General features: G+C 69.5%; 35 protein-coding genes (1 of these 35 only partly in view). 14 read left to right on the top strand and 21 right to left on the bottom strand.

Annotated elements, in window-relative coordinates:
- A partial coding sequence (locus IE278_RS33090) for a transposase (RefSeq protein WP_189777654.1) occupies positions 1 to 217 on the top strand: 217 nt, incomplete at its 5' end.
- A 146-nt stretch (positions 218 to 363) separates the two neighbouring features.
- On the opposite strand, the gene IE278_RS33085 is transcribed toward IE278_RS33090, so the two are convergent.
- Positions 364 to 717, bottom strand: a complete 354-nt coding sequence (locus IE278_RS33085) for a hypothetical protein (protein WP_189777652.1) — start codon at positions 715 to 717, stop codon at positions 364 to 366.
- A 102-nt stretch (positions 718 to 819) separates the two neighbouring features.
- Between IE278_RS33085 and IE278_RS33080 the strand changes: the two genes are divergently transcribed.
- Positions 820 to 1,647 (top strand): rhomboid family intramembrane serine protease, encoded by an 828-nt coding sequence (locus tag IE278_RS33080; RefSeq protein WP_189777649.1) that lies wholly within the window; start codon positions 820 to 822, stop codon positions 1,645 to 1,647.
- Positions 1,648 to 1,687: 40 nt separating this feature from the next.
- On the opposite strand, the gene hemE is transcribed toward IE278_RS33080, so the two are convergent.
- On the bottom strand, positions 1,688 to 2,755 hold the full coding sequence (hemE, locus tag IE278_RS33075; RefSeq protein WP_189777647.1) for a uroporphyrinogen decarboxylase: 1,068 nt from the start codon (positions 2,753 to 2,755) through the stop codon (positions 1,688 to 1,690).
- 251 nt (positions 2,756 to 3,006) lie between these two features.
- Here hemE and IE278_RS33070 point away from each other — a divergent pair, with 251 nt between their 5' ends.
- The 3 genes from IE278_RS33070 (at position 3,007) to IE278_RS33060 (ending at position 6,306) form a co-directional block, all read left to right on the top strand.
- Positions 3,007 to 3,672 carry a DUF3000 domain-containing protein gene (locus tag IE278_RS33070; protein WP_189777645.1) on the top strand — a complete coding sequence of 222 codons (666 nt, stop codon included), beginning with the start codon at positions 3,007 to 3,009 and terminating at the stop codon, positions 3,670 to 3,672.
- Between the two features lie 516 nt (positions 3,673 to 4,188).
- Positions 4,189 to 4,851 carry a response regulator transcription factor gene (locus IE278_RS33065; RefSeq protein WP_055514175.1) on the top strand — a complete coding sequence of 221 codons (663 nt, stop codon included), beginning with the start codon at positions 4,189 to 4,191 and terminating at the stop codon, positions 4,849 to 4,851.
- A 168-nt stretch (positions 4,852 to 5,019) separates the two neighbouring features.
- On the top strand, positions 5,020 to 6,306 hold the full coding sequence (locus tag IE278_RS33060) for an HRDC domain-containing protein (protein ID WP_189777643.1): 1,287 nt from the start codon (positions 5,020 to 5,022) through the stop codon (positions 6,304 to 6,306).
- Between the two features lie 37 nt (positions 6,307 to 6,343).
- On the opposite strand, the gene IE278_RS33055 is transcribed toward IE278_RS33060, so the two are convergent.
- From IE278_RS33055 to IE278_RS33045, 3 genes are read right to left on the bottom strand one after another with little or no spacing between them, the layout of a single operon-like run.
- Complete coding sequence (locus tag IE278_RS33055; RefSeq protein ID WP_189777641.1) at positions 6,344 to 7,183, bottom strand: carbohydrate ABC transporter permease; 840 nt, start codon at positions 7,181 to 7,183, stop codon at positions 6,344 to 6,346.
- The gene (locus tag IE278_RS33050; RefSeq protein WP_189777639.1) at positions 7,180 to 8,145 is read right to left on the bottom strand and encodes a carbohydrate ABC transporter permease; all 966 of its coding nucleotides are present in this window, start codon (positions 8,143 to 8,145) and stop codon (positions 7,180 to 7,182) included. The genes IE278_RS33055 and IE278_RS33050 overlap by 4 nt, the downstream gene beginning before the upstream one ends.
- Positions 8,145 to 9,461, bottom strand: a complete 1,317-nt coding sequence (locus IE278_RS33045) for an ABC transporter substrate-binding protein (RefSeq protein ID WP_189777637.1) — start codon at positions 9,459 to 9,461, stop codon at positions 8,145 to 8,147. Before IE278_RS33045 ends, IE278_RS33050 begins: the two co-directional genes overlap by 1 nt.
- 160 nt (positions 9,462 to 9,621) lie before the next feature.
- On the opposite strand from IE278_RS33045, the gene IE278_RS33040 reads away from it, so the two are divergent.
- The 4 genes from IE278_RS33040 (at position 9,622) to IE278_RS33025 (ending at position 16,855) form a co-directional block, all read left to right on the top strand.
- On the top strand, positions 9,622 to 12,063 hold the full coding sequence (locus IE278_RS33040) for a glycoside hydrolase family 2 protein (protein WP_189777629.1): 2,442 nt from the start codon (positions 9,622 to 9,624) through the stop codon (positions 12,061 to 12,063).
- Entirely contained in the window at positions 12,060 to 13,088 is a 1,029-nt protein-coding gene (locus IE278_RS33035; RefSeq protein WP_189777626.1) for a LacI family DNA-binding transcriptional regulator, read from the top strand. The genes IE278_RS33040 and IE278_RS33035 overlap by 4 nt, the downstream gene beginning before the upstream one ends.
- Positions 13,089 to 13,505: 417 nt before the next feature.
- On the top strand, positions 13,506 to 14,732 hold the full coding sequence (locus IE278_RS33030) for a thiolase family protein (protein ID WP_189777624.1): 1,227 nt from the start codon (positions 13,506 to 13,508) through the stop codon (positions 14,730 to 14,732).
- Positions 14,729 to 16,855 carry a 3-hydroxyacyl-CoA dehydrogenase NAD-binding domain-containing protein gene (locus IE278_RS33025; protein WP_189777622.1) on the top strand — a complete coding sequence of 709 codons (2,127 nt, stop codon included), beginning with the start codon at positions 14,729 to 14,731 and terminating at the stop codon, positions 16,853 to 16,855. The genes IE278_RS33030 and IE278_RS33025 overlap by 4 nt, the downstream gene beginning before the upstream one ends.
- Before the next feature lie 201 nt (positions 16,856 to 17,056).
- Here IE278_RS33025 and IE278_RS33020 read toward each other — a convergent pair whose 3' ends face one another.
- Complete coding sequence (locus tag IE278_RS33020) at positions 17,057 to 18,088, bottom strand: PLL family lectin (protein WP_189777620.1); 1,032 nt, start codon at positions 18,086 to 18,088, stop codon at positions 17,057 to 17,059.
- A 57-nt stretch (positions 18,089 to 18,145) separates the two neighbouring features.
- Between IE278_RS33020 and IE278_RS33015 the strand changes: the two genes are divergently transcribed.
- Complete coding sequence (locus tag IE278_RS33015; RefSeq protein ID WP_189777618.1) at positions 18,146 to 18,529, top strand: PIN domain-containing protein; 384 nt, start codon at positions 18,146 to 18,148, stop codon at positions 18,527 to 18,529.
- A gap of 19 nt (positions 18,530 to 18,548) precedes the next feature.
- On the opposite strand, the gene IE278_RS33010 is transcribed toward IE278_RS33015, so the two are convergent.
- The 9 genes from IE278_RS33010 to ngcE form a co-directional block, all read right to left on the bottom strand.
- Positions 18,549 to 20,042 carry an amino acid permease gene (locus IE278_RS33010; RefSeq protein WP_189777616.1) on the bottom strand — a complete coding sequence of 498 codons (1,494 nt, stop codon included), beginning with the start codon at positions 20,040 to 20,042 and terminating at the stop codon, positions 18,549 to 18,551.
- 154 nt (positions 20,043 to 20,196) lie between these two features.
- Complete coding sequence (dxs, locus tag IE278_RS33005) at positions 20,197 to 22,119, bottom strand: 1-deoxy-D-xylulose-5-phosphate synthase (protein WP_189777615.1); 1,923 nt, start codon at positions 22,117 to 22,119, stop codon at positions 20,197 to 20,199.
- 302 nt (positions 22,120 to 22,421) lie between these two features.
- Positions 22,422 to 23,714, bottom strand: coding sequence for a sugar ABC transporter permease (locus tag IE278_RS33000; protein ID WP_189777613.1), 1,293 nt, complete (start codon positions 23,712 to 23,714; stop codon positions 22,422 to 22,424).
- The gene (locus IE278_RS32995) at positions 23,711 to 24,502 is read right to left on the bottom strand and encodes an ATP-binding cassette domain-containing protein (RefSeq protein WP_189777611.1); all 792 of its coding nucleotides are present in this window, start codon (positions 24,500 to 24,502) and stop codon (positions 23,711 to 23,713) included. Before IE278_RS32995 ends, IE278_RS33000 begins: the two co-directional genes overlap by 4 nt.
- A 219-nt stretch (positions 24,503 to 24,721) precedes the next feature.
- Positions 24,722 to 25,828, bottom strand: coding sequence for a substrate-binding domain-containing protein (locus IE278_RS32990; RefSeq protein WP_189777666.1), 1,107 nt, complete (start codon positions 25,826 to 25,828; stop codon positions 24,722 to 24,724).
- 133 nt (positions 25,829 to 25,961) lie between these two features.
- Positions 25,962 to 27,161, bottom strand: coding sequence for an ROK family transcriptional regulator (locus IE278_RS32985; protein ID WP_189777609.1), 1,200 nt, complete (start codon positions 27,159 to 27,161; stop codon positions 25,962 to 25,964).
- Positions 27,162 to 27,355: 194 nt separating this feature from the next.
- Complete coding sequence (locus IE278_RS32980; RefSeq protein WP_189777606.1) at positions 27,356 to 28,276, bottom strand: carbohydrate ABC transporter permease; 921 nt, start codon at positions 28,274 to 28,276, stop codon at positions 27,356 to 27,358.
- Positions 28,277 to 28,313: 37 nt separating this feature from the next.
- Entirely contained in the window at positions 28,314 to 29,243 is a 930-nt protein-coding gene (locus IE278_RS32975; protein WP_189777603.1) for a carbohydrate ABC transporter permease, read from the bottom strand.
- 91 nt (positions 29,244 to 29,334) lie between these two features.
- Complete coding sequence (gene ngcE, locus IE278_RS32970) at positions 29,335 to 30,783, bottom strand: N-acetylglucosamine/diacetylchitobiose ABC transporter substrate-binding protein (RefSeq protein WP_189777601.1); 1,449 nt, start codon at positions 30,781 to 30,783, stop codon at positions 29,335 to 29,337.
- Between the two features lie 595 nt (positions 30,784 to 31,378).
- Between ngcE and IE278_RS32965 the strand changes: the two genes are divergently transcribed.
- Positions 31,379 to 35,218 (top strand): GH92 family glycosyl hydrolase, encoded by a 3,840-nt coding sequence (locus IE278_RS32965; protein WP_189777600.1) that lies wholly within the window; start codon positions 31,379 to 31,381, stop codon positions 35,216 to 35,218.
- A gap of 56 nt (positions 35,219 to 35,274) precedes the next feature.
- On the opposite strand, the gene IE278_RS32960 is transcribed toward IE278_RS32965, so the two are convergent.
- From IE278_RS32960 to acnA, 6 genes are all read right to left on the bottom strand, one after another.
- The gene (locus IE278_RS32960) at positions 35,275 to 36,645 is read right to left on the bottom strand and encodes a COG1361 family protein (protein ID WP_246570998.1); all 1,371 of its coding nucleotides are present in this window, start codon (positions 36,643 to 36,645) and stop codon (positions 35,275 to 35,277) included.
- 268 nt (positions 36,646 to 36,913) lie between these two features.
- Entirely contained in the window at positions 36,914 to 38,029 is a 1,116-nt protein-coding gene (locus IE278_RS32955) for a lytic polysaccharide monooxygenase auxiliary activity family 9 protein (RefSeq protein WP_189777598.1), read from the bottom strand.
- Positions 38,030 to 38,286: 257 nt separating this feature from the next.
- A complete protein-coding gene (locus IE278_RS32950; protein WP_189777596.1) occupies positions 38,287 to 39,633 on the bottom strand; it encodes a DUF3500 domain-containing protein in 1,347 nt (448 codons plus the stop codon).
- 406 nt (positions 39,634 to 40,039) lie between these two features.
- Positions 40,040 to 41,593: a sensor histidine kinase gene (locus tag IE278_RS32945; RefSeq protein ID WP_189777594.1), complete on the bottom strand. Its 1,554-nt coding sequence runs from the start codon at positions 41,591 to 41,593 to the stop codon at positions 40,040 to 40,042.
- The gene (locus IE278_RS32940; protein WP_189777592.1) at positions 41,590 to 42,306 is read right to left on the bottom strand and encodes a response regulator transcription factor; all 717 of its coding nucleotides are present in this window, start codon (positions 42,304 to 42,306) and stop codon (positions 41,590 to 41,592) included. Before IE278_RS32940 ends, IE278_RS32945 begins: the two co-directional genes overlap by 4 nt.
- Positions 42,307 to 42,680: 374 nt before the next feature.
- Complete coding sequence (gene acnA, locus IE278_RS32935) at positions 42,681 to 45,395, bottom strand: aconitate hydratase AcnA (protein ID WP_281403202.1); 2,715 nt, start codon at positions 45,393 to 45,395, stop codon at positions 42,681 to 42,683.
- Between the two features lie 395 nt (positions 45,396 to 45,790).
- Between acnA and IE278_RS32930 the strand changes: the two genes are divergently transcribed.
- The 3 genes from IE278_RS32930 to IE278_RS32920 form a co-directional block, all read left to right on the top strand.
- Positions 45,791 to 45,988 carry a DUF4236 domain-containing protein gene (locus tag IE278_RS32930; protein ID WP_189777588.1) on the top strand — a complete coding sequence of 66 codons (198 nt, stop codon included), beginning with the start codon at positions 45,791 to 45,793 and terminating at the stop codon, positions 45,986 to 45,988.
- A gap of 63 nt (positions 45,989 to 46,051) precedes the next feature.
- The gene (locus IE278_RS32925) at positions 46,052 to 47,581 is read left to right on the top strand and encodes a helix-turn-helix domain-containing protein (protein WP_189777586.1); all 1,530 of its coding nucleotides are present in this window, start codon (positions 46,052 to 46,054) and stop codon (positions 47,579 to 47,581) included.
- A 250-nt stretch (positions 47,582 to 47,831) separates the two neighbouring features.
- On the top strand, positions 47,832 to 48,065 hold the 5' portion of the coding sequence (locus tag IE278_RS32920; RefSeq protein WP_373312152.1) for a DUF8823 domain-containing protein. Its footprint extends 1,491 nt past the window's final position; only the first 234 of its 1,725 coding nucleotides appear in the window; its start codon is at positions 47,832 to 47,834; the stop codon falls past the right edge of the window.

Here is a 48,065-nt window from a genome sequence, read left to right as displayed (position 1 = left end):
TCCCGAGCGGGCCGACCAGGTCGGCAACCGGGCCCGGCGAGGCAGCCGCGGTGGCCGCCCGCTGGCCTTCGACCGCGAGGTCTACAAGCACCGCAACGTCGTGGAACGCTGCTTCAATCGCCTCAAGCAGTGGCGCGGCATCGCCACCCGCTACGACAAAACCGCCCAGTCCTACGAAGCGGCCATCACCCTCGCCTCACTCCTGATGTGGGCGTGACATTTGACGACAGGCCCTAGGGGCGCGGGGAACGGCGCACCACCCCCCGGGCAGACGGCCGACAGACGACCGCACCCCCCACCCCCCAGGGGCGCGGGGAACTGCGCAACCCCCCCCCCACCGGCGGTCAGCCGAACAGCGCCCCCTCAAGCCCCCTGCGCATTGCCATTGATCTTCTCGATGGCCTGCCGAGCCTGCTCCCCCGGCGTCCGCGACAACGCGGAGACCGCGGACACCTGGGCCCCGCCCACCGCCGGCGCAGCCGCCGGCATGGCGGACGCCGAAGCCGCCGCGGGCCGCGCATGCGACCCCGCCTGCCGCCCCCGCAGCCGATGGCTCGCCGCCTCGTCCAGCGTCACGGGCCGCTGCATGCTCGCGGCCAGCCTCCCCGCCTCCTGGCCGAGCGCGGCCACGTCCTCCCAGGACAGCCTGAGGACCACGGCGAGTTCCGCCTCGCCGTCCGGCGTGGCGATCAACGGCTGAGCGACTCGGTCGTTCATGACCTGTTCCTCACGTATTGCAGGGATCACGGGCGGTTGCCGAAACATACGCACGCGACCCCGCCCCCGTTCAGACTCCCCGAACCGGGGCAGGATTCCCCCGTGGTCATACCCGTCCATGACGTGAACCCCGCACGCCGCACGCCCTATGTGACGTACGCGCTGATCATCGCCAACTTCGTGGTGTTCCTGGCCACTCCGGGCGTGGCGAGTTCGCTCACCGGCGGGAGCGGTCCGTCCCAGTTGGCCCAGCTGTGCCATCTGCAGGCGTTCCTCGACCACTGGGCCGTGGTCCCGCGGGAGCTGATCCACGGACAGCTCCCGGCCACGGTCCCCACGGGCGACGTGGCCGTGGGCGCCACCGGTCGCGGCTGTGCCGTCGGCCCGCCCGGCTACGACAAGTCACCGCAGCTGTCGGTCCTCACGGCGATGTTCCTGCACGGCGGCTGGGTGCACCTGCTCGGCAACATGCTCTTCCTGCTGATCTTCGGCAACAACATCGAGGACCGTCTCGGCCATATCCGCTACGCGCTCTTCTACGTGGCGTGCGGCGGCGCGGCGGCCTACGGCTTCGCGCTGGTCAACGCCGACTCGGGCGACCCGCTGATCGGTGCGTCGGGCGCGATCGCCGGAGTGCTGGGCGCGTATCTGGTCCTCTACCCACGGGCCAGGGTGTGGGTCCTGGTCCCGTTCCTGATCTTCCTGCCGCTGCGGCTGCCCGCCTGGATCGTGCTGGGCTTCTGGTTCGGCCTCCAGGCGGTGTACTCGTCCGGCAGGGGCATCTCCGAGGCCGGCACGGTCGCGTACGTGGCCCACGTGGTCGGCTTCCTGACGGGCATGCTCCTGGCCTGGCCCCTGCGCCGGGGCACCACACCGCCGCCCCAGCCACGCGGCCTCCTGTGGGGCAGAAGAGCCCACCACGGCTGGTGAGCCCGCCTGGCCAGGGGCGCCGGGGCGCCCCGCCGAGACCTCAGCGCTGCGAACTCCGGTGCACGTACTCCACGAGCCCCGTCAACGCGTCCGGGCTCATCGACGGCAGAACCCCGTGCCCGAGGTTGAACACATGCCCCTCCAGCCCCGCGGCGGCGTCAAGCACCTCCTGGGCCTTCTGCTCCACGACCGAGGTGGGAGCGAAGAGGACAGCCGGGTCCAGGTTCCCCTGGAGCGCCCGACCGGGGCCCACCCGCCGCGCCGCCTCGTCCAGCGGCACACGCCAGTCGACGCCGACGACATCCGCGCCGGCCTCACCCATGAGCCCCAGCAGCTCCCCCGTACCCACACCGAAGTGGATGCGCGGCACGCCGTACGACTCGACGGCCTGGAAGACCTTCGAGGAGGCGGGCATCACGGAGCGCCGGTAGTCGGCGGGGGCGAGCGCGCCGACCCAGGAGTCGAAGAGCTGGACGGCGGAGGCGCCCGCCTCGATCTGCACCTTCAGGAACGCGGCGGTGATGTCGGCGAGCCGGTCGAGCAGGTCGGCCCAGAGCTGCGGGTCGCCGTACATGAGCGACTTGGTGTGCTCGTGGTTGCGGGACGGGCCGCCCTCCACGAGGTAGCTCGCGAGGGTGAAGGGCGCGCCCGCGAAACCGATGAGGGGGGTCGGGCCCAGCTCGCGGGTGAGCAGTCCGATCGCCTCGGTGACGTACCAGACGTCGTCCGGCGTCAGATCGCGCAGCTGGTCGAGGTCGGCGCGGGTGCGGATCGGGTTCGCGACGACGGGGCCCACGCCGGGCTTGATGTCGAGGTCGATCCCGATGGCCTTCAGCGGTACGACGATGTCGCTGAAGTAGATGGCCGCGTCCACCTTGTGCCGGCGGACCGGCTGGAGGGTGATCTCGGCGACCAGCTCGGGCCGCATGCAGGACTCCAGCATGGGGATGCCCTCGCGCACCTTCAGGTACTCGGGCAGTGAGCGTCCGGCCTGCCGCATGAACCACACGGGCGTGTGCGGCACGGGTTCGCGCCTGCACGCCTTGAGGAAGGCGGAGTCGTATGTCGCGGTCGGCTGCTGGCCCTTGGGGCGGTCAATGACGCTCACGACGAAAAGTCTCGCACGGCCCGGAGGCACCGAAAGCCCGGCCCCGACGCGGGGCCACCCGACCCGCACCCGGCCCGCGCCCGACTCGCGCCCAGACCCGCACCCGGCCCCCACCGCGCCCCGTACTCCGGCCCGTACCGTCGCGAAACGGCGCGTGCAGGGGCGCTTTTCGGCAACGTGATCCGGACAGTGGTCCGGCGCACGGGTGTCTCTCCCTGCGCAAAGGCTCTGTTCCCCTTAATCTTCCCCGCATGGCTGCGGCTCAGGGACGACTGTCGGACGGCGCTGGAATGGACGACCCGAAGGAGGGGGAGCGGGATGCGATGGAGGCGGCTCCGCTGCCTTTTCGAGCCGCCGTCGATGCGTTGAGGGCCGCGCGGCTGCGGCCGCAGATCGAGATCGATCCGACGAAGGCACCGCGACGGCTCGCGCCGTTCGCGTACGCGCTGGAGGCCACCGTCGTCGACGGTGAGGAGGATCTGGCGGACGGCCGGCTGATCCTGCTGCACGACCCGGCCGGGCACGACGCCTGGCAGGGCTCGTTCCGCATGGTGACGCTGGTCCGTGCGGAGCTGGAGCCGGAGATGGCCTCCGATCCGCTGCTCCCCGACGTCTGCTGGTCCTGGCTGACGGGTGCGCTGCAGGCCCGCGGTCTGTCGTACGGCGAGCCCAGCGGCACGGTCACCCGGGCAAGCTCGCACTATTTCGGCGGCCTGTCGGAGCGGCCCCCGGCGTCGCAGATCGAGATCCGGGCGTCCTGGACTCCGCGTGAGGGTCTGGGCGGGGTGCCCGACACCGCGTCGCACCTGGCCTCCTGGTGCGACCTGCTCGCCCAGATCGCCGGTCTGCCGCCTGCGGCGCCCGGTGACGCCTCCGTCGTCACGCTGCCGCAGCGGCGGGGTCCACAGAGCCGCTAGGCGCTGGCCTCTGGCCGCCGCGCCGCAGGTCCGCTTTTTGTCTGCGGGTGCGTCGTGGCCGGTCGCGCAGTTCCCCGCGCCCCTTGAGGGCGCCTACCTGAAGCCGTGCCTCTTGCGAGGTGCGGCTTCAGTTGTGTCCGCACGAGCGCCGTCAACCCTCCGTCAGACCTCCCCCTTCCGAGGCGCCTCCGGAGGGTGGCCTGCCGCGCCCGCGCCCCGATGGCGCCCCCGCGCCCCCTCACGCGACCCCGAACCACCCGCGGCCTGCACGAAAACACGTTTGCCCTTTTATCGATACGACCACTTTCGGCCTCGTATCGAAGCGGAGCGGACTCGTTTCGATCTTCGGATGATCGATCGTGCGTCCGAATTGCACGCATTATTACTCACCAAATCGTGATCATTCTCTAAAGGCGGACGGGTTTGATGCCGAAGACCTCTGTGACCTTGAAAGCACGGTTCGTCCCGGCTTCATCCCCACAGCCGGTCCCCCGTCCCGCACCCCCAGGAGGCCTGGTGTCCGTTCTCCTTGAGCAGCCCGCAAGCCTGGTCGCCTACCGCCCGAACAAGCCGACCGCGATGGTGGTCGTGGCCGACCCCCGCGTGCGGTCCACCGTCACCCGCCATCTGTGGGCGCTCGGTGTTCGCGACGTGATCGAGGCTTCGTCCGTCGCGGAGGCTCGTCCCCGCATCGGCAACCCCCGCGACATCTGTGTCGCAGACGTCCATCTCCCCGACGGCTCCGGCCTCACCCTCCTGTCCGAAACCCGCGCCGCGGGCTGGCCGAACGGCCTGGCCCTGTCCGCCGCCGACGACATCGGCGCCGTACGCAACGCCCTCGCGGGCGGCGTCAAGGGCTACGTAGTCACCGGCACCCGTACGAACGTCGGGCTTCCCACCCGGCCGGGCGTCGCCCCCATCGGCTCGGCCGCCGCCCGTATGCACCGCCGCCCCCCGGGTTCCCCGAGCCACCCGGGTGGCTACCGCGAGCTGTCCGGCCGTGAGGTCGAGGTGCTCCGGCTGGTGGCGGAGGGCCAGTCGAACAAGGCCATCGGCGTCTCGATGGGCCTGTCCGCGCTGACCGTCAAGAGCCACCTCGCCCGCATCGCCCGCAAGCTCGGCACGGGTGACCGCGCCGGGATGGTGGCGGTGGCCCTGCGCACGGGAATCATCCACTGACCCCCACCGAATTCATCCCCGCCGCCTGAACCGGATCATCCCCTTCGCACGAACCAGGACGCTCGACTGATGCAGGATTCACCGACCTGACTGGTTTACGACCCTCGGACGCCCGTCGACGGAACGTTCCGTCGACGGGCGTCTGTCATACACAGATACCCTTGACAGGTGACCGACGCCCAAGAGACCGCAGCAGACAGTTCACTGCGAACCACCGGAGGCGCTCCTCCGGACGACGTCGAACCGGCGCCGATCCCCCTGCTGGAGCCCCGCGACGGAATTCCGCCGGTGATCACCGACGAGGACGCCCTCGCGGAGATGATCGCCGCGTTCGCGGCAGGCACCGGCCCCGTCGCCGTCGACGCCGAGCGGGCGTCCGGCTACCGCTACGGCCAGCGCGCGTATCTGGTGCAGCTGCGCCGCGAGGGCGCGGGCACCGCGCTCATCGACCCCGTCGCCTGTCCCGACCTGTCGGGCCTCGGCGAGGCGCTCTCCGGAGTGGAGTGGGTCCTGCACGCGGCCACCCAGGATCTGCCGTGTCTGCGGGAGATAGGTATGGTCCCCAGCCGCCTCTTCGACACCGAGCTGGCCGGCCGGCTCGCCGGGTTCCCGCGGGTCGGGCTCGGCGCGATGGTCGAGGGCGTCCTGGGCTTCGTACTGGAGAAGGGGCACTCGGCGGTCGACTGGTCGACCCGCCCGCTGCCCGAACCGTGGCTGCGCTACGCCGCGCTCGACGTGGAGCTGCTCGTCGACCTGCGGGACGCGCTGGAGAAGGAGCTCGACCGGCAGGGCAAGCTGGAGTGGGCCCGCGAGGAGTTCGACGCGATCGCCTCGGCGCCCCCGCCGGAGCCCCGCAAGGACCCGTGGCGCCGTACGTCGGGCATGCACAAGGTGCGCCGCCGCCGGCAGATGGCCGTCGTACGGGAGCTGTGGGAGACCCGGGACCGGGCGGCGCGGCGGCGGGACATCTCGCCGGGCAAGATCCTCGGCGACGGGGCGATCGTCGAGGCCGCGCTCGCCGTACCGGCCAACGTGCACGCGCTCGCCGCGCTGAACGGCTTCGGGCACCGCATGGGCCAGCGCCAGCTGGAGCAGTGGCAGGCGGCCGTGGACCGGGCGAAGGAGCTGCCGGACGCGGAGCTGCCGCAGCCGGGTCAGCCGCTCAACGGGCCGCCTCCGCCGCGCGCCTGGGCCGAGAAGGATCCGGCCGCCGCGGCGCGGCTGTCGGCGGCGCGGGCCGCTGTGTCCGCGCTGGCGGAGACGCTCAACATGCCGCAGGAGAACCTGATCACTCCGGATACGGTGCGGCGGGTGTGCTGGGAGCCGCCGGCCGCTCCGGACGCGGCGTCCGTGGCCAGTGCCCTCGCGGGGTACGGGGCCCGGGCCTGGCAGGTCGAACAGGTCACGCCCGTGCTGGTCGCCGCGCTGGCTGTGAAGGCCAAGGCCAAGGAGTAGGGCTTCGGCCCCTGAAAGGGCGCCCTCAGGGGCGCCCTCACTTCGTGGCGCCCCTGGTGAAGCCGTTGTAGATGTAGCGCTGGAGGAACAGGAAGACCAGGAGGGTGGGGAGGATGACCAGGACCGCTCCCGCCGAGATGTTCTCCCAGTGCGCTCCGAACGGGCCCTTGAAGCGGAACAGGGACGTTGAGATCACGCCAAGATCCTCGGACGGCATGTAGAGGAACGGGATGTAGAAGTCGTTGTAGACGGTGATCCCCTTCACGATGACCACCGTCGCGATCGCGGGCTTCAGCAGCGGCAGGATGATCTTCCGGTAGATCGTGAAGGCGTTCGCCCCGTCGAGCCGGGCGGACTCGTCGAGCGAGATCGGGATCGACCGGACGAACTGCAGGAAGATGTAGATCGAGACGATGTCGGTGCCCATGTAGAGGACGATCGGCGCCCAGCGGGTGTCGAACATGCCGAAGCTGTCGACGATCTGGAAGGTCGCCACCTGGGTGGTCACGCCGGGTACGAGCGTGGCGACGAGGAAGAGGGCGACGACCAGCTTTCTGGCCCGGAAGGTGTAGCGGTCGATCGCGTACGCCGCCATCGATCCGATGATCACCGTGCCGGTGACGGAGAAGAGCAGGATGATCGCCGTGTTCCCGAACGCCGAGAGCATCCGGCCGTCCTGAAAGGCCGTCACGTAGTTGTCGAAGTTCAGCGGGTCGTCGGGGAGTTGGAGCGCCCCGCTGTCGTTCGCCATCTCCTGTTCCGACTTGAGGGAGGTCAGGAGGACCACGAGGAGCGGCAGCAGGACGACCACGCTCGCGACGACCAGGGACAGATAGGTGAGAGTCCGGGCGGCCCGGTGGCGCGAGAGGCGAGTCATACGAGGTCCACCTTGTCGTCCGGGACGAGGCGTCGCTGGACCCAGGTCACCGCCAGGATGATCAGGAGCAGGACGACCGCGGCCGCCGAGGCCAGCCCCGTCTTGTTGAACTGGAAGGCCAGCTTCACCGTCTGGATCACGAAGGTCTCCGTGCCGGTCGCGCCGCCGGTCATGATGAACGGCACCTCGAAGGCGGACAGCGAGCCGGAGACGGAGAGGATGACGGTCAGGCTGAGTACGGGCCTGATGCCGGGCGCGATGATGTACCGGAACTGGTGCCAGCGGTTCGCCCCGTCCAGTTCGGCGGCCTCGTACAGTTCGCCCGGGATGGACTGGATCGCGCCGAGGAACAGGACGAAGTTCAGGCCCAGGTAGCGCCAGACGGAGACCCCCGCCAGGGAGACGTTCGCGGAGACCGGGGTGCCCAGCCAGGCGCGGTCGGAGTGGACACCGAGGAGGCCCAGGATCGAGTCGAGGGTGCCGCCGTCCTGGAAGAAGTAGAGGAAGACGAAACCGATCGCCACCCCGTTGATCAGGTACGGGAAGAAGAGCACACCCTTGAAGAAGTTCCGGAAGCGCACGTTGAAGCTGAGGACCGTCGCGAAGTAGAGCGCGACGACGATCTGCACGACGGAGGCGGCCAGGTAGTAGCCGCTGACGAAGAAGACCTCGAACAGCTCGGGGCGGGTGAAGAGTTCGACGTAGTTCTCGCCGCCCGTGTAGCTCAGCTCGGGGCTGACGCCGTCCCAGTCGGTGAAGCTGTACGCGACCATGTTGGCGACCGGCGCGTACGTGAACGTGATCAGCAGGACCAGCGGGGCGGCGAGGAAGAGCCACGGAGTGAGGCCCCGCCGCAGCCGTGACCCGCGCGGGGCCCGGGCTTGTGCCGTGCGGGCGGCGGGCGCGGCCTCCACGCGCCGCGCCGCCTTCCCGGTCACACCGGTCTCGGTCGTGTCCGCCATCAGGACCCCGTGGACTTCCGCGCCTCTTCCCAGCGCTCGCCGAGGTCGCCGAGGAAGTCGTCGAGGCTGCCCTTCCTGGCGCCGCGGGCGAGATCGACCAGGTCCTGGCGGTAGTCGGGCTTGTAGATGCCGACCTCCGACTCGTTGTCGATCTCCTTGACCTCCGCGCCCTTGGCGTCGTCGAGTTCGATGAGCTTCACGCCGGCGTCCTCGTACGGCCGCAGCACCTCGGGCAGCGGGTCGCCCTTGACCGGGGAGAGGGTCAGGTTGTCGGCCGCGTAACCGGACGTGTCGGTGAACCAGTCGATCCAGGCGCGGGCCGCCGCCTTGTGGTCGGAGTTGATGTTGACGGCCTGGTTGTAGTCGGGCGACATGGTCGCGCAGAACTTCCCGTCCCGCTGGGCCGGGAAGGGCATGAAGCCGATGTCGTCCGGGTTCGCGCCGGCCTGCTTCGCCGCCGCCCGGAACTGGGTGATCGCCCAGGAGCCGAGCCACATCGTGGCGATGTCACCCTTGGCCAACTTGGGCTTCGAGGCTTCCCAGTTGGTGGTCGTCGGGTCCTTCTCGATCAGCCCGCCGCGCACGATGTCGTACAGCAGGGTGTCGGCGACGCGCAGGTCCTCGCCCTTCGCCCACGGGTCGCCCTCGGCGAGACGGGACGTGGCCCGCGGGTCGCAGCTGACCGCGCCGTCCATGTACGTCCACTGCGTCAGCGGCCACATGTCCTTGAAGTTCGTGTAGTACGGGATCGCGTCGGTCTTCGACTTGACGGCCCTGAGACCGGCGACGAACTCGGCCGGTGTGGTGGGCCAGTCGGTGATCCCCGCCTCCTTCCAGACCCGCTTGTTGTAGAGGAAGCCGGGGAGGGCTCCCATCGGGCTCTGCCCGTAGACCTTGCCGTCGACCGTGGTGAAGTCGGTGAACAGGTACTTCTTCGCGCGTTCCGTCTCGGTGCCGAGGGACGCGAAGAACTTCGGGTAGTCGTTCTTCTTGATCACGGCGGGGATCATCAGCACATCGCCGTAGTTCTCGGTGTTCATCCGGATCTTGACCTCGCCCTCGTAGTCCGTGAGGGCGTCGAACTCGACCTCGACCTTCGGATAGGTCTTGTTGAATTCGGCCGCGTACTTTTTCATCGTCCCGTCCTGCACGAGGTCGGTCCGGTGGGTGAGGACCGTGATCGTGCCGGACACCTTCTTCGGGTCGTCGGGGGCCTCGGCGTCCGCGCCCTTCGACGTGCCTCCGCTTCCGGTACAGCCCGCGGCCAGCAGCGCGGCGGCGAGGAGGCTTCCGGCGATCTTCGTGCGGTGGTTCATCTGCACCAGCTCCGTTCGGGGACGGATGAGCACGAGTGGGATGGCTGGTTCCGCACTCTGGCAGTAGGCGCTAAACCGGTAAAGTCCTTATTTCGCCAAGGATCGAGAGGCGTTTACTACCGTCCGGTCAGCATTGGCCTATACCGGTTTAGGAGTGCGCATGCTGGAGGTCACGCCGATCCACGAGGGATGGATCCTGCGGCACGAGGGGGCCGCTCTGCCGGCCGCGGTGCCGGGCTGCGTGCATACGGATCTGCTGGCGGCGGGGGTCATCCAGGACCCGTTCCTCGGGCGCGGCGAGACCGAGGTGGCGTGGGTCGGGCGGCGCGACTGGCTGTACGAGACGACGCTCGCTCCGGCGCCGGGCGGGCACGAGCAGACGGACCTCGTGTTCGACGGCCTCGACACGGTCGCCGAGGTCCGGCTCGACGGCCAACTCCTCGGCGCCGTACGGAACATGCACCGCTCGTACCGCTTCGACGTCACAGGGCTCGGCGGACGCCTCTCGGTCCGCTTCCGGTCCGCGTACGGCGAGGCGGAGGCGGTGCGCGGACGGCTCGGTGAACGGCCGAACGAATACCCCGAGCCGTTTCAGTACCTCCGGAAGATGGCCTGCTCCTTCGGCTGGGACTGGGGTCCGACCCTGGTGACGGCCGGCATCTGGAAACCGGTCCGCCTCGAACACTGGACGACCGCGCGCATAGCCCGGGTACGTCCTCTCGTGACGGTCGAGCAGGGCCTCGGGCGGGTCGAGTTGCGGGTGGAGGTCGAGCGGTCACGAGTGGAGGCCGGACTGACCCTGAGGGCCCGCGTGGGCGGGGTCGAGACGGCCGTGGACGTCGTCGGCACGAGCGCGGTGGTACGCGTCGAGGTACCGGACGCCGCCCTGTGGTGGCCACGCGGCTACGGCGAACAGCCGCTGTACGAGGTCGAGTTGCTGCTCTCGGACGTGGGCGGGCCGCTGGACTCCTGGCATCGGCGCGTCGGCTTCAGGACCGTCGGGCTCGACCGCCGGGACGACGAGCACGGCTCCGGCTTCACCTTCGTCGTCAACGGCGAGCGGATCTTCGCCCGGGGGGTCAACTGGATCCCGGACGACGTCCTCCCCTCGCGGGTCACCCGCGAGCGCTACCGCACCCGGCTGACCCAGGCGGCCGACGCCGGCGTGGACCTCGTACGCGTCTGGGGCGGCGGCCTCTACGAGAGTGAGGACTTCTACGACGCCTGCGACGAACTGGGCCTGCTGGTCTGGCAGGACTTCCCCTTCGCCTGCGCCGCCTACCCGGAGGAGCAGCCCCTGCGCGGCGAGGTGGAGGCCGAGGCCCGCGAGAACGTCGTACGGCTGATGCCGCATCCCTCGCTCGTGCTGTGGAACGGCAACAACGAGAACCTGTGGGGCTTCCGGGACTGGGACTGGGAGCGGCGGCTGGCCGGGGACTCGTGGGGTGAGGGCTACTACCTGGGCCTGCTGCCGCGCGTGGTCGCCGAGTTGGACCCGACCCGCCCGTACGCGGCGGGCAGCCCCTGGTCGGGCTCCTGGGACCACCACCCCAACGACCCGGCGCACGGCACCCATCACTCGTGGGAGGTGTGGAACCGGGAGGACTACGCGGAGTACCGGCGTGAAGTCCCGCGGTTCGTCGCCGAGTTCGGCTGGCAGGCGCCGCCCGCGTACGCCACCCTGCGGCGCGCCCTGCCCGGCGAGGTGCTCGCGCCCGACTCCCCCGGCATGCTGCACCACCAGAAGGCCGACGACGGCAACGGGAAGCTGGCACGCGGGCTCGCCCGGCACTTCACCGTGCCCGAACAGGGCTTCGGCGAGGACGGCTTCGACCGATGGCACTACCTCACCCAGGTGAACCAGGCACGGGCCGTCGCGGCGGGCATCGAGCACTGGCGGGCGAACTGGCCGGTGTGCGCGGGCACGATCCTCTGGCAGCTCAACGACTGCTGGCCGGTGACCAGTTGGGCCGCGATCGACGGAGACGGGCGCGAGAAGCCGCTCTACCACGAGCTGAAACGGCTGTACGCGGACCGGCTGCTGACGCTCCGGCCAGGGCCTGGGGGGCTCGTACTGGCGGCGGTCAACCAGTCGGCGGAGCCCTGGGCGTGCCGGGTGGCGCTGCGTCGGATGTCGGTGGAGGGCGGGGTGGTGGCGGAGGCGGGCGTGGAGCTGGCGGCGGGGGCACGGGCGGTGGCCGATCTGCGCGTCCCCAAGGACCTTGAGCCGGTGGGACCGAAGGAGTTCCTGGTGGCGGACGGGTGCGGAGGCGGGGACTCAGGCGGGGGCGTGCGTGAGGGCTCGGGTGGGGTGCGGGCGCTGTACTTTCCTCTCGCCGACCGCGAGATCCCGTACCCGCGGCCTCGGTTCGACGTCTCGGTCGCGGCTCCGGGAGAGGTCACGGTCACCGCCCACACGCTCGTACGGGATCTGCTGCTGCAGGCCGACCGGCTGTCCCCCGCCGCCTCGGCCGACCGGGGGCTCGTCACGCTGCTCCCGGGAGAACAGGTGACCATCGGCGTGCGGGGCTGGGAGACTCTGGGGGATCCGGACGCGGAGACCCTACGCTCCGCCCTGTACTGCGTGGAGCCCGCACGATGACGACATCACCCCGCGTCACGATCAAGGACGTCGCGGCCCGCGCCGGGGTGTCCAAGGGCGCCGTGTCGCTCGCCTTCAACCACAAACCCGGGCTGTCCGAGGTGACCCGGGACCGGATCTTCGAGGCGGCCCGCCAACTGGGCTGGGCGCCGAACCTCGCCGCGCGGTCGCTGGCCGGGCGGCGGGTGGACGTGGTGGGCCTCGCGATCTGCCGGCCGGCGCGGCTGCTCGGGCTCGAACCGTTCTACATGGAGTTCATCTCAGGGGTGGAGAGCGTGCTGACCGAGCACTCGTGCTCGCTGCTGCTGCGGCTACTGCGGACGGTGGAGGAGGAGGTCGGGCTCCAGGACTCCTGGTGGCGGGGCAAGCACGTCAGCGGGTCGATCCTGGTGGACTTCCGGGCGGACGATCCGCGGGTGGCCGCCGTCGAACGGCTCGGGATGCCCGTCGTGGCCGTCGGGCACCCCTCGCTGACCGGCGGGCTCACCTCCGTGTGGACCGACGACGCGAGTGCCGTCACGGAGGCCGTGCGGTATCTCGCGGCGCTCGGACACCGGAGGGTCGCGCGGGTCGGCGGGGCGGCGGGGCTCGGGCACACGGCGATCCGTACGGCCGCGTTCGACGCGGCGGCGCGGGGGCTTGAGCTGAGCGGGGCGTGGCAGGTGGCGACCGACTTCTCGGGGGAGGCGGGGGCGCGGGCCACCCGGTCGCTGCTGACCGCGTCCGCCTCGGACCGGCCGACCGCGATCGTGTACGACAACGACATCATGGCGGTGGCCGGGCTGTCGGTGGCGTCCGAGATGGGGCTGTCCGTGCCGGGGGATGTGTCGCTGCTGGCGTGGGACGACTCGCAGCTGTGCCGGCTCACTCATCCGACGTTGTCGGCGATGAGTCATGACGTGCACGGGTTCGGGGCGGAGGTCGCTCGAACGTTGTTCGGCGTGATCACGGGTGGGGGTGGGGGGTCGCATCCGGTGCCCACGCCCGTGCTGACCCCTCGGGGGTCTACGGCGCCGCCTCGCTGAGGGGTGCCCTTCGGGGTGGGACGTGCTGGCCGGTACGGGAGGAGTGCGGGTGTGCCGTGGCTGGCCGCGCAGTTCCCCGCGCCCCTGAAAACGGGGCTGCGCCCCAGCTTCTATCCACCAGGCCCACGAGGAACGATGCGATCAACCATCACACAACGGCCACCCCCGCCCCGATGGGGCGCGGGGAACTGCGCACCCAGCCCCGACGGACCCGCACCCGTCATACAACCCTCACCCTCACCCCCTAAGGGGCGCGGGGAACGGCGCGGCCGCTGCGACGAACCCACAATGGAGCGTGTGACCTTCGCCGCTCCGGGCCCCGGGACTGGGCAGCTACGTTACCCGTAAGTAGCATGGGTCCTGAGCGCGCGCTCAGCGCATCGCAGTAGTGCAATCCGCATCTGGAGGAGAGCCATCGTGCCTCGTACCGTCAGGGACGTCGTCTTCGTCGACGGCGTCCGCACCCCGTTCGGCAAGGCGGGCCCGAAGGGCATCTACCACGAGACCCGCGCCGACGACCTCGTCGTGAAGGCGATCCGGGAGCTGCTGCGCCGCAACCCCGGACTCGACCCGAAGAAGATCGACGAGGTCGCCATCGCCGCGACCACGCAGATCGGCGACCAGGGTCTGACGCTGGGCCGCACGGCCGGCATCCTGGCCGGGCTGCCCCAGTCCGTCCCCGGCTACTCGATCGACCGCATGTGCGCCAGCGCGCTGACCGCGGTCACGACCGCCGCCGGCTCCGTCGCGTTCGGCGCGTACGACGCCGTCATCGCGGGCGGTGTCGAGCACATGGGCCGCCACCCCATGGGCGAGGGCGTGGACCCCAACCCCCGTTTCGTCAGCGACAAGCTCGTCGACGAGTCGGCCCTCTTCATGGGTATGACCGCGGAGAACCTGCACGACCGCTACCCCACGATCACCAAGCAGCGCGCGGACGAGTACGCGGTGCGTTCGCAGGAGAAGGCCGCCAAGGCGTACGCCAACGGCAAGATCCAGCAGGACCTGGTGCCGATCTCGGTACGCAACACCAACGCGGAGGTCGGCGAGACGGGCTGGGGCCTGGTCACCGCCGACGAGCCGATGCGCCCGGGGACCACCCTGGAGAACCTGGCCGGCCTCAAGACCCCGTTCCGCGTCCACGGCCGGGTCACCGCCGGTAACGCGGCCGGTCTGAACGACGGCGCCACCGCCTCGATCATCGCGTCCGAGGAGTTCGCCCGCGAGCACGACCTGCCGGTGCGGATGCGCCTCGTCTCGTACGCCTTCGCGGGCGTCGAGCCCGAGGTGATGGGTTACGGCCCGATCCCGGCCACCGAGAAGGCCCTCGCCAAGGCGGGCCTGTCGATCGAGGACATCAACCTGTTCGAGATCAACGAGGCCTTCGCCGTCCAGGTCCTCGCGTTCCTGGAGCACTACGGCATCGCCGACGACGACGCGCGCGTCAACCAGTACGGCGGCGCCATCGCGTACGGCCACCCGCTGGCCTCCTCGGGCGTGCGGCTGATGACTCAGCTGGCCCGCCAGTTCGAGGAGCAGCCGGAGGTCCGTTACGGCCTCACCACCATGTGCGTCGGCTTCGGCATGGGCGCCACGGTGATCTGGGAGAACCCGCACCACAAGGACGCCGGAGGCGACAAGTGAGCACCACTGAACTCCTGAAGGGCGCAGCGGAGCTGTTCCCCGACGAGGTCGTGACGTCGGCGCACGTACGCCACCTCGACCTGCCGTTCAACGCCGGGCGCTTCGCGCTCATCACGCTGGACAACGGCTTCGACCACACCAAGCCGACCACCTTCGGCCCGGCCTCGCTGGCGAACCTGAACGCCGCGATCGACCAGGTCGAGAAGGAGGCGGCGGCCGGCGAGATCATCGGCGTCGGCGTCACCGGCAAGCCGTTCATCTTCGCCGTCGGCGCGGACCTCAAGGGCGTCGAGCTCCTGAAGGAGCACAAGGACGCGCTCGCCATCGGCAAGGGCGGCCACGAGGTCTTCAAGCGGCTCTCCGCCCTCGCGGTCCCGACCTTCGCGTACTACAACGGCGCGGCCATGGGCGGCGGTGTCGAGGTCGGTCTGCACTGCAGCTACCGCACGGTCTCCGCGTCCCTGCCCGCCTTCTCGCTCCCCGAGGTCTTCCTCGGTCTGGTGCCCGGCTGGGGCGGCTGCGCCCTGCTGCCGAACCTGATCGGCGCCGACAAGGCCGTCTCGGTGATCATCGAGAACTCGCTCAACCAGAACAAGCAGCTCAAGGGCGTGCAGGTCTACGAGCTGGGGATCGCCGACGCGCTCTTCGAAGGCGCGGACTTCCTGGAGCAGTCGCTGATCTGGACGGCGTCCGTCCTCAAGGGCGAGATCGTCGTCGACCGCCCGGTCATCGACCGCGGCGAGGCCTGGGACCAGGCCGTCGCCAAGGGCCGCTTCATCGCGGACAGCAAGGTGCACGGGGCGGCCCCGGCCGCGTACCGCGCCCTCGACATCATCGCGGCCGCGAAGAACGGCGACCTCCAGCAGGGCTTCGACGCCGAGGACAAGGCGCTCGCCGACCTGATCATGGGTGGCGAACTGCGCGCCGGTATCTACGCGTTCAACCTCGTCCAGAAGCGCGGCAAGCGCCCGGCGGGTGCGCCGGACAAGTCGCTGGCCCGCCCGGTCACCAAGGTCGGTGTCGTCGGCGCCGGTCTGATGGCCTCGCAGCTCGCCCTGCTGTTCCTGCGCCGCCTGGAGGTGCCGGTCGTCCTGACCGACATCGACCAGGAGCGCGTCGACAAGGGTGTGGGCTACGTCCACGCCGAGATCGACAAGCTGCTCGGCAAGGGCCGGATCAACCAGGACAAGGCCAACCGTCTGAAGGCCCTGGTGTCCGGTGTCCTGGACAAGGCCGAGGGCTTCTCCGACGCCGACTTCATCATCGAGGCCGTCTTCGAGGAGATCGGCGTCAAGCAGCAGGTGTTCGCGGAGGTCGAGGCGGTCGCCCCGGCGCACGCGATCCTCGCCACCAACACCTCCTCGCTGTCGGTGACCGAGATGGCGTCGAAGCTCAAGAACCCCGAGCGGGTCGTGGGCTTCCACTTCTTCAACCCGGTCGCGATCCTGCCGCTCCTCGAGATCGTGCGGGGCGAGGCGACGGACGACGCCGCGCTGGCCACGGCGTTCGGTGTCGCCAAGAAGCTCAAGAAGACCGCGGTGCTCGTGAAGGACGCCCCGGCGTTCGTCGTGAACCGCATCCTCACCCGTTTCATGGGCGAGATCCAGAACGTCATCGACGAGGGCACGCCGGTCGCGGTCGCCGAGAAGGCGGTCGAGCCGCTGGGCCTGCCGATGTCTCCGCTGGTGCTCCTGGAACTGGTCGGTCCGGCCATCGGTCTGCACGTCTCCGAGACGCTCAACCGGGCCTTCCCCGACCGCTTCACCGTCTCGCCGAACCTGGCGGCGGTCGTCAAGGCCGGCAAGCGTGGCTTCTACGTGTACGACTCCGGGAAGCCGGAGCTGGACCCGGAGGTGGCGGCGCTGCTGCGGCAGGGCGATGTCGTCCTGAGCGAGGAGCAGGTGCGGGCGCGGGTGCTCGACGCCGTCGCGCAGGAGATCGGGCTCATGCTCGACGAGGGTGTCGTGGCTGAGGCTCAGGATGTCGACCTGTGCCTGATCACGGGTGCGGGGTGGCCGTTCCACCTCGGTGGGATCACGCCGTACCTGGACCGTGAGGGTGTCTCCCAGCGCGTCAACGGCAAGCCGTTCCTGGCCCCGGGGGTGGCGTCGGTCCCGGCGTAGTTTTCTTTCGCCCCCGCCGCCCCTACCCGTCCCGTCACTACATGGGGGCTGCGCCCCCTCGCCCCCGAAATCGCGCTCCGGCGCTCGTCCTCAAACGCCGGACGGGCTAAGGGATTAGCCCCTCCGGCGTTTGAGGAGCGGGGGTTCGGGGGCTGGCCCCCGAGACGTGGACGGGAACGGGTAGGGGCGGCGGGGGCGTGATCAGATGCTCTGCCAGGCCTCCAGGGCCAGGCCCGGTTCCGGTTTGCGGTGGGTGAGGAGCAGGGCGCCGGTGGACGGGGCGAGAGTCGCCGCGACCACCCGCCCCTCCGCGTCCTCCGCCAGCGACACCACCGCGTCGCCGGGAAGCTGCGGCCCGGAGTCCGTCCACCACGCCCCCGCGGACTCCTGCTCCGTCGGATACGCCGCGAACGCGACCCGCCCACTCGCGGACCGCTGCGCGAGCAACGTGCAGTCGACCTCGTCGAGCGTGCAGCGGATCGCGGACACCGCCCCGGGCCCCGCGCGGCCGAGGAGTTCCACCGGCTCCGCCCCGGCCCGCCACGCGCACACCGTGTCGTTGTCGTCCGTGTAGAACAGCGTCACGTGCTCGTCGGACGTGGTCAGCGCCCGCAGGGTCCCCGGCCGGACCGCGACCTTCAGGATCTCCTCGTCGAGGGCGGGGATGTGTCCGGGACCGGCCTGCGTCCAGCGCAGGATGCCGGCCGGTGTGGCCGCGTACAGCTCGACAAGTCCGGACGCGCGGGTGACGGCGGCGAGTTCGCCGGTGACCTCGCGGCCCTTGAGGTCGCGCCAGGGGCCCCAGCCCCCGCGCTCCTTCTGGCCGCGCATGCTGACCCCGCCGCCCTTGTTGCGTACGAAGACGTGCGCGCGGCCCTCGGCGTCCACGGTGACGGCCGGTACGCCGGTCCGGCCCCCCTTGGCGTTCGGGTGCCCGAGCGGGTTCCAGTCGAGTGCGGCGAGGTGCGGCCTGAAGTGGGTCGAGTGGACGAGTCCCGCCTCCCCGGCGATGGTGGGCCGCCAGGAGACCAGGTGGGCGTAGGCGTCGGAGCCCTGGCCCACGGCGAGCACCGGGTGGACGCGCTGGTCGCCGCCGACCGCGCGGGGGGCCGTCCAGGGGCCGCCGGGACGCTGCTCGGCCCAGCACCACACCGCTTCCTCCAGTGGAGCGTAGGCGCTGAGCTTGCCGTCCCGGCCGCGTATGAGCCAGGCACCGTTGAGTGTGTGGACCATTGACACTCCCCCACTCTAATCGGGTCGTGTGATCGCCCTCCGTGCGACCCTGGCCGTATGGACACCGCCCCGCTCGTGATCGTCGACGCCGCCAACGTGGTGGGGTCCGTCCCCGACGGCTGGTGGCGCGACCGCCGGGGCGCCGCGGAGCGCGTACGGGACCTGCTCGTCCCGTACGCCGACGAAGGCCTCCCGGGTCTCCCGGACCTTCCGGTGCCCCTGGAGCTGGTCCTCGTGGTCGAGGGGGGCGCCCGCGGGGTGACGTCCGTGCCCGGGGTGCGGGTCGTGGCGGCGCCCGGCAGCGGGGACGACCGGATCGTGGAGCTGGTCGCCGAACACCCGGACCGCGTGCGGCTGGTGGTCACGGCGGACCGTGAACTGCGGCGCAGGGTGACGGAGTTGGGCGCCGAGGTCACGGGCCCGCGGACCGTCCGCCCGTGACCCCGCTCCGCACCACGATCTAGCGGGCTTCGGCCGCCTTCTCGTCGCGGCCCAGGCGGCTGTGCGAGCGGCCGTAGACGAAGTACACGAGGAAGCCGAGCGCCATCCAGATGGCGAACCGCAGCCAGGTCTCGGCGGGCAGGTTCAGCATCAGCCACAGCGAGGCGAGGACCGAGACGATCGGCAGGAGCGGTACCAGCGGGGTGCGGAAGGCGCGCGGCAGGTCCGGGCGGGTGCGGCGCAGGATGATCACGCCGATCGCGACGACGACGAACGCGAACAGCGTGCCGATGTTGACCAGTTCGGCCAGCTCGCTGAGGCTGGTGAAGCCGGCGACGATCGCGATGATCACGCCGAGCAGGATGGTCGGCCGGTGCGGGGTCCTGAAGCGCGGGTGGACGCGCGAGAAGAAGCGGGGCAGCAGTCCGTCGCGGCTCATCGCGAAGAAGACCCGGGTCTGGCCGAGCAGCAGGATCATGCAGACGGTGGTGAGGCCGACGGCGGCGCCGAAGCTGATGAAGCCCGCGTACCAGGGGTGCCCGGTGGCCTTGAAGGCGTCGGCGAGCGGGGCGTCCACGGACAGCTTGGTGTAGTGCTGCATGCCGGTCACGACGACCGACACCGCCACGTACAGCGTCGTACAGATGAGCAGGGAGCCGAGGATGCCGCGGGGCATGTCCCGCTGGGGGTTGTTGGTCTCCTCGGCGGCCGTGGCGACGACGTCGAAGCCGATGAAGGCGAAGAAGACGACGGAGGCGGCGGTGAAGATGCCCATCACGCCGAAGTTGGAGGGTGCCCAGCCGAACATCAGCTGGATGAGCGGCGAGTCGAGGCCGCTGCCCGCCTCCACCGGCTTCGCCTTGGGGACGAACGGGTCGTAGTTGTCGCCCTTGATGAAGAAGGCACCGGCGATGATCACGACGAGGACGACGGTCACCTTGATGGCCACCACGACGGCGGTGACCCGCGCCGAGAGCTTCGTACCGACCACGAGGATGGCGGTGAGCACCAGCACGAGGGCGGCGGCGAGGATGTCGAAGCCGAAACCGTCCGCCCCCTCCCGGCCGCTGAGCGCCGCGGGCAGGTGCCAGCCCGCGTTGTCGAGCAGCGAGGCGATGTAGCCGGACCAGCCGACCGCGACCACCGCGGTGCCGAGCGCGAACTCCAGCACGAGGTCCCAGCCGATGATCCAGGCGGGCAGTTCACCGAGGGAGGCGTACGAGAACGTGTACGCGGAGCCGGCCACCGGGACGGTGGACGCGAACTCGGCGTAGCAGAGCGCGGCGAGCGCGCAGACGACCCCGGCCACGACGAAGGCCAGGGCGACGGCGGGACCGGCGTTGTTCTTGGCGACCGTGCCGGTGAGGACGAAGATGCCGGTGCCGATGATGACACCGACCCCGAAGACGGTCAGATCCAGGGCGGACAGGGATTTCTTGAGCGCGTGCTCCGGTTCCTCGGTGTCCTGGATGGATTGCTCGATCTTCTTCGTCCTGAAGAGGGTGTTGCTCACGGCGTACCTCCCACGCTTGTCGTCCTCGACATGATCGAGAGGGTGCGTGGTCCGTATGCCCCGGCGCGTGGGCATTCACGCGAATGGGCCGGTTCAGCCACCGTAAAGGGTGCTGGAACCGGCCCAGTCGGGTGTGTCGGCCGGGGCCGCCGTGTCAGTCGCGGGCGGGCTCCGGTGTGGCGTGGGCCTGGTCGTACCGCCCGTCGAGCTTGGAGACGAGGCCGGTGACCTGCCGGGCGATGTCCGGTGCGGTCAGTCCGATCTCGGCCATGACCTCCTTGCGGGAGGCGTGGTCGAGGAAGCGCGGCGGGATGCCGAAGTCGCGCAGGGGCACGTCCACACCGGCGTCGCGCAGGGCCTGGGCGATCGACGAGCCGACGCCGCCGACGCGGGAGTTGTCCTCGACGGTGACGACCACGCGGTGCCGCTCGGCGAGCGGGGCCATGGCCTCGTCGACGGGTTTGACCCAGCGGGGGTCGACGACGGTGGTGGAGATGCCCTGCTGGTCCAGGAGGCCTGCGATCTCCAGGCACATGGGCGCCAGCGCGCCGACCGAGACGAGGAGCACGTCCGGGGTGTCGGTGCCGGGCTCGCGCAGGACGTCCATGCCGCCGACGCGGCCCACGGCGGGGACGGCCGGGCCGACCGCGCCCTTGGAGAAGCGGACCACGGTCGGCGCGTCCGTGACCTGGACGGCCTCGCGCAGCTGGGCGCGGACCTGGTCGGCGTCCCGGGGCGCGGCGAGCCTCAGGCCCGGGACGACCTGGAGGATCGACATGTCCCACATGCCGTTGTGGGAGGCGCCGTCGGTGCCGGTGACGCCGGCCCGGTCGAGCACGAAGGTGACGCCGCACTTGTGCAGGGCCACGTCCATCAGGACCTGGTCGAAGGCGCGGTTGAGGAAGGTCGCGTAGACCGCGAAGACGGGGTGCAGTCCGCCGGTGGCGAGGCCCGCGGCGGAGACGGCGCCGTGCTGCTCGGCGATGCCGACGTCGTAGATGCGGTGCGGGAAGGCGTCCGCGAACTTCTTCAGGCCGACCGGCTGGAGCATGGCCGCCGTGATCGCGACGACGTCCTCGCGCTCCTTGCCGAGCGCGACCATCTCGTCGCCGAAGACGGACGTCCAGTCGGCGCCCGAGGCCTTGATGGGCAGGCCCGTGTCGGGGTGGATGGGGCCGATGCCGTGGAAGCGGTCCGCCTCGTCGCGCAGGGCGGGCTGGTAGCCGCGGCCCTTCTCGGTGAGGCAGTGCACGATGACGGGGCCGCCGAAGCGCTTGGCGCGGGCGAGCGCGGACTCCAGGGCCTCCATGTCGTGCCCGTCGATGGGCCCGACGTACTTCAGGCCGAGGTCCTCGAACATGCCCTGCGGGGCGATGAAGTCCTTGAGGCCCTTCTTGGCGCCGTGCAGGGTCTCGTAGAGGGGCCTGCCGACGACCGGGGTGCGCTCCAGGAGGTCCTTGCCGCGGGCCAGGAAGCGCTCGTAGCCGTCGGTGGTGCGCAGGGTCGCCAGGTGGTTCGCGAGGCCGCCGATGGTGGGCGCGTACGACCGCTCGTTGTCGTTGACGACGATGACGAGCGGGCGGTCCTTGGCGTCGGCGATGTTGTTCAGCGCCTCCCAGGCCATGCCGCCGGTGAGCGCCCCGTCGCCGATGACGGCGACGACGTGGTGGTCGTCCTTGCGCAGCACCTCGTTGGCCTTGGCGAGGCCGTCGGCCCAGCCGAGGACCGTGGAGGCGTGGCTGTTCTCGATGACGTCGTGCTCGGACTCGGCCTGCGAGGGGTAGCCGGACAGGCCGCCCTTCATCTTCAGCTTCGAGAAGTCCTGGCGGCCCGTGAGCAGCTTGTGGACGTAGGACTGGTGTCCGGTGTCCCACAGGATCCGGTCCTTGGGGGACTCGAAGACCCGGTGCAGGGCGATCGTCAGCTCGACGACACCGAGGTTGGGGCCGAGGTGGCCGCCGGTCTTGGACACCGCGTCGACGAGGAAGGTCCTGATCTCGTCGGCGAGCTGATCCAGCTGCTCCAGGCTGAGCCGGTCCAGATCGCGCGGTCCCTTGATGCGGGTCAGCAGCGGCACCCCGTGCCTCCTTGCAGTAGAGCGATTGCCGGGCCTGTCGAGTCTAATGTTCCGTCTCCCCCGACGACGCCCGGGCTGTGCGTCATACATCACGCGTTCGGCCGTACATCATCTCGCCATCCGGCTCCCCCGCCAAACGCCCCAGACCACACAAAAGTGCCCGGCACCACGAGGGTGCCGGGCACTCAAGCCCCGCTGTCGGGCCCCGTAAGGGGCCGCGGGGAACTGCGCGACCAGCCACGACTTACCCGCGTCTACCCACCGACGGGCAGTCCCGGCTCAGCCGTGCGACCGCTGAACCGTTATGCGCGGCCCGCCGTCTTCTGCGTCTTGCGCGTGATCGAGTCGATGACGACCGTGGCCAGAAGCACACCACCAGTGATCATGTACTGGACCGGCGTGGCGATGCCCTCCAGGGCGAGGCCGTACTGGATCGAGGTGATCACCATGACACCGAGCAGCGCGTTCCACGTGCGGCCCCGGCCACCGAAGAGGCTGGTGCCACCGATGACGGCCGCCGCGATGACGTTCATCAGGAGGTCACCGGCACCGGCGCTCTGGTTGGCCGCGGCGATCTTCGAGGCCCAGAACAGACCGCCGACGGCGGCGAAGAAGCCCGCCAGGGCGAAGACCGAGACGCGGACCGCCGTGACGTTGATACCGGCACGGCGCGACGCCTCGACGCTGCCGCCGAGCGCGAAGATCTTGCGCCCGTAGCCGGTGCGGCGCAGGACGAAGTCGCTGACGACCAGGACCACGATGAACAGCAGCAGCGCCAGCGGCAGACCCTTGTACTGGTTGAACATGATCGCGGCTGCGAACGCCACGATCGCGAGCAGGGCCGTACGCAGGATCAGGTCGCCCAGCGGCCGGGACGGGATGCCCGCGGCCTCGCGGCGGCGGCTGTCCAGGAAGCTGGTGACGAAGAAGAGCACCACGGCGACGAGCGCGAGGCCGTAGGCGGCCGCGACGTCCGAGAAGTAGTACGTGGTCAGCTTGCCGACCACGCCGTCACCGTCGATGTTGATGGTGCCGTTCTCGCCCAGGATCTGGAGCATGAAGCCGAGCCAGAACAGCAGGCCGGCCAGGGTGACCGCGAACGCGGGGGCGCCGATCCGGGCGAAGAAGAAGCCGTGGAGCGCGCCGATGGCCGCACCGCTGACGAGGGCGATGAGGACGGCCAGCCACTCGTTCACACCGTGCGTGACGCTCAGTACGGCGGTGATGGCACCCGCCACACCGCTGACCGAGCCGACCGACAGGTCGATCTCGCCGAGCAGCAGCACGAAGATGATGCCGACCGACATCATGCCGGTGGCGACCATCGCGACGGCGATGTTGTTGAGGTTCTCGGCGGAGAGGAAGGCCGAGTTCAGGCTCTGGAAGATGATGCAGATGACGATCAGGCCGATGACGACCGGGACGGAGCCCAGGTCACCGCCCTTCATCTTGCGCTTGAACTCGCCGATGTAGCCGGCCAGGCCCTGCTCGCGCACGAGCAGCCTGGGGTCGACCACGGTCACCGCGTCGGCGGCGGCCTCGGGGTTCGCGACGGCGTGCTCGTCCGTGCTGGCGGAGGTCTTGTCGATGCTCACTTCTGAGCCTCCCCGTTGCTGCGCGCCGCACGGCGGGTCACGGCGTTGTCCGTGGCACCGGTGATGGCGGAGATGATCTCTTCCTGCGAGGTCGCCTTGACCTCGAAGACTCCGTTGTTGCGGCCGAGCCTGAGCACGGCCACCTTGTCGGCGACGGCCTTCACATCGGCCATGTTGTGGCTGATGAGGAGGACGGCGTGGCCGCGCTCGCGCAGCCGCTCGACCAGGTCGAGGACCTGGGCGGTCTGCTCGACACCGAGGGCCGCGGTGGGCTCGTCGAGGATGACCAGCTTGGGCTCGCCGAGCATGGAGCGGGCGATGGCCACGGTCTGGCGCTGACCGCCGGAGAGCGAGGCGATCGGGATGCGCACGCTGGGGATGCGGATCGACAGCGTCTGGAGCAGTTCGCGTGAGCGGCGCTCCATCTCGACCTCGTCCAGGATGCCGCGCTTCTTCAGCTCACGACCCAGGTAGAGGTTGCCGACGACGTCGATGTTGTCGCACAGCGCGAGGTCCTGGTAGACCGTCGCGACTCCCAGGTGCTGGGCGTCGTGCGGCTTGTTGATCTGGACGGCCTTGCCGTCCCATTCGATGACACCCTCGTCGATCGGGTGCACGCCGGCAATTGTTTTCACCAGCGTGGACTTTCCGGCGCCGTTGTCGCCGACCAGGGCGACCACCTCACCGGCGTGGACCTCGAGCTCTACGTCGGTGAGCGCCTGAACGGCACCGAATCGCTTCGAGACCCCGCGCAACGCCAGAACAGGCGTAGCGGACACGTTGACCATCTCCTTCGCCGCCTGACCCGGCGGGAGGTTGTGCAGAAGAATTGGGGGGAGTGAAGTGTTCCGTCCGGCGCCCCGCCCTAGCTGCGGGGCTGGTGATTGCGGGGCGCCGGAGGGGCTTCTGGTACGACCGCCCCTCATGGCCACGGTTTCGTGGACCACAGGCCCGTACGGGAATTCAGTGACGCGAATTCCCGTACGCGGTAAGGGACGTGCCATTACCTAGTTGACGCCGGCCTTGCTGCAGGCGGACTTGAACTTGGCGGTGCAGATCTCGTCGACGGTGTAGATGCCGTCCTTGATGACCGTGTCGTTGATGTTGTCCTTGGTCAGCGAGACGACCGGGACGAGCACCGACGGGACACCCTTGGTGGTGGGGCTGTCGACCGAGTCCTTGGCGATGGAGTCGAGCTTCTCACCCTTGGCGAGCGCGACGGCCATCTGCGCGGCGACGTCCGCCTCCTGCGGGTAGGACTTGTAGACGCTCATGAACTGCTCGCCGGAGACGATGCGCTGCACGCCCGCCAGCTCGGCGTCCTGGCCGGTCACGGGCGGCAGCGGGGAGACGCCCGCGGCCTTGAGGGCGGTGATGATACCGCCGGCCATGCCGTCGTTGGCGGAGTAGACGCCGACGATCTTGTCCTTGCCGATCGCCGAGATGGCGCCTTCCATGTTGGCGTTGGCGTTCTCCGGCTTCCACTCCTTGGTGTCGTACGACTTGGCGATGTCCACCTTGCCGTCGAGCTCGGAGAGCGCGCCCTTCTTGAAGAGGGCGGCGTTCGGGTCGGTGACCGCGCCGTTCATCATGACGATCTTCGCGGAGGGCTTGGCCTTGTCGCCCAGGGCCTCCAGGAGCGCCTTGCCCTGGACGCGGCCGACCTCTTCGTTGTCGAAGGAGGTGTAGGCGTCGATCGGGCCCTCGGCGAGGCGGTCGTACGCGACGACGGGGATGCCGGCGTCCTTGGCCTTCTTCACGCCGTTGGCGATGGCCTTGGAGTCCACCGCGTCCACGATCAGCACGTCCACCTTGTTGGTGATCATCGTGTCGACCTGCTGGGACTGCGTGGTGGCGTCCTGCTTGGCGTTGGCGTAGACGACCTCGCCCTTGTCGTTCGTGAGCTCCTTGACCTTCTTCTCGATCAAGGGCTTGTCGAACTTCTCGTACCGCGCGGTCTGGTTCTCCGGAAGGAGGAGGCCGACCTTGATGTTGTCGCCCTTGGCGGCGGACTTCGTGGAGTCGCTCTTGTCGCCGGACTCCTCGGCGCTGCCACAGGCAGCCAGCGAGACGGCCATCGCTCCAGCGGCAACGGCAAAGGCGGCGCGACGCATACGCGTATTCACTTCAGAAACCTCCCTGACGAGGCCGCGACGTTGCGGCCGAGGTGGCTGGAAGTCAACTCGGCCGCACGTGCGACGTCAAGAAGTAAATCCTTAACGGAATGGCAACGCTGCCATCCGTTCTCTAAGTGAAGGCAGGCGTGACAGCGGTGAGCGACCCATCCAAAAGGGTTGAATCGCCCATCTCGCCGAGCGCGAGGGCGAGTGCCCCGAGGACCTCCGCCCGACCGCCAAGTGCCCCTGGCAGAACGGATAGTTGGCGTGCCGCACTGGGGATCGCATAGCGGCCGACGGACTCCCTGATGGGTCCTAGTACGAGCTCTCCGGCCTCGGCGAGATCACCGCCGAGCACCACCCGGCTCGGATTGAGCAGGTTGCACAGATTCGCCACTCCACTGCCGATATGTCGGCCGACGTCGGCGATCACCCGACGGCAGCCAGGGTCTCCGTCCCGTGCCAGCCGTACGACACCTTCCATGGTCAGATCCGTGCCGTGGCTGGACTGGAGGAGCGGCAGCACATAGCGCGCCGCCGCGAAGGTCTCCAGGCAGCCCCGGTTGCCGCAGCGGCAGACGGGGCCGGACTCATCAAGAGTAATATGCCCGATTTCTCCCGCTGTGCCACCCGGGCCGCGGTAGATCTTGCTGTTGATCACGAGTCCGGCGCCGACACCGCTGGCCACCTTGATGTACGCGAGGTCCCTGACGCCCCTGCCGCTCCCCCAGACGAGTTCCCCGAGGGCTCCGAGGTTGGCGTCGTTGTCGACGTGCACGGGGACGCCCAGACGCCCCTGGAGCTCCTCCGCGGGCTTCGTGCCGGTCCAGCCCGGCAGGATCGCGGTGGAGCCGAGCGTCCCGGACTCCACGTCGATCGGTCCGGGCACGCCGAGACCCACCCCGGCGACCTTCGAACGGTCCACGCCGGTGGCCGCGATCAGGCGGTTGACCAGCTGTTCCGCCCGGTCGAAGCCCTGCGCGGCGGAGGCGTCCACATCGAGCGGCTCGGACTCCTCGGCCAGTACCTGGTGCGCGAGGTTGCCGACCGCGACCCGCAGATGCGTATGGCCGAAGTCGACACCGATGACGATGCCGGCGTCGCCGCTGAGGCTGACGCTGCGGGCCCTTCGGCCGCCCGCCGAGGTGGGTGTGACCTCGACCGTCCCGCCGTCCTTCAGCTCCCGCACGATGTTGGAGACCGTGGCCGCGGACAGGCCCGTCGTCCTCGCGATCTCCGCCTGCGTGAGCGACCCGGCCAGGCGCACCGCGCGTACGACCCGTTCGAGATTGGCTCGGTGCAGCGACGACTGCGACCCCGGAGTCTCCACGACGACCTCCTGCGTACGGGGTCGCCTCGGTGAGACCCCGTCTATGTCCAACTAGTGAACTCTAAGCTGAGCCGTTGGGGTCGCCTCCCGTCAAGAGGTTGAGCAAGAGAGGGGCGTACAGGCGCCCGTAACGCGGGAGTGGCCCCGGCTTCAATCCGGGACCACCCTCGCAAACCGCACCGACGACCGTTCCGTTACTTGAGCGCCCCCGCGGTCAGCCCCTGGACGACCTGGCGCTGGAAGACGATGTACGCGGCGAGCACCGGCAGCATCGCCATCACGAGGCCCGCGAACAGCCCGGACCAGTCACCCTTGTACCCCTGGCTGACGGCCAGCTGGACGAGGCCCTGGGTGAGCACCTTGTTCTCCGGCTCGGTGTTGAGCACCGTCGGCAGCATGTACTGGTTCCACTGCCCCAGGAAGTTGAAGATGGTGATGCTGATCAGGCCGGGCTTGGCCATCGGCAGCATCACCTGGAAGAACGTCCTGGTGTGCGAGGCGCCGTCCACGAAGGCCGCCTCGGCCACCGAGGTCGGCAGGGTGCGGAAGAAGGACGTCATGAAGAACACGGTGAACGGCAGCGAGTAGCCGATGTAGACCAGGATCAGGCCGGGCAGCGTGTTCAGCAGCGCGAGGTTCTGCATGACGTAGAACAGCGGGACCAGCGCCAGGATGATCGGGAAGCTCATTCCTCCGATGAAGAGGAAGTAGATGAAGCGGTTCCCGGGGAACTCGAAGCGCGCGAGGACGTACGCCGCCATGGAGCCCAGCAGCATGGTGCCGAGGAGCGAGAACCCCACCACGATGATCGTGTTGAGGAAGTAGTCGCTCATGTTCGCCTCGGTCCAGGCGCGCGACCAGTTGTCGAAGTGCAGCGAGTCGGGCAGCGCCCAGGGCGAGCTAAAGATCTCCTTGTCCGTCTTGAAGGAGGTCATCACCGCCCAGAGCAGCGGCATCACCACCATGATCGCCCAGAGGATCAGGAAGCCGTGCGAGAAGACGTTGAGGGTCCTGCCGGTGGCCTTCTCCTCGGCCGGGGGCGCGGACGCCGTCTTGGTGACGGGCGGCGGCTTCTCGCCTGCGGTGTCGGCGGGAGGCGTGTCGGTCGTCTTCACTCGTGGCCTCCTCGCGGGTAGGTCAGCTCGGTTCGCATCAGTACTCCAGCCGCTCGCGCCGGCCCAGCTTCATGACGACCGCCACGAACAGCAGCGTCACGACGAGCAGGGCGACACCGATCGTCGTCGCGTAGGCGGCCTGGCCGTCGCGGAACGCCTTCTGGTAGACGTACAGCGGCAGGACGGTCGTCGAGTAGTCGGGGCCGCCGCCGTTCGGGCCCACGGTCATGATCTGCACGACCGCGAAGGACTCGGCGCCGAGCGCCAGGATCCCCACGTAGGCCCAGCCCGACTGCACGGTGTCCCAGAGCAGCGGCAGGGTGATCTTGAAGAAGGTCGTGATGCGGTTCGCGCCGTCCAGGAGCGCCGCCTCGTAGTAGTCCTTGGGAATGGAGGCCATTCCCGCGGAGAAGAGCACCACGAAGAAACCGACCGTGCACCAGACGAGTACCGCGAAGACGCACCAGAGGGCGAGATCCGGGTCACCCAGCCAGTCGGGCTGGACGCTGTCGAGACCGACCGCCTTCAGCGCGGAGTTGATCGCACCGCTGTTGGGGTTGTAGGCGAACTGGAACAGCAGCGCGACGATCGCGATCGACAGCACCTGCGGAAAGAAATAGACCACCTTGTAGAAGGCGGAGCCGCGTACACCGGCGATCGCGGCATTCTTTCGGCGCCGTCCGCCGACATTGAGCATGAAGGCGAAGAACAACGCCATGGTGAGGGTCACCAACGGCAGCAGCACGACGAGCATCACGCTGTGCTGCATCGACTTCCAGAAGACCTCGTCGTCCAGCAGTCTCGTGTAATTCTTGAAGCCCACCATCTTGAACTCGGGGCTGAGACCGCTCCAGTCCGTGAACGAGTAGTAGATGGACTGGATGAAGGGCCAGATGACGAACAGGCCGTAAATGGCCAGGGGGGCCGTCAAGAACCCCACGATGAAACGGTATTTACCGTGTTGCATTCCTACCGACCCGATCTTCCCGCGGGGGCTGCCGTCGACGCCGCACACCGAGATCCGGGGCCCCGGACACCGCCCGGGGCCCCGGCCGCGCTCACTGGTGCTTGTAGTGCTGGATGTTGTCGTCCTTGGCCGCCTCGTCGGCGTAGCCCTGGATCTTCTTGATGGCCTCGACGGGGGTGAGCCGGCCCGCCATCATCTCGCCGAGGCCGCCGACGCCGATCTTCTCCTTCTGGAGCGCCACGTACCAGTCCTGGATACGCGGGTTGACCACGTTGTCGCCGGCCTTCTCCAGGGCCGCCACACCGGACTTCAGACCCGGCGTCAGCTCGATTCCGTCGGTGCCGCCGTTGAAGGCGGTCAGCGACTTGACCGACGAGGTGAAGTTCTTCGACGAGGCCTCGCTGAGCATGATGCGCAGCTGCTCCATACCGCCGTCGGTGTTCTTGGCCTTGGCGGGCACGATGAAGGGCTCGCCGCCGGAGGCCCAGATGGTGCCGAAGGGCATCTTGTCCGAGCTGTCGATGCCGCTGGGCGCGTTCACCGCGAGGTTGAAGTCCTTCGGCATGGTCTTCGCCGCCTCGTTCTCCACCCAGGAGCCGTTGGGGATGAAGAGTGCCTTGCCCTCGGTCCAGGCGGTCTGGGACTGGATGTGGTCCAGGCCCGGGGTGCCCTTGAGGATGTAGCCCTTCTTGTAGAGCTCGTAGTACGCCTCGAAGCAGGTCTTGACCGCCGGGTGCTTCCAGGCGTTCGGCTCCAGGTTGTCGATGGCGTCCAGGACCTCGCGGCCGCCGACCTTGGCGATCATCGGGTAGAGCGAGAAGGGGATGTAGTACGGGTGCTTGCCCGCGTACGTCCAGCCCGCGATGCCCTTCTTCTTCGCCTTGGCGCAGACCGCGAGCATGTCGTCCCAGGTCTCCGGGTACGTCGCGTCGAGCGATTCCAGCGCCTTCTGCGAGTACCACACGCCGTAGACGGTGTACGCGTAGTACATGATCCAGACCGGGTCGCCGTCGAACTGGCCCATCTCGACGATGCCGGGGCGCAGGGTGTCGCGGACCTTCTTGGCCGGGTCGTCGATGGACGGCGCGTCCAGCAGCGGGGTGAGGTCCGAGAGCTGCTTCTTGCCGACCAGGACGCCCATGTCCATCTGCTCGGCACCCGAGTTGTCGATCAGGTCAGGCGGGGTGCCCTGGTTGAAGCGCGGCTGCAGGACCGACTGGATCTTCTGGGTCGAGGAGAACTTGACCTTCGCCTTGGGGAAGTTCTTCTCGTAGACCGCCTTGGCGTCCTCGGCGTACTGCGTGCCGAAACCGCCGTCGAAGATCACGATCTCCAGCGGCGCGCTCTCGTTGACGGCGAGCGGGTTCTCCTTGGTCTTCTTGCCCTTGTCGACCTTTTCCTCGCTGCCGCTGTCACCGCTGGCACACGCGGACAGAAAGCCCATCGTGGGTACGGTGATCAGACCGAGCGCGGCGGACCGCTTGATCAGGTCGCGCCGGCCGACACCCTCGCGGTCGTTGTGTGCGGAAGTGGATCCCATGCTCAAGTCCTCGCCTTCATCAGGACTCAGGCGGTGAACCGGACCCTCCCCGGCACCGCGGTCGGTACTGCATTACCCGGGGGAAACCCCCGGTCCCCCGGCAGGAAAAACAGGTCGGACGCGCTGCCCGGCGCTTGAGCGAGGGGACTTCAGTAGAGCTGGATCGTGCCTGGAATACCGGGAGCCTCAGGAATGCGCGGCACGTCGCTGCTCGCCGCGCCCCTTCGTCTTTCGGCAACCGCCTGTCCGCGACCGGTCGAACGATCGGGCGGACGCCGACAGGTATAGTCCACTTCCCGCCAACGGAGCAAGATCGAATGCACAGTTGGCCGACACTCTTTCCCGAAGTGAGACCTCGCGGAAATATGAGCTGCCCGGAGGCTTGTCACACAGCGGGTGATCAGGCAACGATCAGTGCCCGAACAGGAAGCCGACAGACGGGCCCACGAGGGGGCGGTCGAGTCGGCTGTCGGCATTACCCCCGGACGCCACAACCAACACCCTTGACAGCACTGGCCACTTGACTCCCTACTGGACCTGCGCAGCGATTTTGACAACGTTGTCCAGGCGCACGTGACAGGGAGGGTGCTGGCGCATGCACCACAGATCTCGGCAAGGGTCTCCGTACAGATCCAGGCTCGGCACACGGCACGGGTGGGGTTCCACGGCGGTCCTCGGAGCGGCCGCCTTCGCACTGGTGGTGGCCTCGCAGGGCGCCGCCGTAGCCCGTCCCGGTGAAGCGGCCAAGGCGGAGCGGGAGTTCGGTTCCTCCTTCGAGTCGGGTGAACCCGCACCCGACTGGCTCAACACGGTCGACACCTCGGCGGACGGCACCAAGCGCGCCGCGGGGGTCGACGGCGGTTACAGCACCGGCATCCCCGGCAATGTGACGGACCACGTCACGGACGTCCGCGCGAGCGCCGAGAACACCGGCGGGGGCGAGGTGAAGGAGAACCTCGCCGATGTCGAGCCCAGCACCAAGTGGCTGACCTTCGCGCCCACCGGCTGGGTGGAGTTCGAGCTGGACGCCCCCGTCAAGCTGCTCTCGTACGCGCTCACGTCGGCCAACGACCACGACGAGCGCGACCCCGTCGACTGGACCTTCCAGGGCTCCACGGACGGCAAGGACTGGAAGACCCTCGACACCCGGGCCGGTGAGTCCTTCGGCGAGCGGTTCCAGACGAAGTCGTACAAGCTCGGCGAACCGGCCGAGTACCAGCACTTCCGGCTCGACATCACCAAGAACAACGGCGCGTCCGACGCCCTGCAGCTCGCCGACGTCCAGTTCTCGACGGGCGACGAGGAAGACCCCACGCCCAAGGACATGCTCTCCCTCGTGGACCGCGGTCCGAGCGGCTCCCCGACGGCCAAGGCGGGCGCGGGCTTCACCGGCAAGCGGGCCCTGCGGTACGCGGGCACCCACAAGGCGGAGGGCCGCGCCTACTCGTACAACAAGGTCTTCGACGTGAACGTGGCCGTCGGCCGTGACACCGAGCTGGCGTACCGGATCTTCCCGTCGATGGCGGACGGCGACCGGGACTACGACGCCACGAACGTGTCGGTGGACCTGGCCTTCACGGACGGCACCTACCTCAGTGACCTGCGCGCCCAGGACCAGCACGGGTTCGCGCTGACACCGCAGGGCCAGGGCGCCTCGAAGGTGCTGTACGTCAACCAGTGGAACAACGTCACCTCGCGGATCGGCTCGGTCGCGGCCGGCCGGACGGTCGACCGGATCCTGGTCGCGTACGACTCCCCGAAGGGGCCCGCCAAGTTCCGCGGCTGGCTGGACGACGTGAAGCTGAGCGTCAAGAAGCCCGAGAAGCCCAAGGCGCATCTCTCGGACTACGCCTCGACCATCCGGGGCACCAACTCCAGCGGCGGCTTCTCGCGCGGCAACAACTTCCCGGCCACGGCCGTGCCGCACGGCTTCAACTTCTGGACCCCGGTGACGAACGCGGGTTCGCTGAGCTGGCTGTACGACTACGCGCGCGCCAACAACGCGGACAACCTGCCGACCGTCCAGGCGTTCAGCGCGAGCCATGAGCCCAGCCCCTGGATGGGCGACCGGCAGACCTTCCAGGTGATGCCGTCGGCCGCCTCCGGCACCCCGGAGACGGGCCGCACCGCCCGCGCGCTGCCCTTCAAGCACGAGAACGAGACGGCACGCCCGCACTACTACGGGGTGACGTTCGAGAACGGGCTGAGGACGGAGATCACGCCGACGGACCACGCGGCGGCCATGCGCTTCACCTTCCCCGGTGACGACGCGAACGTCCTCTTCGACAACGTCACGGACCAGGCGGGCCTGACCCTCGACAAGGAGAGCGGCACCTTCACCGGCTACTCGGACGTGAAGTCCGGTCTGTCGACGGGCGCCACCCGCCTCTTCGTGTACGGGACCTTCGACGCGCCGGTGAAGGAGGGCAGCTCCGCGGGGGTCAAGGGCTATCTCAAGTTCGAGGCCGGTGAGGACCGCACGGTCACCCTGCGCATCGCCACCTCGCTCATCAGCATCGACCAGGCCAAGGACAACCTCCGCCAGGAGATCCCGGACGGCACGTCCTTCGACAAGGTCAAGTCGCGCGCGCAGAAGGCGTGGGACAAGATCCTGGGCAAGGTCGAGGTCGAGGGCGCGACGCCGGACCAGCTGACGACGCTGTACTCCAGCCTCTACCGGCTGTACCTGTACCCGAACTCCGGCTTCGAGAAGGTCGGCGGCAAGGACCAGTACGCCTCGCCGTTCTCGCCGATGCCCGGCCCGGACACCCCGACGCACACCGGCGCGAAGATCGTCGACGGCAAGGTGTACGTCAACAACGGCTTCTGGGACACCTACCGGACGACGTGGCCCGCCTACTCGCTCCTCACGCCCGGCCAGGCGGGAGAGATGGTCGACGGCTTCGTACAGCAGTACAAGGACGGCGGCTGGACCTCGCGCTGGTCCTCGCCCGGCTACGCGGACCTGATGACCGGCACCTCCTCCGACGTGGCGTTCGCGGACGCGTACGTCAAGGGCGTCGACTTCGACGCGGAGTCTGCGTACGACGCGGCCGTGAAGAACGCGACCGTCGTGCCGCCCTCATCGGGCGTGGGCCGCAAGGGCATGGCCACCTCGCCCTTCATCGGCTACACGAGCACCGACACCCACGAGGGCCTGTCGTGGGCGCTTGAGGGCTACCTCAACGACTACGGCATCTCGAAGATGGGCGAGGCGCTCTACAAGAAGACCGGCAAGAAGAAGTACAAGGAGGAGTCCGCGTACTTCCTCAACCGCGCCCAGGACTACGTCAACCTCTTCGACTCGAAGGCCGGCTTCTTCCAGGGCCGGGACGCCGGGGGCGACTGGCGGGTGGACTCCGAGAAGTACGACCCGCGCGTGTGGGGATACGACTACACGGAGACCAACGGCTGGGGCTACGCCTTCACCGCACCCCAGGACTCGCGCGGTCTGGCCAACCTGTACGGCGGCCGGTCGGGGCTCGCGGAGAAGCTGGACACGTACTTCGGCACCCCGGAGACCGCCGGGCCCGAGTTCGTCGGCTCGTACGGGGGCGTCATCCACGAGATGACCGAGGCCCGCGACGTCCGCATGGGCATGTACGGGCACTCCAACCAGGTGGCCCACCACGTGAACTACATGTACGACGCGGCCGGCCAGCCCTGGAAGACGCAGAAGAACGTGCGTGAGGTCCTCTCGCGGCTCTACACGGGCAGCGAGATCGGCCAGGGCTACCACGGCGACGAGGACAACGGCGAGCAGTCGGCCTGGTACCTCTTCTCCTCGCTCGGCTTCTACCCGCTGGTCATGGGCAGCGGCGAATACGCGGTCGGCTCACCGCTGTTCACCAAGGCGACCGTGCACCTGGAGAACGGCCGGGACCTGGTCGTGAAGGCCCCGAAGAACAGCGCCAAGAACGTCTACGTGCAGGGTCTGAAGGTCAACGGCAAGAAGTGGACGTCGACCGCGCTCCCGCACTCGGTCATCTCGCGCGGCGCGGTCATCGAGTTCGACATGGGGCCGAAGCCGTCCTCGTGGGGCACCGGCAAGAACGCGGCGCCCGTGTCGGTCACCCAGGACGACAAGGTGCCGGCCCCCCGGACCGACGCCGTCGAGGGCGAGGGCCCGCTGTTCGACAACACGTCGGGCACGAACGCCGTCGTCACGTCCGCGGACCTGCCGACCGCCGACCCGGTCAAGGCCGTGCAGTACACGCTGACCTCGGCCGACGGCACCAAGGCCCCCAAGGGCTGGGTCCTCCAGGGCTCGTCCGACGGGACCACGTGGAAGGACCTCGACAAGCGTTCCGGGCAGTCCTTCGCCTGGGACCGGCAGACGCGGGCCTTCTCGGTCGCGGCACCCGGCACGTACGCGAAGTACCGCCTGGTCCTCGACGGTGAGGCGACGCTGGCGGAGGTGGAACTGCTGCGCTGACGCACAGCTGACCACCAGCGCGCACGACGCGCACGGTACGGCGGGCACGGCACCGGTTACGGCAGGACGGTAACCGGTGCCGTGTCGTTGGCGGGGTCGGGATCGCGGCGGCCCGGCCCGTCGGTGTCCGTCACCCGCACACTGCCCTCGGACGGTCCGCCGAGCCGGATCCCGAACTCGAAGGTCCGCGACTCCCCCGGCTGGAGTCCGCCCTGCACGAGGCAGGAGTACGTGCCCTTGTCGAGGTCGCAGTAGAGCTCGTACACGTCCTCGTCGATGGCCTCCATGGGCTGCTCCACCACGGTGGCGCTCTCCGGCGGGGTGAACAGCAGGGTGGTGCTCCCGGGGGTGGCGGGCCCCTTGTTGCGGACCTTCAGACGCACGGTGTGCTCGGAGCCGCGCCGGCCGCTCACCTCGACGCCGAAGACCTCGAAGTCCGCGTACGTGTCCACCCGGACCTCGCTCCACGCGTCACCGCCGGCGAACGTCCCCTTCAGGTCGGGCCCCCGCGCGGCCCCGGTCGTCAGCCGCGGGCCGTCGCCGGGATCGCCGCCCTCAGGTACGACGCCGTGCCGCGCGGGGCCCATGTCCAGGGCCCATGCCTCCTGGTGGAAGGAGGTGTACATGTCGGTGGTGGAGACGTCCAGCGCCAGAGCCGGGCGCAGGACGACCGCCTTCCCGGGCGCTATGCGCAGGCGGGGGAACTCGCACACCGCGAGGTGGCCCTTCTGGGCCTGCGGATAACGGCAGTTGCCGTACCGCTCCTCGAAGGCCAGCCCGCTGCCGACGGCGATCCGCAGGCCCACGCCCCGCACGGGCACCTCCCCCGTGTTGCGGACCACGACGGGCGTACGCAGGACGGAGCCGGGCCCGACGTCCTCGAAGACCTTCGTCGTACGGACCGTGACGACGGGTTCGCCGACGACGACGCGGGTGTTCGCGCTGAGCGTCTTCCCTTTCCGCGTACTGAAGCGGAACCGGACCGTCGCACTGTCGCCGGGCCTGCCGCCCGGGGCGGCGTACGGGTACACCCGGTCCAGGTCGGACCAGCTGTCGTAGGCGCCGCTGACCTTGCAGACGACCCGGGTGGCGGTCCCGGCGCACCTGGGGTTCTTCTTGCGGATCTTCGAGATCTTGAGCCGTACGGCCCGCCCGGACCCGGTGACGTCCACGGTGAGCCGGTGATCCTGCGTGCCCGCACGGCTCTCGGCCGTCACGTCCTCGGCCCGGACGTGGAAGGGCGTCTTCTTCTCCGGGCCGGAGTCGTCCCCGTGCGGCCGGAGATAGAACAGGTCCGGCACCGAGAGGGACGACTTCTCCCCGGAGTCGAGGAGCGCGCCGCACCCGGTGAGTCCGCCCAGCGACAGCAGCACGACCAGTGCCAGGCAGACGGCCGCGGGCCGCCGTACCCCGTGTCGTTCGATCATGGCCCCTCCCCGGAGACCGTATCAACCTCAGAAGTGGCTCAAGATTCCAACTGCGTTGGCTGAGCGGCCCGTTGGGGAGGTAGAGTCGAATTCAGACCGCTGGACAACGTTGTCGCGTCCGGGGTCGACACGACCTCATCCCCTCCGGCCAGGCATTCCCCCGACCTGCCCGGCTCGCGGACCCGGTGGATTACGGCCACCGGGTCCGCCCAGAGCAGCCCGGGCGGTCGATGCCCCGGGCCCGGCTCCGGCCCCCGTTCGAACCGGCTCAGCCCGGCCGGCACGCCGCGGCGGTCGCCGTATCACCTCCGGAGCCCTGGACGACGTATCCGAACGTGGTGCTCTCGCCCGGATCGAGCGACCCGTTCCAGTCGGCGTTGTGGACCATCACGTTCTGACCGCTGTACGTGGCGTTGCCGCTCCAGAGACTGGCGACGGACTGTCCGCCCGGCAGCGACCAGTCGACCATCCAGCCGAGCAGCGGCACGTTCCCGCTGTTGGTGACGGTCACCTCTGACTGGTGGCCGCCCGACCAACTGCCCGTCGTACGGCGGGTGGCGGAGCAGGCGCCGGCCGGGGGGTCGGTCGGGTCGCCCGGATCGTGGATGCCCGTCACCTCGCCGTTGCCGCCGTCGAAGACGATGTCGGAGCAGGAGTAGAAGGTCTCCGCGCTGTCCGAGCGCTGCCAGACCACGTAGATGAGATGGCGGCCCGACTTGCCCGCGGGGAGCTTGCCGGACCAGGAGTAGTTGGCCTCGACCGTGCCCGGGGAGCCGTTGAGCGGCGGGTGGTCGACGCTCAGGAACGGCTGTTCCTCGATGTCGTTCCAGGTGAGCGCCTTGGTGGGGTCGTAGCCGTCCTTGGTGAGGTAGACGTAGAACCAACCCGGGTGCGCGGCCCAGGCGTTGTACGAGAAGTCGACGGTCGCACCCGAGGTGAGGTGGGTGAGCGGCCAGTCGGCGCTCGGGGTGTTGAAGCCGGTGAAGTTGGTGTTGCCGCCGCTGCACAGTTCGCCGTCGGGCACGAAGCCGCGGGTGCGGCCCGCTCCGTCGGAGCGCAGGACCGAGAACCAGTTGTAGAACGGCGTCGTGCCGCTGACCTGCTGGGCCGCCTTGCAGGCGGGGTTGACCGGCTTGATCTCACCGGTGTCGGTGAGCCCGTCCTGCCAGCACAGGAAGGTGCGGCTGGCGGGCTTCATCGGGGTGCCGTGCGCCTCGGCCTCACCGCCCGCCGAGACGACCAGGCCGAGGGCCGGGACCGTGACGACCAGGGCCAGCAGGATGAGGAGGAAGGCTCTGCCGCGGGCGGGGAGGGGAAGGTGGCGCAGCGGTGAGTGCCGTGGAGGGCGCCGGGGCGGCGGGGTCGGTTCGATTGTCAGGACCATGACAGCACAATCCATCCCTTCGTTCACAGGCCGTGTGAGGTGCGGGTGGTGTACGTGCGGGATGTGTGGGGTGGGGGCGGCCCCGGGGCGGGTTCCGGTCCACCCGGAATGGGAGCGCTCCCACCCCACGTGCTGTCGAAGCTAGCGCGGTGCGATGCACATGTAAACGGCTGACGCGCGAGGGCCGCACCCGGACGGGTGCGGCCCTCGCGATGACGGGAGACTCGGATGACGGGAGACTCCAAGTACGCCTTGGCTCACCGGTGGTGAGGGGACGTCAGGTAGTGCTGTCGCAGAAGCTCCTTTCCGTAGTCGTTGCCGTTCGGGGTGCGGATGACGGAGTGCACGTGCATCTGGGTCGCACCGCTGCCCTGCGAGGCGCCGTACGCGCCCGCGAGCGGTCCTGGGGCCTGGCAGTCGACCTCGACCCAGACGACCGGGCTGTGCACCCGGACGTAGAAGGCGGAGTCGTCCGCGATGCCGCCCGTCCAGGTGACGTACGTGTCGTCCAGGTGGGCCCTGACCTCGGCCAGCCTGGCCTTGGCGACATCGGCCTTGGCGCGGCCGGTGAAGGCCTCCACGATGCCGAGCAGTTTCAGCTTCTGGGAGCCGGTGAGGGCGTTGCCGCGCAGGCCGGTGTACTCCTGGACCGTGTTGTCAGCGAAGGCGCCCGCCTTCATGGACTCGTTCGACTTGGTCGTGGACTCGATCGCGACCGTCCGCTGGGCCTCGGTGAGGGAGTTGATGAAGGCGAGGCTCGCCTTCACCTCCTCCTTGCACACGGAGACGGTCGTGCCGTCGATGTCGATCTCGGTCGGTTCCGAGCCCCAGAAGCAGGGGCTCATGACGACCTGGCCGCCGAGCACGAAGTAGTTGATGACCAGGTGGTGCCCGTCGAACTGGAAGCCCCAGGGTTCGGTGGCGGACGGCGTGCCCAGCACCGTGTAGTAGAAGGCCTCCTCGTTGAAGGAGTCCGTGTTGTCGATCGCCTCTCCGGCTGCCTGGTTGATCCGGCGGATCCTCTCCGTGGTCTCCAGCCCGTCGGCGCTGAGGGCCGACTTCAGCAGGGCTTTGCCGAGCGCCTGCTGCTCGTCGGAGAGGTCGGCGATCGAGACGCCCTGACGGTCGTACGCGTCGACGTTGCTCCACAGCCGCCACTCGGTGGAGTGGACGGTGAACTGCGTCGACGACTTCTGCGTGGCGCTCAGTCCGGCGAGGAAGGCGTTCGCGGCGGCGATCACCGGGGCGGTGGCGACGCCCTCGGAGTGGACCGTGAAGAGGTCGTCGATCTTCTTGCCGTCGGTGGTGAGACCGAAGAAGTCCTCGGTGATGGACTGGTTGCCGGGGCCGCCGGCACCCGGACCTCCGGTCGGGGCGCCGCTCGGGGTGCCGGTGGGCGTTCCGCTCGGGTCGGCCGAGGCGGTCGCGCCGGGTTCGTCGGCGGCGAGGGCGGCCCAGGCGCCGGCGCCGCCCATCGTCGCGACGGCGGTTGCGCCGCCGGCGAAGAAGACCTTGCGCATGAAGTTCCGCCGACCTGCGTGTGCCTGACGGCCCGTCTGCGGCTCCTGCGCCACGGGTTCCGCGCCGCTGTCGAGTCCGGTCATCGCGGCTACTCCCTCATCGCCATGGGCCGATCCCTTGCGGCCGGCCGCGCGAGACGACTGTGGGGGGCCAACCTGAGTGCTGGCTGAAGGGTTGGGGGTGGGGGTGGGTACGGTCCGCGTTGCGGCTGGTAGCAACAAGATTGCGCAGTTCCCCGCGCCCCTAAAGACAAAAGACTGCGCCGTTCCCCGCGCCCCTGAGGGCACGAAGGCGCAGCCGAGCCGTTAGGGCGCGGGGAACTGCGCGCCCAGCCTCCACGTACCCGCGCGGCAAAGGCCGGGGCGCAGCACCGCCTTGAGGGGCGCGGGGAACTGCGCGGCCAGCCACCGCGCGGGCCAGGCGGGACTTTCGGCCTGCGGGCGCCGCCCTCGCCCTGGGTGGGCCGGGGTGAGGCCCCGTGCTCGGTGGTCAGCGTGGGTCGGAAGTCGGGGCTTCGAGGGCCAGGCCGGCGTGTGGGGCGGCCGACGCTCCCGGAGGCGCCTCCAAGGGCACGTGGGACGGCGGCAGGGTCAGCGTGAACTCCGTACGGCCCGGTTCGCTGTCCACGACGATGTGGCCCCCGTGCGCGGCCGCGATCGCCGCCACGATCGCGAGCCCGAGCCCGGAGCCGCCGTCGGCCGGGCCGTTCCGGGAGCGGGACACGTCACCCCGTGTGAAGCGCTCGAAGACCGCGGGCAGCAGATGCGGCGCGATACCGGGCCCGTCGTCGCGGACACGGATCACGCAATGCGCCTCCGTCGCCTCCACCGACGCGACGACAGTCGTCCCCACAGGCGTGTGCACCCGCGCGTTCGCCAACAGGTTCGCCACCACCTGGTGAAGCCGCGCCTCGTCGCCGAGCACGAGCGCCGGAGCGTCGAGGAGCAGCGCCAGTTGCCAGTCGTGGCCACCGCCCGCCGCCCGTGCGTCCCACACCGCCTCGGCGACCAGCGCCGCGAGGTCGACCTCGGACGACTGGAGCGGACGCCCCTCGTCGAGCCTGGCGAGCAGCAGCAGGTCCTCCACGAGGCCCGTCATACGCGCCGACTCGGCGGAGACCCGCCTCCAGGCCAGCGTGGGCTCGATCCGCTGGGTGCCGCGGTTCATCAGCTCCGCGTACCCGGCGATGGACGCGAGCGGCGTACGCAGTTCATGGCTGGCGTCCGCGAGGAAGCGCCGCATGCGTTCCTCGCCGCGCTGGCGTTCGGCGAGCGAGGACTCCACATGGTCGATCATGCGGTTGAGCGCGGCGCCGACCTGTCCGGCCTCGCTGCCGGGGTAGGTGTCCCGTTCGCGTACCCGGGTGAGCCCGGTGACCGCGCCCCGGCCCAGCGGGACCCGTGAGACCTCGACGGCGGTGGCGGCCACCCGGCCCAGCGGTCGCAGCTGACGGCGTATCACCACGGCGCAGACCACCCCGGCGGCGGCCAGGCCGAGGCCTCCCGCCACTGCCTCGATCAGGACCAGGCGGCCGATCATGTCCTGTACGTCGTCCATCGGGAGCCCGGTGAGTACGGGGACGCCGTCGCCGGCGATGGCGGTCACGCGGTAGGTGCCGAGGCCGGGGATCGTACGGGTGTGCAGGGAGCCGTCGGTGTCGATGCCGTCCAGGGCGGCGCGCTGGGCGGCGGTGAGGGTCTGCCGCGTACCGTCGTCGGTGACCACCTGGGCCGCGATGACCTGCCCGGTCCCGTCGGCGTCGGCACCGGTATCGGCGTCGAAGCGGGCGGCCAGCGTGCCGACTGCCTGGCCGCGCTCGTTCAGGAAGCCGAGGTCCGTGTCGTCGCCCGTGCGGCGCTGCAGCCCGCCCTGGCTGCGCTCGGCGGCGTCGGTGACGCGCTGGTCGAGGTTGCCCATCAGATAGGCGCGCTGGGCGAGGACGGTGGTGAGCGCCATCGCCGCGCAGACGACGACCAGGATGACGCCGATGAAGAGCAGGAGGCGGGTGCGCAGGGAACGCCGCTCCGGCAGGCGCGGCCTCATCCGCCGTCCCCCGGCGGTCTGATGGCGTATCCGACGCCACGCACGGTGTGGATCATCGGTGTCCGCCCCTTGTCGAGCTTGCGGCGGAGACTGGAGATGTAGACCTCGACGAGGTTCCCTCCGCCGTCGAAGCAGTTGCTCCACACATGGTCGAGGATCTGTGTCTTGCTCAGCACCTGGCGCGGGTGGCTCAGCAGCAGGCTGAGCAGGTCGAACTCCTTGGCGGTGAGCTGGACCCGCGTACCATCGCGGTGCACCTCACGGGTCTCCTCGGTCAGTACCAGGTCCCCGAGGGCCAGTACCGAACCGCCTGACCTGGCCTCCTCGGCGCCGGCCCGCCGCAGCAGCCCGCGCAGCCGCAGCACGACCTCCTCCAGGGAGAAGGGCTTCGTCACGTAGTCGTCGGCGCCGGCGGCGAGGCCGTCGATGCGGTGTTCCAGCGCGTCGCGCGCGGTGAGCATCAGGACGGGCAGCCGCGGGGTCTCCTGCCGCAGCCGGCGCAGGACCTGGACGCCGTCCAGGTCGGGCAGCATTCCGTCGAGGACGACGGCGTGCGGGGCGCGGGTGCGGGCGACGCGCAGCGCGGTCCGTCCGTCCGCGGCCGGGTAGGGCTGCCAGCCGGCGTCCGTGACGGCCGCGGAGAGCAGCTCGGTCAGAGCGGGTTCGTCGTCGACGATCAGCACGCGGACGGGTGCGCTTCGGGTGCCAGACATGTAGTGATCCTGTCCGGATCGCCTGAGGGAACCCTGTGTTCCACCTGAGCCACACCCGTGTGTCCGCCCCGCCGAAGGTGCGGTCCCACCGTGGGCGGCCCTCCGGAAGGTGCGGGTCCGCTGTAGCTGGCCGCGCCGTTCCCCGCGCCCCTGAAGGCTCGGCTGCGCCGTCGCCCCCTCAGGGGCGCGGGGAACGGCGCAGTCCTTTGCCTTTGGGGGCGCGGGGAACGGCGCAATCTTTTGCCTTGGGGGGCGGGGAACCGCGCAATCTCCTGCTCTCAGGGGCGCGGGGAACGGCGCGGGCCCCGCCCACGGCGGAGGGCCGCACCCCCGGGCTTCCGGGAGTGCGGCCCTCGACTGCCGTGCCGGATCGGCTACTTGGCGATCAGGCTGCGCAGTACGTACTGCAGGATGCCGCCGTTGCGGTAGTAGTCGGCCTCACCGGGGGTGTCGATGCGGACGACCGCGTCGAACTCCACACCCGTGTCGGTGGTGACCTTGACCGTACGCGGGGTGGTGCCCTCGTTCAGCTCGGTGATGCCGGTGAAGGAGAAGGTCTCCTCGCCGGTCAGACCGAGGGCCTCGGCGGACTGGCCCTCCGGGTACTGGAGCGGGATGACGCCCATGCCGATGAGGTTCGAGCGGTGGATGCGCTCGTACGACTCGGCGATGACGGCCTTGACGCCGAGGAGCTTGGTGCCCTTGGCGGCCCAGTCGCGGGACGAGCCGGAGCCGTACTCCTTGCCGGCCAGGACGACCAGCGGGGTGCCCTGCTCGATGTAGTTGCGCGAGGCGTCGTAGATGAAGGAGACGGGCGCGTCCTCCTTCGTGAAGTCGCGGGTGTAGCCGCCCTCGGTGCCCGGCGCGATCTGGTTGCGCAGGCGGATGTTGGCGAACGTGCCGCGGATCATGACCTCGTGGTTGCCGCGGCGGGCGCCGTAGCTGTTGAAGTCACGACGCTCGACGCCGTGCTCGGTGAGGTACTTGCCGGCCGGGGTGTCGGCCTTGATGGCACCGGCCGGGGAGATGTGGTCGGTGGTGACCGAGTCGCCCAGCTTGGCGAGCACGCGCGCGCCGGTGATGTCGGAGACCGGGGTGGTCTCCATCGTCATGCCCTCGAAGTACGGGGGCTTGCGCACGTAGGTGGACTCGGCGTCCCACTCGAAGGTGTTGCCGGTGGGGATGGAGAGCGCCTGCCACTGGGCGTCGCCCGCGAAGACGTCCTGGTAGGACTTGTTGAACATGTCCTCGCCGATGGTGTTCGCCACCACGTCGTTGACCTCGGCCTCGGTCGGCCAGATGTCTTCGAGGAAGACCGGCTTGCCGTCCTGGTCGACGCCCAGCGCGTCCTTGGTGATGTCCACCTTCATGGAGCCCGCGATGGCGTACGCGACGACCAGCGGCGGGGAGGCCAGGTAGTTCATCTTGACGTCGGGGTTGATGCGGCCCTCGAAGTTCCGGTTGCCGGAGAGGACCGAGGTGACCGCGAGGTCGTGCTCGTTGACGGCCTTGGAGACCTCCTCCGGCAGCGGGCCGGAGTTGCCGATGCAGGTGGTGCAGCCGTAGCCGACGAGGTTGAAGCCGATCTTGTCGAGGTAGGGGGTGAGCCCCGCCTTGTCGAAGTAGTCGGTGACGACCTTGGAGCCGGGCGCGAGGGTGGTCTTGACCCAGGGCTTGCGGGTCAGGCCCTTCTCCACGGCCTTCTTCGCGACGAGCGCGGCGGCGACCATGACGTACGGGTTCGAGGTGTTGGTGCAGGAGGTGATCGCGGCGACGGTGACGGCGCCGTGGTCGATCTCGTACGTCGAGCCGTCGGCGGCCGTGACCGTCGTCGGGCGGGTCGGTACGCCGTTGGTGGTGGCCGGGGCGTCGGAGGCCGGGAAGGACTCCTTGCCCGCCTCGTCGTCGTCCTCGACGTAGTTGCGGACGTCCTGCGCGAACTTCTGCGCGGCGTTCGCCAGGACGATGCGGTCCTGCGGGCGCTTCGGTCCGGCGATCGACGGGACGACCGTCGCCAGGTCCAGCTCCAGCTTCTCGGAGAAGTCGGGCTCGGCGGCCGGGTCGAGCCAGAGGCCCTGCTCCTTGGCGTACGCCTCGACGAGCGCGACCTGCTGCTCGGTGCGGCCGGTGAGCTTGAGGTAGTTCAGGGTCTCGCCGTCGATCGGGAAGATCGCGGCGGTGGAGCCGAACTCCGGCGACATGTTGCCGATGGTGGCGCGGTTGGCGAGGCTCGTGGCCGCCACACCCTCGCCGTAGAACTCGACGAACTTGCCGACGACACCGTGCTTGCGGAGCATCTCGGTGATCGTGAGCACGAGGTCGGTGGCGGTGGTGCCGGGCTTGAGCTCACCGGTCAGCTTGAAGCCGACGACGCGCGGGATGAGCATGGAGACCGGCTGGCCGAGCATCGCGGCCTCGGCCTCGATGCCGCCGACGCCCCAGCCGAGCACACCGAGGCCGTTGACCATGGTGGTGTGGGAGTCGGTGCCGACGAGGGTGTCGGGGTACGCCTGACCGTTGCGGACCATGACCGTCCGCGCCAGGTGCTCGATGTTGACCTGGTGGACGATGCCGGTGCCCGGCGGGACGACCTTGAAGTCGTCGAAGGCGGTCTGGCCCCAGCGCAGGAACTGGTAGCGCTCCTTGTTGCGGCCGTACTCCAGGTCGACGTTCTGCTTGAAGGCGTCGTTCGTGCCGAACTTGTCGGCGATCACGGAGTGGTCGATGACCATCTCGGCCGGCGAGAGCGGGTTGATCCGCGCCGGGTCGCCGCCGAGCTCCTTCACGGCCTCGCGCATGGTGGCGAGGTCCACGATGCAGGGCACACCGGTGAAGTCCTGCATGATCACGCGGGCCGGCGTGAACTGGATCTCCTGGCTGGGCTGGGCCTGCGAGTCCCATCCGCCGACAGCACGGATGTGGTCGGCGGTGATGTTCGCGCCGTCCTCGGTACGGAGCAGGTTCTCCAGCAGGACCTTGAGGCTGTACGGAAGGCGGGCCGAGCCTTCCACCTTGTCCAGCCGGAAGATCTCGTAGGACTCGTCGCCCACGCTGAGCGTGCTACGGGCGTCGAAGCTGTTCGCCGACACGACAGTCTCCTTCATTCATGTGCGCGTACCACCGCATCCTGCCGCCACGCCCTCTTGGCCGATCCGCTAAGGTCAGGCTAAGTTAGGTAACCCTTACCGGTCCCGGGCGGCTGCGGCACGCCTCGGCAGATATCTCGATGTCGAGATAACTCTAGTACATGACCGCGGGACGGTCATGCCCGGAGGGCGAGTGCCCCCTCTCGTCCGGCCGAGTCGCTCCCCGGCGAGCCCGCCGGGCGGCCGTACCGCGGCGCCCGCGCCCGCCCGCCCGTCACCCGCCCTCCGCCAGGGGTCGGCCCTCGCCCGGCGCCGAACCAGGCCCGGACGCACGGGCGTTCGGCGTACCGACCCGCATTCGGGGTACCTGGCAGCGGACGACGACGAAGGGGGCAACCATGCCGCTCACATTCCGCAAAAGCTTCCGGATCCTGCCCGGCGTACGGCTGAACATCAACAAGAAGTCGTGGTCCATCACCACGGGCGGCAAGAACGGCCCCAAGCACACGCACAGCAGCACGGGCCGCCGGACCACCTCCATGGACCTCCCCGGCCCCTTCGGCTGGCGGCGCACCACCCGCGCCAAGCGCCACTGAGGCACCGTCACCCCAACGGACCCCTCCGGATGCGGCATCTCATATGTGAGATAGCCTGCCGTCATGGCAGACGACTACCTCGTACGCATCGGCAAGCTCATCCGTGACGCCCGTCAGCACCGGGGCTGGACACAGACGCAGCTGGCCGAGGCGCTCAGTACCAGTCAGAGCGCGGTGAACCGCATCGAGCGTGGCAATCAAAACATCAGCCTTGAGATGATCGCCCGAATCGGTGAAGCACTGGACAGTGAGATCGTCTCGCTCGGCTACGCGGGCCCGATGCATCTGCGCGTGGTCGGCGGACGCCGGCTCTCCGGCTCGATCGACGTGAAGACCAGCAAGAACGCGTGCGTGGCGCTGCTCTGTGCGACGCTCCTGAACAAGGGCCGCACGGTGCTGCGCCGCGTCGCGCGCATCGAGGAGGTGTACCGCCTTCTGGAGGTGCTGGGCTCCATCGGCGTACGCACCCGGTGGATCAACGGTGGCGTGGACCTGGAGATCGTGCCGCCCGCCGAGCTGGACATGGCGTCCATCGACGAGGCGGCGGCCCGCCGCACCCGCTCGATCATCATGTTCCTCGGCCCGCTGCTGCACCGCATGGACGGCTTCAAGCTGCCGTACGCGGGCGGCTGCGACCTCGGTACGCGGACCATCGAGCCGCACATGATCGCGCTGCGCCGGTTCGGTCTGGACATCGCGGCCACCGAGGGCATGTACCACGCGCGGGTGGACCGCAAGGTGACGCCCGGCCGACCCATCGTGCTGACCGAGCGCGGCGACACCGTGACGGAGAACGCGCTGCTGGCCGCCGCCCGCCACGAGGGCACGACCGTCATCCGCAACGCCTCCTCGAACTACATGGTCCAGGACCTGTGCTTCTTCCTGGAGGCGCTGGGTGTGCGGGTGGAGGGCATCGGCACCACGACGCTCACCGTGCACGGTGTGCCGACCATCGACGTGGACGTGGACTACTCGCCGTCCGAGGACCCGGTCGAGGCGATGAGCCTGCTGGCCGCGGCGGTGGTGACGGAGTCCGAGCTGACCGTGCGCCGCGTCCCCATCGAGTTCCTGGAGATCGAGCTGGCGGTCCTGGAGGAGATGGGCCTCGACCACGACCGCACGGCGGAGTACTTCGCCGACAACGGCCGTACGCGCCTGGTGGACCTCACCGTGCGCCCCTCGAAGCTCGAAGCCCCGATCGACAAGATCCACCCCATGCCCTTCCCGGGCCTGAACATCGACAACGTCCCGTTCTTCGCGGCGATCGCGGCCTCCGCGCAGGGCCAGACACTGATCCACGACTGGGTCTACGACAACCGCGCGATCTACCTCACGGACCTGAACCGCCTCGGCGGCCGCCTCCAGCTCCTCGACCCGCACCGCGTCCTGGTCGAGGGCCCCACGCGCTGGCGAGCCGCGGAAATGATGTGCCCTCCGGCCCTGCGCCCCGCGGTGGTCGTCCTCCTCGCCATGATGGCGGCGGAAGGCACCTCGGTCCTACGGAACGTCTACGTGATCAACCGAGGCTACGAGGACCTGGCGGAACGCCTCAACTCGGTGGGCGCACAGATCGAGATCTTCCGGGACATCTGAGGGTCTGCCGAACAAGCACCGTCACACCCCACCTGACCTGCCTAAACGTGAGGCGAGGCGGGGTGTGACGCACCCCGTGGGACTGTCTGAGGGACCTTTACGCGTACTCGGGCCCGTTCCTCGGGGCGTCCGATCGCGGGGGGCCGCCCGAGTGCCCCATCCAGCGTGACGGTGTCCGGCGGCGGGTCGTTGGGGGCGTCGCCGGGTCGTCTCCGGTCGTCCGTCGCCGTACTGCCCCTGGAACAGCCCCGTGTCCGTACAGTCGCTCTCCCCGCCCGTGCCCGCGCCGGGGCGCGTTCCCGAAGCGCGCCGGGCGCCCTCCGCGCACCGGCCGCGCCGGCCCTTCCCGCCGACGTCGTGGCGCGTCCCCGCGCTCGCGGTGCTCGCCGTGCTTCCGCTGTACGCGGTGTGGGGCGTCCTCCTCGCGACGGGGGGCGGTGATCTCGCGGCCCAGTACGCCTGGGCGGGATTCGTCGCGCGCAAC

The sequence above is a fragment of the Streptomyces tauricus genome, from assembly GCF_014650955.1.
Taxonomy (GTDB): Bacteria; Actinomycetota; Actinomycetes; order Streptomycetales; family Streptomycetaceae; genus Streptomyces; species Streptomyces tauricus.
Note: the sequence above shows the minus strand (reverse complement) of the source record. Positions and strands in the feature narration are given on the sequence as shown.

What these genes read in the sequence shown, in the direction of transcription:
- IE278_RS32950 (WP_189777596.1), bottom strand. Translation starts at nt 39,633, where the DNA reads ATGACCGGACTCGACAGCGGCGCGGAACCCGTGGCGCAGGAGCCGCAG.
- IE278_RS32990 (WP_189777666.1), bottom strand. Translation starts at nt 25,828, where the DNA reads ATGCGTCGCGCCGCCTTTGCCGTTGCCGCTGGAGCGATGGCCGTCTCG.
- IE278_RS33055 (WP_189777641.1), bottom strand. Translation starts at nt 7,183, where the DNA reads ATGACTCGCCTCTCGCGCCACCGGGCCGCCCGGACTCTCACCTATCTG.
- IE278_RS33015 (WP_189777618.1), top strand. Translation starts at nt 18,146, where the DNA reads ATGGACACCGCCCCGCTCGTGATCGTCGACGCCGCCAACGTGGTGGGG.
- IE278_RS32945 (WP_189777594.1), bottom strand. Translation starts at nt 41,593, where the DNA reads ATGAGGCCGCGCCTGCCGGAGCGGCGTTCCCTGCGCACCCGCCTCCTG.
- IE278_RS32965 (WP_189777600.1), top strand. Translation starts at nt 31,379, where the DNA reads ATGCACCACAGATCTCGGCAAGGGTCTCCGTACAGATCCAGGCTCGGC.
- IE278_RS33035 (WP_189777626.1), top strand. Translation starts at nt 12,060, where the DNA reads ATGACGACATCACCCCGCGTCACGATCAAGGACGTCGCGGCCCGCGCC.
- IE278_RS33020 (WP_189777620.1), bottom strand. Translation starts at nt 18,088, where the DNA reads ATGGTCCACACACTCAACGGTGCCTGGCTCATACGCGGCCGGGACGGC.
- IE278_RS33040 (WP_189777629.1), top strand. Translation starts at nt 9,622, where the DNA reads ATGCTGGAGGTCACGCCGATCCACGAGGGATGGATCCTGCGGCACGAG.
- IE278_RS32925 (WP_189777586.1), top strand. Translation starts at nt 46,052, where the DNA reads ATGGCAGACGACTACCTCGTACGCATCGGCAAGCTCATCCGTGACGCC.
- IE278_RS32960 (WP_246570998.1), bottom strand. Translation starts at nt 36,645, where the DNA reads ATGATCGAACGACACGGGGTACGGCGGCCCGCGGCCGTCTGCCTGGCA.
- IE278_RS33070 (WP_189777645.1), top strand. Translation starts at nt 3,007, where the DNA reads ATGGCTGCGGCTCAGGGACGACTGTCGGACGGCGCTGGAATGGACGAC.
- IE278_RS33085 (WP_189777652.1), bottom strand. Translation starts at nt 717, where the DNA reads ATGAACGACCGAGTCGCTCAGCCGTTGATCGCCACGCCGGACGGCGAG.
- IE278_RS32975 (WP_189777603.1), bottom strand. Translation starts at nt 29,243, where the DNA reads ATGCAACACGGTAAATACCGTTTCATCGTGGGGTTCTTGACGGCCCCC.
- IE278_RS32930 (WP_189777588.1), top strand. Translation starts at nt 45,791, where the DNA reads ATGCCGCTCACATTCCGCAAAAGCTTCCGGATCCTGCCCGGCGTACGG.
- IE278_RS32955 (WP_189777598.1), bottom strand. Translation starts at nt 38,029, where the DNA reads ATGGTCCTGACAATCGAACCGACCCCGCCGCCCCGGCGCCCTCCACGG.
- IE278_RS32940 (WP_189777592.1), bottom strand. Translation starts at nt 42,306, where the DNA reads ATGTCTGGCACCCGAAGCGCACCCGTCCGCGTGCTGATCGTCGACGAC.
- IE278_RS33045 (WP_189777637.1), bottom strand. Translation starts at nt 9,461, where the DNA reads ATGAACCACCGCACGAAGATCGCCGGAAGCCTCCTCGCCGCCGCGCTG.
- ngcE (WP_189777601.1), bottom strand. Translation starts at nt 30,783, where the DNA reads ATGGGATCCACTTCCGCACACAACGACCGCGAGGGTGTCGGCCGGCGC.
- IE278_RS33050 (WP_189777639.1), bottom strand. Translation starts at nt 8,145, where the DNA reads ATGGCGGACACGACCGAGACCGGTGTGACCGGGAAGGCGGCGCGGCGC.
- IE278_RS32995 (WP_189777611.1), bottom strand. Translation starts at nt 24,502, where the DNA reads ATGGTCAACGTGTCCGCTACGCCTGTTCTGGCGTTGCGCGGGGTCTCG.